At 66.7% G+C, this 57,671-nt stretch carries 50 protein-coding genes and 1 pseudogene (2 of these 51 running past the window's edge); 29 read left to right on the top strand and 22 right to left on the bottom strand.

The window, feature by feature from the left end; translation table 11 throughout:
• The 4 genes from C2U58_RS04040 to C2U58_RS04055 all read left to right on the top strand — a co-directional run.
• On the top strand, positions 1-700 hold the 3' portion of the coding sequence (locus C2U58_RS04040; RefSeq protein ID WP_102944646.1) for an amidohydrolase. 131 nt of this gene lie to the left of the window's left edge; the window shows 700 of its 831 coding nt (coding positions 132-831); its start codon lies off the left edge, out of view; its stop codon occupies positions 698-700.
• Between the two features lie 205 nt (positions 701-905).
• Entirely contained in the window at positions 906-2,384 is a 1,479-nt protein-coding gene (locus C2U58_RS04045) for a DUF1552 domain-containing protein (RefSeq protein WP_102944647.1), read from the top strand.
• 75 nt (positions 2,385-2,459) lie between these two features.
• A complete protein-coding gene (locus C2U58_RS04050; RefSeq protein ID WP_102944648.1) occupies positions 2,460-6,599 on the top strand; it encodes a DUF1592 domain-containing protein in 4,140 nt (1,379 codons plus the stop codon).
• Between the two features lie 42 nt (positions 6,600-6,641).
• Positions 6,642-7,076, top strand: a complete 435-nt coding sequence (locus C2U58_RS04055; RefSeq protein ID WP_102944649.1) for a hypothetical protein — start codon at positions 6,642-6,644, stop codon at positions 7,074-7,076.
• A 59-nt stretch (positions 7,077-7,135) separates the two neighbouring features.
• Here C2U58_RS04055 and C2U58_RS04060 read toward each other — a convergent pair whose 3' ends face one another.
• The 3 genes and pseudogenes from C2U58_RS04060 to C2U58_RS04070 all read right to left on the bottom strand — a co-directional run bounded on the left by C2U58_RS04060 (position 7,136) and on the right by C2U58_RS04070 (position 10,777).
• A complete protein-coding gene (locus C2U58_RS04060; RefSeq protein WP_102944650.1) occupies positions 7,136-8,872 on the bottom strand; it encodes a pseudouridine synthase in 1,737 nt (578 codons plus the stop codon).
• A pseudogene (gene scpB / locus C2U58_RS04065) lies at positions 8,865-9,856 on the bottom strand (SMC-Scp complex subunit ScpB). The gene C2U58_RS04060 and the pseudogene scpB overlap by 8 nt, the downstream one beginning before the upstream one ends.
• A 15-nt stretch (positions 9,857-9,871) precedes the next feature.
• Positions 9,872-10,777, bottom strand: coding sequence for a ScpA family protein (locus C2U58_RS04070; RefSeq protein ID WP_102944651.1), 906 nt, complete (start codon positions 10,775-10,777; stop codon positions 9,872-9,874).
• Positions 10,778-11,079: 302 nt separating this feature from the next.
• Here C2U58_RS04070 and C2U58_RS04075 point away from each other — a divergent pair, with 302 nt between their 5' ends.
• The 10 genes from C2U58_RS04075 (at position 11,080) to C2U58_RS04120 (ending at position 24,725) form a co-directional block, all read left to right on the top strand.
• Positions 11,080-11,379 (top strand): YciI family protein, encoded by a 300-nt coding sequence (locus tag C2U58_RS04075; protein WP_102944652.1) that lies wholly within the window; start codon positions 11,080-11,082, stop codon positions 11,377-11,379.
• On the top strand, positions 11,376-11,645 hold the full coding sequence (locus C2U58_RS04080; protein ID WP_102944653.1) for a BolA family protein: 270 nt from the start codon (positions 11,376-11,378) through the stop codon (positions 11,643-11,645). The genes C2U58_RS04075 and C2U58_RS04080 overlap by 4 nt, the downstream gene beginning before the upstream one ends.
• Before the next feature lie 148 nt (positions 11,646-11,793).
• Complete coding sequence (locus C2U58_RS04085) at positions 11,794-12,831, top strand: LacI family DNA-binding transcriptional regulator (protein WP_102944654.1); 1,038 nt, start codon at positions 11,794-11,796, stop codon at positions 12,829-12,831.
• 54 nt (positions 12,832-12,885) lie between these two features.
• Positions 12,886-15,945 (top strand): TonB-dependent receptor, encoded by a 3,060-nt coding sequence (locus C2U58_RS04090; RefSeq protein WP_102944655.1) that lies wholly within the window; start codon positions 12,886-12,888, stop codon positions 15,943-15,945.
• Positions 15,946-16,050: 105 nt separating this feature from the next.
• Complete coding sequence (locus tag C2U58_RS04095) at positions 16,051-17,679, top strand: glucoamylase family protein (protein WP_343125462.1); 1,629 nt, start codon at positions 16,051-16,053, stop codon at positions 17,677-17,679.
• Positions 17,680-17,721: 42 nt separating this feature from the next.
• Positions 17,722-18,993, top strand: coding sequence for a sugar ABC transporter substrate-binding protein (locus C2U58_RS04100; RefSeq protein ID WP_253256667.1), 1,272 nt, complete (start codon positions 17,722-17,724; stop codon positions 18,991-18,993).
• Complete coding sequence (locus C2U58_RS04105) at positions 18,990-19,871, top strand: sugar ABC transporter permease (protein WP_070209663.1); 882 nt, start codon at positions 18,990-18,992, stop codon at positions 19,869-19,871. The genes C2U58_RS04100 and C2U58_RS04105 overlap by 4 nt, the downstream gene beginning before the upstream one ends.
• Positions 19,868-20,704, top strand: coding sequence for a carbohydrate ABC transporter permease (locus C2U58_RS04110; RefSeq protein ID WP_070209662.1), 837 nt, complete (start codon positions 19,868-19,870; stop codon positions 20,702-20,704). Before C2U58_RS04105 ends, C2U58_RS04110 begins: the two co-directional genes overlap by 4 nt.
• Positions 20,701-23,886 (top strand): discoidin domain-containing protein, encoded by a 3,186-nt coding sequence (locus C2U58_RS04115; protein ID WP_102944657.1) that lies wholly within the window; start codon positions 20,701-20,703, stop codon positions 23,884-23,886. Before C2U58_RS04110 ends, C2U58_RS04115 begins: the two co-directional genes overlap by 4 nt.
• A 32-nt stretch (positions 23,887-23,918) precedes the next feature.
• A complete protein-coding gene (locus C2U58_RS04120; RefSeq protein WP_253256668.1) occupies positions 23,919-24,725 on the top strand; it encodes an endonuclease/exonuclease/phosphatase family protein in 807 nt (268 codons plus the stop codon).
• A 16-nt stretch (positions 24,726-24,741) separates the two neighbouring features.
• Here C2U58_RS04120 and C2U58_RS04125 read toward each other — a convergent pair whose 3' ends face one another.
• Together C2U58_RS04125 and C2U58_RS04130 are read right to left on the bottom strand one after the other, a co-directional pair.
• On the bottom strand, positions 24,742-26,118 hold the full coding sequence (locus C2U58_RS04125) for a ribonuclease domain-containing protein (protein WP_146033402.1): 1,377 nt from the start codon (positions 26,116-26,118) through the stop codon (positions 24,742-24,744).
• Between the two features lie 164 nt (positions 26,119-26,282).
• On the bottom strand, positions 26,283-29,654 hold the full coding sequence (locus C2U58_RS04130; protein WP_102944660.1) for an Rne/Rng family ribonuclease: 3,372 nt from the start codon (positions 29,652-29,654) through the stop codon (positions 26,283-26,285).
• A gap of 402 nt (positions 29,655-30,056) precedes the next feature.
• Between C2U58_RS04130 and C2U58_RS04135 the strand changes: the two genes are divergently transcribed.
• Positions 30,057-31,034 carry an RluA family pseudouridine synthase gene (locus tag C2U58_RS04135; RefSeq protein WP_102944661.1) on the top strand — a complete coding sequence of 326 codons (978 nt, stop codon included), beginning with the start codon at positions 30,057-30,059 and terminating at the stop codon, positions 31,032-31,034.
• A 516-nt stretch (positions 31,035-31,550) separates the two neighbouring features.
• Here the strand turns inward: C2U58_RS04135 and zupT are convergent.
• From zupT to C2U58_RS04150, 3 genes are read right to left on the bottom strand one after another with little or no spacing between them, the layout of a single operon-like run.
• Positions 31,551-32,360: a zinc transporter ZupT gene (gene zupT, locus C2U58_RS04140; protein WP_102944662.1), complete on the bottom strand. Its 810-nt coding sequence runs from the start codon at positions 32,358-32,360 to the stop codon at positions 31,551-31,553.
• 21 nt (positions 32,361-32,381) lie between these two features.
• On the bottom strand, positions 32,382-32,807 hold the full coding sequence (locus C2U58_RS04145; protein ID WP_102944663.1) for an energy transducer TonB: 426 nt from the start codon (positions 32,805-32,807) through the stop codon (positions 32,382-32,384).
• Between the two features lie 5 nt (positions 32,808-32,812).
• Entirely contained in the window at positions 32,813-33,154 is a 342-nt protein-coding gene (locus C2U58_RS04150; RefSeq protein WP_070209613.1) for a 4a-hydroxytetrahydrobiopterin dehydratase, read from the bottom strand.
• A gap of 91 nt (positions 33,155-33,245) precedes the next feature.
• Here C2U58_RS04150 and C2U58_RS04155 point away from each other — a divergent pair, with 91 nt between their 5' ends.
• Together C2U58_RS04155 and C2U58_RS04160 are read left to right on the top strand one after the other, a co-directional pair.
• Positions 33,246-33,845, top strand: a complete 600-nt coding sequence (locus tag C2U58_RS04155) for an NfuA family Fe-S biogenesis protein (RefSeq protein WP_070209612.1) — start codon at positions 33,246-33,248, stop codon at positions 33,843-33,845.
• 9 nt (positions 33,846-33,854) lie between these two features.
• The gene (locus C2U58_RS04160; RefSeq protein WP_102944664.1) at positions 33,855-35,654 is read left to right on the top strand and encodes a hypothetical protein; all 1,800 of its coding nucleotides are present in this window, start codon (positions 33,855-33,857) and stop codon (positions 35,652-35,654) included.
• Positions 35,655-35,744: 90 nt separating this feature from the next.
• On the opposite strand, the gene C2U58_RS04165 is transcribed toward C2U58_RS04160, so the two are convergent.
• Positions 35,745-36,161, bottom strand: a complete 417-nt coding sequence (locus tag C2U58_RS04165) for a barstar family protein (protein ID WP_102944665.1) — start codon at positions 36,159-36,161, stop codon at positions 35,745-35,747.
• The gene (locus tag C2U58_RS04170; protein WP_102944666.1) at positions 36,158-36,637 is read right to left on the bottom strand and encodes a ribonuclease domain-containing protein; all 480 of its coding nucleotides are present in this window, start codon (positions 36,635-36,637) and stop codon (positions 36,158-36,160) included. The genes C2U58_RS04165 and C2U58_RS04170 overlap by 4 nt, the downstream gene beginning before the upstream one ends.
• Positions 36,638-36,804: 167 nt before the next feature.
• Here C2U58_RS04170 and C2U58_RS04175 point away from each other — a divergent pair, with 167 nt between their 5' ends.
• Positions 36,805-37,416 (top strand): superoxide dismutase, encoded by a 612-nt coding sequence (locus C2U58_RS04175; RefSeq protein ID WP_070209615.1) that lies wholly within the window; start codon positions 36,805-36,807, stop codon positions 37,414-37,416.
• A 35-nt stretch (positions 37,417-37,451) separates the two neighbouring features.
• Here C2U58_RS04175 and C2U58_RS04180 read toward each other — a convergent pair whose 3' ends face one another.
• The gene (locus C2U58_RS04180; protein ID WP_102944667.1) at positions 37,452-38,240 is read right to left on the bottom strand and encodes an endonuclease/exonuclease/phosphatase family protein; all 789 of its coding nucleotides are present in this window, start codon (positions 38,238-38,240) and stop codon (positions 37,452-37,454) included.
• A gap of 188 nt (positions 38,241-38,428) precedes the next feature.
• Here C2U58_RS04180 and C2U58_RS04185 point away from each other — a divergent pair, with 188 nt between their 5' ends.
• Both C2U58_RS04185 and C2U58_RS04190 read left to right on the top strand, forming a co-directional pair.
• Entirely contained in the window at positions 38,429-39,991 is a 1,563-nt protein-coding gene (locus C2U58_RS04185; RefSeq protein ID WP_102944668.1) for an oligopeptide:H+ symporter, read from the top strand.
• Positions 39,992-39,999: 8 nt separating this feature from the next.
• Complete coding sequence (locus C2U58_RS04190; RefSeq protein WP_102944669.1) at positions 40,000-40,623, top strand: rhomboid family intramembrane serine protease; 624 nt, start codon at positions 40,000-40,002, stop codon at positions 40,621-40,623.
• A gap of 4 nt (positions 40,624-40,627) precedes the next feature.
• Here C2U58_RS04190 and C2U58_RS20020 read toward each other — a convergent pair whose 3' ends face one another.
• Complete coding sequence (locus C2U58_RS20020; protein ID WP_172448068.1) at positions 40,628-40,804, bottom strand: hypothetical protein; 177 nt, start codon at positions 40,802-40,804, stop codon at positions 40,628-40,630.
• A gap of 211 nt (positions 40,805-41,015) precedes the next feature.
• Between C2U58_RS20020 and C2U58_RS04195 the strand changes: the two genes are divergently transcribed.
• The 3 genes from C2U58_RS04195 to cfa all read left to right on the top strand — a co-directional run bounded on the left by C2U58_RS04195 (position 41,016) and on the right by cfa (position 43,373).
• A complete protein-coding gene (locus C2U58_RS04195) occupies positions 41,016-41,318 on the top strand; it encodes a GNAT family N-acetyltransferase (RefSeq protein WP_102944670.1) in 303 nt (100 codons plus the stop codon).
• Between the two features lie 62 nt (positions 41,319-41,380).
• Positions 41,381-42,241, top strand: a complete 861-nt coding sequence (locus C2U58_RS04200) for a DUF3298 and DUF4163 domain-containing protein (protein WP_102944671.1) — start codon at positions 41,381-41,383, stop codon at positions 42,239-42,241.
• A 13-nt stretch (positions 42,242-42,254) separates the two neighbouring features.
• On the top strand, positions 42,255-43,373 hold the full coding sequence (cfa, locus tag C2U58_RS04205; RefSeq protein ID WP_102944672.1) for a cyclopropane fatty acyl phospholipid synthase: 1,119 nt from the start codon (positions 42,255-42,257) through the stop codon (positions 43,371-43,373).
• Between the two features lie 57 nt (positions 43,374-43,430).
• Here the strand turns inward: cfa and C2U58_RS04210 are convergent, their stop codons facing one another.
• Complete coding sequence (locus tag C2U58_RS04210; protein WP_102944673.1) at positions 43,431-45,590, bottom strand: M3 family metallopeptidase; 2,160 nt, start codon at positions 45,588-45,590, stop codon at positions 43,431-43,433.
• A 128-nt stretch (positions 45,591-45,718) separates the two neighbouring features.
• On the opposite strand from C2U58_RS04210, the gene C2U58_RS04215 reads away from it, so the two are divergent.
• Positions 45,719-46,201: a glutathione peroxidase gene (locus tag C2U58_RS04215; RefSeq protein ID WP_102944674.1), complete on the top strand. Its 483-nt coding sequence runs from the start codon at positions 45,719-45,721 to the stop codon at positions 46,199-46,201.
• Positions 46,202-46,331: 130 nt separating this feature from the next.
• Here the strand turns inward: C2U58_RS04215 and C2U58_RS04220 are convergent, their stop codons facing one another.
• From C2U58_RS04220 to C2U58_RS04230, 3 genes are all read right to left on the bottom strand, one after another.
• Positions 46,332-47,111, bottom strand: coding sequence for a ferredoxin--NADP reductase (locus C2U58_RS04220; RefSeq protein WP_070208498.1), 780 nt, complete (start codon positions 47,109-47,111; stop codon positions 46,332-46,334).
• Positions 47,112-47,194: 83 nt separating this feature from the next.
• Positions 47,195-49,051: an ABC transporter ATP-binding protein gene (locus C2U58_RS04225; protein ID WP_253256639.1), complete on the bottom strand. Its 1,857-nt coding sequence runs from the start codon at positions 49,049-49,051 to the stop codon at positions 47,195-47,197.
• A 143-nt stretch (positions 49,052-49,194) separates the two neighbouring features.
• A complete protein-coding gene (locus C2U58_RS04230; RefSeq protein ID WP_102944676.1) occupies positions 49,195-49,638 on the bottom strand; it encodes a carboxymuconolactone decarboxylase family protein in 444 nt (147 codons plus the stop codon).
• Positions 49,639-49,816: 178 nt separating this feature from the next.
• Here C2U58_RS04230 and C2U58_RS04235 point away from each other — a divergent pair, with 178 nt between their 5' ends.
• A complete protein-coding gene (locus C2U58_RS04235; protein ID WP_102944677.1) occupies positions 49,817-51,334 on the top strand; it encodes a fumarate hydratase in 1,518 nt (505 codons plus the stop codon).
• A gap of 64 nt (positions 51,335-51,398) precedes the next feature.
• Complete coding sequence (locus tag C2U58_RS04240) at positions 51,399-52,034, top strand: glutathione S-transferase family protein (RefSeq protein WP_102944678.1); 636 nt, start codon at positions 51,399-51,401, stop codon at positions 52,032-52,034.
• Positions 52,035-52,159: 125 nt separating this feature from the next.
• Here C2U58_RS04240 and C2U58_RS04245 read toward each other — a convergent pair whose 3' ends face one another.
• Positions 52,160-53,317: a phospholipase A gene (locus tag C2U58_RS04245; RefSeq protein WP_102944679.1), complete on the bottom strand. Its 1,158-nt coding sequence runs from the start codon at positions 53,315-53,317 to the stop codon at positions 52,160-52,162.
• A 144-nt stretch (positions 53,318-53,461) separates the two neighbouring features.
• On the bottom strand, positions 53,462-53,947 hold the full coding sequence (locus C2U58_RS04250) for a DUF456 family protein (protein ID WP_102944680.1): 486 nt from the start codon (positions 53,945-53,947) through the stop codon (positions 53,462-53,464).
• 236 nt (positions 53,948-54,183) lie between these two features.
• On the opposite strand from C2U58_RS04250, the gene C2U58_RS04255 reads away from it, so the two are divergent.
• Positions 54,184-54,393: a cold-shock protein gene (locus C2U58_RS04255; RefSeq protein ID WP_070208491.1), complete on the top strand. Its 210-nt coding sequence runs from the start codon at positions 54,184-54,186 to the stop codon at positions 54,391-54,393.
• 87 nt (positions 54,394-54,480) lie between these two features.
• On the opposite strand, the gene C2U58_RS04260 is transcribed toward C2U58_RS04255, so the two are convergent.
• On the bottom strand, positions 54,481-54,975 hold the full coding sequence (locus C2U58_RS04260) for a glycine zipper 2TM domain-containing protein (protein WP_102944681.1): 495 nt from the start codon (positions 54,973-54,975) through the stop codon (positions 54,481-54,483).
• A gap of 95 nt (positions 54,976-55,070) precedes the next feature.
• The gene (locus tag C2U58_RS04265) at positions 55,071-55,502 is read right to left on the bottom strand and encodes a cytochrome c (protein ID WP_102944682.1); all 432 of its coding nucleotides are present in this window, start codon (positions 55,500-55,502) and stop codon (positions 55,071-55,073) included.
• A 92-nt stretch (positions 55,503-55,594) separates the two neighbouring features.
• Between C2U58_RS04265 and C2U58_RS04270 the strand changes: the two genes are divergently transcribed.
• The gene (locus C2U58_RS04270; RefSeq protein ID WP_102945011.1) at positions 55,595-56,395 is read left to right on the top strand and encodes a tRNA threonylcarbamoyladenosine dehydratase; all 801 of its coding nucleotides are present in this window, start codon (positions 55,595-55,597) and stop codon (positions 56,393-56,395) included.
• Between the two features lie 87 nt (positions 56,396-56,482).
• Here the strand turns inward: C2U58_RS04270 and C2U58_RS04275 are convergent, their stop codons facing one another.
• Both C2U58_RS04275 and C2U58_RS04280 read right to left on the bottom strand, forming a co-directional pair.
• Positions 56,483-57,265 (bottom strand): TatD family hydrolase, encoded by a 783-nt coding sequence (locus tag C2U58_RS04275; protein WP_102944683.1) that lies wholly within the window; start codon positions 57,263-57,265, stop codon positions 56,483-56,485.
• Complete coding sequence (locus tag C2U58_RS04280) at positions 57,262-57,483, bottom strand: DUF6116 family protein (RefSeq protein WP_102944684.1); 222 nt, start codon at positions 57,481-57,483, stop codon at positions 57,262-57,264. The genes C2U58_RS04275 and C2U58_RS04280 overlap by 4 nt, the downstream gene beginning before the upstream one ends.
• A 163-nt stretch (positions 57,484-57,646) precedes the next feature.
• Here C2U58_RS04280 and C2U58_RS04285 point away from each other — a divergent pair, with 163 nt between their 5' ends.
• Positions 57,647-57,671 carry the 5' end (the start) of a glycine zipper 2TM domain-containing protein gene (locus C2U58_RS04285; protein WP_102944685.1) on the top strand. The gene runs 800 nt beyond the window's last position, so the window shows 25 of its 825 coding nt (coding positions 1-25); the start codon lies at positions 57,647-57,649; its stop codon lies off the right edge, out of view.

The following is a 57,671-nucleotide window of genomic DNA, read 5'->3' on the forward strand; positions in this document are numbered from 1 at the left end:
GATCCTGCCGGAGACCTTCACCAGTGGGTTCTCCAACGACGCGATCTTCCGTGCCGAAGGCATGGACGGCCCGACCGTGGCCTGGATCCGCGAACAGGCCGCCAGGCTGGGTGCGGCAGTGACCGGCAGCGTGCAGCTGCGGGTAGGCGAGGGCGTGTACAACCGCCTGCTGTGGGCCACCCCGGACGGCGGACTGCAGTACTACGACAAGCGCCACCTGTTCCGTTACGGCGACGAGCACCTGCGCTATGCCGCGGGCAGCGAACGCCTTACCGTGGAATGGAAGGGCTGGCGGATCAATCCGCTGGTCTGCTACGACCTGCGTTTCCCGGTGTTCTGCCGCAACCGCTACAACGTCGAACGCGCCGATGACCTGGACTTCGACCTGCAGATCTTCGTGGCCAACTGGCCCTCGGCGCGTGCGTATCCGTGGCGCACGCTGCTGCGTGCGCGCGCGATTGAAAACCTGTGCTACGTGGCCGCGGTGAACCGCGTCGGCGTGGACGGCAACGAGCTGCAGTACGACGGCGACAGCGCGGTGATCGATTTCCTGGGCCAGCCACAACTGGAAGTTCGCAACAGCGAACAGGTGGTGACCACCACGGTATCGGCTGCGGCACTGGCCGCGCACCGCGCACGCTTCCCGGCGATGCTCGATGCCGATGCGTTCACCCTGGGTGGTCCCAACCTGCAGGGCTGACTTCACCCGGTCTTAATAGGACCGGGCGCAACCTGCGGCCAATTCCATTGCGCCGGTGCACGGCCAGTGGAATTTGAATTCAACGGGGGTCGAATTCACGTTGGGGACCTCCCATGAAGACCTGCGCAGCGGCCATTCCGTCGGCGTTTGAGAACCTGTACACCGCAGTGGTTATTTCCTGCAGGGTGGAGCAGGAGAACGCCCGATGAGCATCTCAATTTCCCGCCGTAGATTATTGCTGGGGCTTGCTGCCGCAGGCGGCCTGGGCGCCTTGGGCGCAGGCGCGTATTACCTCAATCGTGCATCGCTGGCGCGCTGGGCGGTCGACGGTCGTGAGTTGAAGGGTGCGCTGCAGGGCGGCAAGCCCAAGGTGGTGTTTGCGATCCTGGCCGATGGGCTGGGGACCATGCAGACGGATGGCACGGAGCCAGGTCACGAGCCGGCCGATCCGGCTGACCGCCAACTCTGGCACCCCTGGAATGGGGAAGAGGGTAAGGAAAGTTATCGTTTTCCCGGGCTCGATGTTGAGAATCCCTTGCTGGCTATGGTGAGCAGCGAGCTGGAGGCCTATCGATCACGCTCGTTGTACATCCGCGGTGCCGCGCTACGTGAGAACTTCATCGCACATAACGGGTGGACCAGCATTCTGCGCGATGGCGAAATGAAGCACGCCAGCATCGACCACATCATCGGGCAGGGCCTTCCGAACTATACGGCCACGCAGAAGGCGGTGTTCTGTGGACATATCACGCATAACCCCAATTTTCGGGTCTCCTACTCCGGTGGAGGCACGTCGATCAGGGACATGCAAAGCAATCCGCACCGACTGTTCGCGAGCCTGTTCCCGGACCAGGCCGGCCGCAGCCGCAGCGGTGGAAAGCATGTGTTCGACCCGGCTCTGGCAGATCTGCGCGAGCTGAGGGAAGGCATGTCCCCACGCGAGCGGCAGAAGCTGGAGTCGCACCTGGATGCCATTGAGCAGGTGCAGAACGATCTGGACAGCGGCCCGGTGGAGCCGGGTCCCGGCTGCGATCCCGCACTGCCCGAGTTCGATGAGGCGTGGCTCCCGGATTACAGCCGAAGGGCCGAGGTGCTGGCTGCCACGTCAAGCGTACTGGCGACGGCAATGGCCTGCGGTGCGACGCGGGTGGCGACCTTCCAGATCGGTGCCAGTTCGGAAAACCAGGCAATCTACTTCGACCCTTACGGCGACGGCACCGGACCGAAGTTCACCGACAACGCGCATGAGGCTGCGCATCTGAATCGCGGCAGCGGTCCGGTGGAAAAGCGCATCCTGTGGCAGCAGTCGCGGATCTGGTACGTGAACCGTCTGAAGGCACTGCTGGACGATCTGGCGCGCCACCAGGATCCGGACGTCCCCGAGGATTCGCTGCTGGACCACACCCTGGTGGTGGTCACCAGTGAGTTGGCCGACGGCCGGCCCGAGACCAGTCATGACCTGCCGATGGTGATGATCGGTGGCATCAAGTCGCATGGCTTGAACGTAGGCAACAGCAACACCGGTCGCTTCCTGCATGCCGGGGATCAGGGCGACAGAGAGGACTACATGGGCAAGAAGGTCAGTATCGAGCGGATATGGGCGACGGTGGCGCAGTCGATGGGCGTGCAGTGCGATTACGGGCTCAACACGCCGATAAGTGGGATTTTCAGAGGCATCGGCTAAGTGCCTTGACGGGTTACGGGTGCGGCGTGCGGTATGAATTCAACGGGGGTCGAATTCACACAGTGGGGACCTCCGATGAAAGCCGGGATCGCGGTGGTTGCGCTGATGATGGCGCTTGCGTTGGGTGGATGCCGCCGGGAGGAGGGCGGGTCCGGTTCGGTCAGGATGGCCTGCGATGACCCCCAGTGGGCACCGGACAGCGGTTACGTTGTCGGCGACACCGTGCAGAACCTGGGGCAGCGTTACCAGTGCACCATTGCTGCGGGCTGGTGTAACCAGGAGGCCTACGAGCCGGATGGCTCGAGTGACGGCCACTGGAAGGAGACCTGGACGCACCTGGGCGCCTGCATGGCTCCCGATCCGGATCCCGACCCACAGGGGAACCGGATAACCCTGGAACTGCCGGCCGGGATCGAATATGGCACCGGTGGGGCCACCGGCGAGATCACCGGCAAGCTTCAGTGCGGCGAGGACGTCCACCCGATCCAGGGCAGCTGGGGCCAGACCGTTGTCATCGACGACCTGAAGCAGTGCAACTATGTGCTGATCCTGGACAGCAACGGCGTCGGCGCACCGATGGATACCGGCCGCATCCTCCGGATCACCGAGCCGTCCGGCCAGAACGTCATCTTCAAACCGCGCTTTCGCCGGTTGCCGGACGTGGCGCGCCTGAAAGGCTTGCCGGGGATCAAGGTCGAACTGTTCGCCTCGGGCCTGGACCAACCGCGGCAGATGGCGCTCAACGACGCGGGCACCGTGCTGTACGTCGGCAGCAGTGCCATTCCGCACTGGGCGGACGTGCCGGTGGGCGAGGGCAGCACCGCCAATCGCCGTGCCCAGGTGCTGTACGCGCTGGAATTGAACGCGCAGAAGACCGGCACTGCGGCCACGTACGTGATCGGTACCGGACTGGAAGAGCCGCACGGCGTGGCGTACCGCAACGGCACTTTGTACTTCGCCACCAGCGGCAGCCTGCGGCGCATCGACGACATCGACAGCAAGTACCGCACCGGTGCGCTGATCGGCACCGAGGTCTGGAAATTCCCGGCCGACGACACTGCCTTCCCGATGCCGGACGTGCCGCCGTGGCGGTGGTACCACCAGAAGCACTCGCTGCACTTCAACACCTTCGATCCCACCGACGAATGGATCTACACGGACGTGGGCATTCCGTGCAACGTCTGCATCACCACCAAGGACACGCGCTACGGCACCATCCTGCGCGTCAACCCGGCCACCGGCGCGTCCGAAGTGCTGGCGCGCGGCATACGCAACGCGGTCGGCATGGACTGGCAGCCGGCCACCGGGACGGTCTGGTCGGGCGACAACAACCGCGACGGCTTCGACAATCCCGATGAATTGAACGTGTTCAACATGATGCGCGCGCCGCGCCACTACGGGGCACCGTACGTCTTCGGCCGCGACACCGTCGGCATCACCGACTCGGAGTGGGAGCGCCGCGAAGAGCTCGACGCGCTGCGGATTCCGCAGGGGGCGATCCTCAGCGACAAGGCACCTTCCGACATCAACACGCTGCACTTCTCGCCGCCCGCGTTCGACTTCGGCAGCAACTTCGCGCCGCTGGGCATCCGCTTCTGGAAGACCTACGCGCCGCAGCGCGGACGCCAGTACCTGCTGGCCGCTGTGCACAGCAAGGGCAGCGACGAACGCCCGGGCATGAACATCACGGTGTTCACGCTGGAGGGAGACACGGTGGAAGCGTCCATTCCGCTGGTGCAGGGCTGGCGCGGCACCGGCCCGACCACGCCCTCGGGCTGCATGCAGGAGAACGGCTGTATTGGCAGCCCCGTGGAGTTCCTGCCGATGCCGGACGGCTCGCTGCTGGTCAGCGACGACATCTCGGGCAACATCTATCGGCTCACGTATGTCACCGACGGACTGCCGGCCACCACGCTGACACTGAGGGCGCCGGCCGCGCCCTCTGCGGACGTTGCCGGCCAGCAGGTGGTCGGCTTCCTGACCGGCCCGGACGGGGATCGTCGCGATTTCGGCCTGGCCTGGGGCAAGAGGCTGGTGCTCAACGGCCTGCCACACGGCGACTACAAGGTGGAATGGAAGCCGTTCGACGAGTGGGTGCCCGAACAGCGTGAGATGCAGGCCACGCTCGGCGCAGGGGCGCCGGACGCCGAGGTCGCTGCCGCCTACATCGAACGGCCCGAGGTCAATGTCGAGCTCACCCTGCAGGCCCCGGCCAAGCCGGCCGGCGCCCTGGCCGAGACCTGGCAGGTGCAGCTGCGCAAGGGCAACCAGGGCTGGGTGCCGGTGGACGTGGCCTGGGGTGGCGAGGCCAAGGTGGCGCTGGAGTATGGGGACTACGTGGTGCATTACCCATACACCGAAACGGCCTACCCCGAGCCGATGCGCGAACGCATCCAGGTGGACTACGACACCGCGCCGATGACCCGCACCACCGCCTACACGGTGGTGGAGGACCTGGGCAAGCAGGTGCTGCTGGACGACCCCAACGGCTGCGTGGGCTGCCACTCCGCCACCAGCTGGAACGACCCGGTCAAGGCGATGCGCTGGGTGGAGAACGTCGATGCGCTGAAAGAGAAGATCATCGGCATGACCACCAACATGACCGCCAACGGCACCCACTGCGATGGCGTCTGCGCGTCTGAAATTTCGGATTACCTGGTGAACACGGTCTGGCGCGAATACAGCAACCCCGGTCCGCAGGCCGGTCCGCGCCAGCTGCGCATGCTGGCCCGCACCGAGTATGCGAACGCGGTGCACGACGTGCTGGGGGTGACGGTGGATCCGGAAGACCTGCCCGACAACAAGGCCGACGGCCCGGACTTCATCTACCCGGTCGAGGCCATTGCCAGCACCTTCACCGCCGAGGACGTGCGCAAGTACTACGACACCTCGTTGAAGGTGGGCGGCGCGATCGACGAGGCCGCGCTGGCCACGCGCTTTGGCAGCACGGCGGCCGATTTCGTGGCGAACCTCGGGCGCGAGCTGTTCCGGCGCCCGTTGTCCGCCACGGAGAAAACCCGCTACGAAACCGTGTACGGCGAGCCGGAGGGTGGCGCACGGGGCGTGGCGCTGGCGATGCTGGCCTCGCCGTATTTCCTGTACCGTTCGGAGATGGGCACCAAGGACGCGGACGATGCGCTGTTCACCCTGACCCCGTATGAGCGGGCCACGGCCTTGTCGTTCACGTTGCTGGGCACCACGCCGGATGCCGCGCTGCTGGACAAGGCGGGCAATGGCGAACTGGAGACGGAACCGCAGGTGCAGGCGGTGATCGACGGCATGCTTGCCGACCCGCGCGCGGCGCAGCAGCTGACCCGGTTCTTCTCGTTCTACGCGGGGCTGGCCCCGGGCATTCCGGTATCGCCGCGTCCCGGGCTGGACGCCTCGATGATTTCGGCGATGCGCGATGAGTTCAGGATGACCCTGGAGGACAACTTCCACGACGGCTCCGGTACCGTCCGCGAAGCGTTCAATCCGGGCTATACCTACCTCAACGAGGCGCTGGCCAGCCATTATGAAATCGGCGGGGTCACCGACAGCGCACTGAAGAAGATCACGCTTTCGGCCGAGCAGGCGCACTGGCGCGGTGGCGTGCTGAACGCCGGTCTGTTCCCGGTCAAGTATGCGAACAACCACTCGACCTCGCTGGTAATGCGCGGATTCGTGATCCGCAACAGCCTCTTCTGCCAGACATTCGCATCCAACGCGATCCGTCCCGACCCGGATCCGTATCCGGATCGGCCGATTGGCGAGCGCGAGAAATGGCATATCAACACCGGCCCGACCGCATCGGAAGGCACCTGCTGGACCTGCCACAAGTTCTTCAACGACACCGGCGCGTCGATGGAGCACTTCGACCAGCTCGCGAAACTGCGCGATACCGAGCTGGGCATCAACGAGGGCTACACCGACCAGGAGGTGCCCATCGATGCCTCCGGGCCGTTCATCGACACCTCCGGTGGCAACTGGGTGGACCACATTGACGATGTGCGCGGCATCGCCGAGCACGTAGCGGACAACCGTGAGGCGATGATGTGCCTGGCCAGCGGCTTCTATCGCTATGCGATGGGCGCGCGGCCGGACAAGTCCAGCCTGAAGACGGTGTCCAAGGCGCGCGACACGCTGCTGACGGATGGCGACGTGCGCAAGCTGGCGTCTACCTTGCTGACCGCTGAAACGATGAACCGCCGCCTGGACGAGGAGCCCGCCAAATGAGCTAGATTCGGCCTCATCATCCACCGGCATGGGGTCACCGCAATGAAGAAGCGTTTCCTGGTTCTGATCGGGCTGGCCAGCCTGGGCGCGGTTCCGGCCGCCCAGGCGGCCGGCAACATCGACTGCGAACTGCAGTACAACCTGGCTGGGTGGTCGGTGTTCTACAAGACCGCCTCCGGTACCGGCACCATCACCTGCGACAACGGCGCGCGTATTCCGGTCAAGATCACCGTCAAGGGCGGCGGCCTCACCGTGGGCAAGTCGAAGATCACCGACGGCAAGGGCAGATTCAGTGGTGCCTATTCGCTCAACGACCTGATCGGCTCGTACGCGTCGGTGGAGGCGCACGCCGGCGCCGACAAATCCAGCAGCGCGCAGGTGGTCACCAAGGGCGACGTCTCACTGGCCCTGGCCGGCACCGGCAAGGGGTGGGACCTGGGCGTGGCAGGCAGCCGATTCACCATCGAACGCCGCTGACCGAAACCGCAGGCTCCAAACGAAAAAACCCGGTCAATGACCGGGTTTTTTCACTTCACTCAGCCGCCACGCGGGCCGCCGCCACGGTGACCACCGCCGCCGGGGCCGCGGTTGCCGCCCGGACGGGCGCCGCCGGGACGACCGCCCGGACCACGCCCACCCGGACCACCGGGGCCGCGATTGCCGCCGGGGCCACCCGGGCCACGGTTGCCACCCGGGCCGCCCGGACCGCGGTTGCCCGCAGGACGGCCGCTCGGGCGCGCATTGCCGTACGGGCTGGCGCCCGGGTTGGCATGGTCGGACGGGAAGCTCGGGGCATTGCCCGGGTGACCGTAGGGATGGCGCTGTGCGCCCTGGCCACCGCGGTTGCCCGCGCCAGCACCGGCCGGACGACCCTGGCCGCCGAAGCCGCCACGACCTTCACCGCCACGGCCTTCGCCACCGAAACCGCCGCCGCTGCGCTCACCGTACGCACCACGGCCCTGGCCGCCTGCGCCGCCCGGACCCTTCGGCTTGCCGTACGGACGACCCTGGCCGCCGGCGCCGGCGCCGGCACCCGGACCGCGCGCGCCCGGGCCACGGGCAGCGCCCGGACCCGCATTGCGGTGGTTGCTCGGGCCGGTGCTCACGCCATCGGGCACGTACCAGCTGCGGAACGCGGCCGGGTTGCCTTCGGGAAGCGCACGGTTGCCCTTGTCGGGACGCTGCTTGAACGGGCGCTGCGACTGCTTGGCCGCCGCTTCGCCGGTGACCGTCAGGCCACCCTTGAAACCGCCGCCCTTGCCGCCGCGACCACGGCCGCGCTCTTCGCGCACGTTGTCGAAACGACGCAGCTCGCGGCCTTCATCGGCCTGGTTGTGGCCGTTGACGTAGGCATTGCCACGGCCACCTTCGCGCGAAACGCGCACGGTGGTCTTGGCGGCGCGGCGCTGGCCGATCACCGGCTGCAGGGTCAGCGCCGACGGCGCGCCTTCTTCCAGCTTGAGTTCGGCGCGCAGCTGCTCGACCTGCTTGGCGGTGAGTTCCTGCGACTGGCCACGCAGCAGTTCGCGCGGCAGGGTGATCTTGCCGTAGCGGGTACGCTTCAGGCGGCTGACCTGGCAGCCCTGCGATTCCCACAGGCGGCGCACTTCGCGGTTGCGGCCTTCCTTGACCACCACGCGGAACCAGTCGTGCGAATCGGTGCCGCCGATGCGTTCGATCTCGTCGAACTTGGCCGGACCGTCTTCCAGCGCCACGCCACGGGCGAGGCGGTCGACGATGTTGTCGGGCACCTTCTCTTCGCCTTCCGGGGCGCGCACGCGCACCACGTATTCGCGTTCGACCTCGTAGGAGGGGTGCATCATCGCGTTGGCCAGCTCACCGTCGGTGGTCGCCAGCAGCAGGCCGGTGGTGTTGATGTCCAGGCGGCCGATCGCGATCCAGCGTGCGCCCTTCAGGGCCGGCAGCGCTTCGAACACGGTCGGGCGACCTTCGGGATCTTCGCGCGTGGTCACTTCGCCTTCGGGCTTGTTGTAGGCCAGCACGCGCGAGGTCTCGGTCAGCGCGGTGGCAACGAAGCCACGGCCGTCCAGGTCGACCTTGTCGCCGCTCTTGATCGACTGGCCGGTCTTGGCCACTTCGCCATTGACCTTGACCAGGCCGTCGGCGATGCGCTGTTCCAGCGCGCGGCGCGAACCGAGGCCGGCCTGGGCCAGCACCTTGTGCAGGCGCTCTTCGAGCTTGGGCTGTTCGGTGGCGGTTTCGCGCTTGAGCGAAAGCTTGTTCAACGACAGCTTGCGGGGGGTGTCACTCATTTACTTGGCTCCGGCCGGCGACGTTTCGTCGGCCTCTGGTTCGGGATCGGCTTCGTCAACAGCCACGGTCGTCGTCGCGACGGCGTTGTCTTCGGTTTCTGGATGGTGCGCCGTGCGGTCTACCGGCACGGAATCGGGCTCGCCATCGCTGGCGGGTGAAGCATGGTCGGCGACTTCCGCAGGTGCGGGCGCGTCGCTATTGTCCTGCGTGTCGTCCTGTTCCGCCAGTCGGGCCGACATCAGCGCGGCACGGGCGGCGGCACGGGCCGCGTTGGGGTCCAGTGGCGGTTCCGGTTCGGAATCGGAATCGGCGTCGGAAGGTTGGTCGGCGTCCGGCAGCCGGGCAGAGCCCGGCTCTACGTCGGTGTCACCTTCGGCGTCTGGAGTCGCTGCACCTGCAGCGATCCGGCCGGCCGGCTGGCCGTCGGTGTCCAGCGGCAGCTGCGGTTCCAGTTCGCCCAGGTCGCGCAGTTCCGACAACGGCGGCAGTTCGTCCAGGCGCTTGAGCCCGAAGTAATCCAGGAAGCCCTTGGTGGTGCCGAACAGGGCCGGCTTGCCGGGCACGTCGCGGTGGCCGATCACGCGGATCCATTCGCGTTCTTCCAGCGCCTGGATGATGTTGCTGCTGACCGCCACGCCACGGACCTGTTCGATCTCGCCGCGGGTGATCGGCTGGCGGTAGGCGATCAGCGCCAGGGTTTCCAGGGTGGCGCGGGTGTAACGGGTCTTGCGCTCGGTCCACAGCCGGGTGATGAAGCCGTGGACCTCGTTGGTGACCTGGAAGCGGAAGCCGGAGGCGACCTCGACCAGCTCCACGCCACGGTCGGCGCAGCCTTCGCGCAGCAGTTCCAGTGCGCGTTCGATGCTGCCCGGCGGCGCCGGTTCCTCTTCCGGGAACAGGCCCTGCAGCTGGGCCAGGGTCAGCGGCTGGCTCGAGGCCAGCAGCGCCCCTTCGACAATACGGTTGATCAGCGGTTGATCCATGCGTGGGTCGGGTGCTCAGTCGGATTCGTTGGCGGCGTCGGCATCGTCGAATTCGCTGTTGAACTGCAGCGGTTCGTTGGTGTTGCCGGCGGCCAGGGATTTGACGTAGATCGGCGCCAGCGGCGCTTCCTGCACGATGTCCAGCAGCTGTTCCTTGGCCAGTTCGAGCAGGGCCAGGAAGGTGACCAGCACCCCCAGCTTGCCTTCTTCGGCGGTGAACAGCGTTTCAAAACGGTAGAACTTGCCGTCTTCCAGACGGCCCAGCACGTCGCCCATGCGCTGGCGCACGCTCAGGGCCTCGCGCTTGATCGCGTGGCCGGTGAACAGCTCGGCGCGCTTGAGCACGTCGTGCAGTGCCAGCAGCATTTCCTTCAGGTCCACCGGCGGCGGCAGCTTGATCGCCGCGCGGTCGGGCACGAAGGCATGCGCCAGGCTGGTGTCGCGGTCCTGCCGGGGCAGGGCGTCGATGTCTTCGGCAGCCTGCTTGAAACGTTCGTACTCCTGCAGCCGGCGCACCAGTTCCGCACGCGGGTCGCCTTCCTCGCCCTCGATGCTCGGCGGGCGCGGCAGCAGCATCCGCGACTTCACCTCGGCCAGGATCGCGGCCATCACCAGGTATTCGGCGGCCAGTTCGAAGCGCAGCTCCTGCATGACATTGATGTAGTCCACGTACTGCCGGGTGATTTCGGCAACGGGGATGTCCAGGATGTCCAGGTTCTGCCGGCGGATCAGGTACAGCAGCAGGTCCAGCGGACCTTCAAACGCGTCCAGGATGACTTCCAGCGCATCCGGCGGGATGTACAGGTCCTGCGGGATCTGCAGGACCGGTTGACCATGCACCACGGCCAGCGGCATTTCCTGCTGCTGCGGGGCGGTCGGCCGGGTTTGCGGGTTCGCGTCGAGCGCGAGTTCGGAAGTCATCAAGATTGACGTCGGTATTGCAACGGACCAGTTTGCTGCGCCGGACCCGGCCGCAAGCCATGACACGCCTGTGCCGGCGTGGTTCCACATTTCAAACAGCAGCAGGACGCGCTGCGAACGTGCAGCGGCAGAACTACAGGAGGTCGTCTACGTGTGCTGGTGTGGGGCAGGGGGCCCGGTACCGACCGGGTTGCTGCGTCCAGCCACGTGCAATGTGGACAAGAGTACGGCTTCACAACGGCAGTGTCCAGCGAGGCGGGCTAGAATCGCGGGGTTTGTTTAGCTGAACCCTGGAGTTGCCCGTGTGGTATGTGATTGAAGGCTATGACGGCACCGATGTGCTGCCCGCCCGGCTGGCGGCCCGCCCGGCCCACCTGGCCCGCCTGGAAGCCCTGCGCGACGAGGGCCGGCTGCTGCTGGCCGGCCCGTGCCCGGCCATCGACAGCGAAGACCCGGGTCCGGCCGGCTTCAGCGGCAGCGTGGTGATTGCCGCGTTCGATTCGCTGGAACAGGCACAGGCCTGGGGCGCCGAAGACCCCTACGTGGAGGCCGGCGTGTACACCCGGGTGCAGGTGCGCCCGTTCCGCAAGGTGCTGCCGTGAACCGGGTCGAGCGTATCCGCGCGGCCCTGCAGGCCGCGCTGGACCCGGTGCTGCTGGAGGTGGAAGACGACAGCCACCGCCATGCCGGCCATGAAGGCGCGCGCGACGGGCGCGGGCACTTCAACGTGCGCGTGGTCAGCGCCGCGTTCGAGGGCAAGCTGCCGCTTGCGCGCCACCGCATGGTCTATGCGGCCGTGGGCACGATGATGGAGACCGATATCCACGCGCTGTCCATCGACGCCCAGACCCCGCCAGAACAGGGCTGAAACCCTTGTCCTGCCTTGTCCCGGCAAGTCCCGGGGCGACCTCTCCAAGACATCTCGAGGTTACCGCCGTGAGACATTCGCCTAACGGACTGTTTACATCCGGGAATGAAAACGCTTACATTCCGCGCCAAGCCCAGATCTCTAAGCCGTGGAGGGCGGCGAAGTGAACAAGGCAGCCATCACCATCAAAGATGTAGCCCGCGAAGCCCGCGTCAGCGTGGCAACGGTCTCGCGTGCGCTCAACGGCCATGAAAACGTCGCCGAGCCCGTGCGCAAGCTGGTGCTCGAGGTGGCAGCGCGCCTGCGCTACACCCCGCACGCGGCCGCCCGCAGCCTGAGCAGCCGGCGCACCAACACCATCGGTGTGGTGCTGCCCGACCTGTATGGCGAATTCTTCTCCGAACTGATGCGCGGCATCGACGGGGTGGCACGCGCGCGCCGCCAGCACCTGCTGGTGTCCAGCTACCACGGCGACCAGGAGCAGCAGGGCGCGGCCCTGCGCGCCATGCGCGGCCGGGTCGACGGGCTGCTGGTGCTCTCGCCGTATGCGGAAAGCCCGGGTTTCCTGACCGACAACCTGCCGCAGTCCTTGCCCACGGTACTCATCAACACGTACCTGCCCGAGCAGGACCACCCGGTCCTGAGCATCGACGACCATGCCGGCGCCATGGCGATGACCCGCCACCTGCTCGATGCCGGGCATCGCCGCATTGCCTTCATCGCCGGCCCCGATCTGAACTTCGATGCGCGCGAACGCCTGCGCGGATTCCGCGACGCGCTGGCCGCGTTCGGTGGCGAAGCGCACGGTATCGAGCTGCCCGGCGACTTCGACGAAGCCTCCGGCCACCGTGCCGGGCAGGAGCTGCTGGCCGCCGGCGCATTGCCCGATGCGGTGTTCGCCGCCAACGACATGATGGCGCTCGGCTGCCTGTATGCATTCGCGCAGGCCGGCGTGCGCGTGCCCGCCGATGTGGCCCTGGCCGGCTTCGATGACATTCCGCTGGCGCGTTTCGTTCACCCCTCGTTGACGACGATGCAGGTGAGTATCGCCGAGTTGGGCGACAAGGCGGCGACGCGCCTGCTGCAGTTGATGGATGGCAACAACACGGAAACGGAAGGCGACAAGCAGACGCTTGTACCCACCCTGATCGTGCGTGATTCAAGCAAGAAAAGCGTAACGCCGTAACTTCAAAAAAAGACAGGCAGCCGCAATGACGGCTTCCACCACCCGGAGATTTACATGACGTATTTCAATAACCGCACCCGCATGCCGGCCCGCCGCCTGCTCAGCAGTGCCCTGGTCAGCTGCCTGTTGCTGGGTGCTGCGCCGGCCGTGATGGCCCAGTCCGCCACCTCGTCGCTGCGCGGCCAGGTCGCCCAGGCCGAAGCCGGTACCGAAGTCACCGCCACCAACGTGGCCAGCGGCAGCGTGCGCCGCGCCACCACCCGCGCCGACGGCAGCTACTCGCTGATGGGCCTGGACCCGGGCACCTATGACGTGGTCGCCAACGGCCAGACCCAGAAGGTCACCGTGACCGTGGCCTCGACCGCGACGCTGAACTTCAGCGGCGCTCCCGCCAACGGTTCCACCGCCAACGCCACCAACCTCGACACCGTCAACGTGGTTGCGCCGACCCTGCTGCAGGAAGTGCGTACCTCCGAAGTGGGCAAGACGGTCAGCCTGCAGCAGATCCAGACCACCCCGCAGGTCTCGCGCAACTTCCTGGAGTTCGCCGACGCGGTGCCGGGCATGATCTTCACCCGTGATGCGAAGGGCAACACCTCGCTGCGCGGCGGTGCCACCAATGCCGACGGCACCAACGTCTACATCGACGGCGTGGGCCAGAAGAGCTACGTCAAGGGCGGCGGCGTCGCCGGCCAGTCCGGCAGCGCCGGCAACCCGTTCCCGCAGCTGGCCATTGGCGAGTACAAGGTCATCAGCGGCAACTACAAGGCCGAGTACGGCCAGGTCTCCAGCGCGGCCGTGACCGCGGCGACCAAGTCCGGTACCAACGAATTCAAGGGTGAAGCGTTCTACCGCTACACCGACGAAGACATGCGCGCCAAGACCCCGGCCGAGCGCCAGGAAGGCAAGAGCAAGGAAGTCTCGGCCGAGAAGGAATACGGCTTCGCCCTGGGCGGCCCGATCGTGCAGGACAAGGCGCATTTCTTCGTGACCTATGAAGCCAAGCGCTTCGACCTGCCGGTGACCATCGCCCCGGAAGGTTCGGTGACCAACCGCGTCGGCCTGCTGCCGGCCGATGCCGCCGCCCAGCTCGGCCCGGCCAGCCAGCCGTTCGAGCAGGACCTGATCTTCGCCAAGATCGACGTCGAGCCGACCGACAACGACCGCATCGAGCTGACCTTCCAGGACCGCGACGAAACCCAGCAGCAGTTCAGCGGGCAGACCGCGCCGTCGCACGGCAAGGAAACCGAGAACACCGACCGTCGTTACGCGCTGCGCTGGAACCACAGCGGTGAGCGCTTCTACAACGAGCTGATGCTCACCCACGAAGATTCGTTCAACAACCCGGTGCCGCTGACCATCGGCAACGGCTATGTGTACACCGCCCCGGACGGCACCGACGACCGCACCCTGGTGCAGATCGGCGGCGCTTCGGCGCTGGATTCGCAGGTGAAGGGCCAGAAGGGCTGGTCGATCGAAGACAACCTGACCCTGGACGGCATCGAGTGGCAGGGCGACCACACCATCAAGATGGGCGCCAAGTACAAGGAAATCGACCTGTACGCGTCCGACGCGCAGGAGATCAACCCGCAGTTCACCTATACCCTGGGCGACCCGGACTTCCCGGATTCGATTCCGTACAAGGCGCAGTTCGTCAAGCCGGTGACCGGCGTGACCGGCGTGACCGGTGAAGTGCGTTCGAAGGTCAAGCAGATCGGCCTGTTCATCCAGGACGACTGGCAGGTCAACGACCACCTGCAGTTGAACCTGGGCCTGCGTTGGGACTACGAAAAGAACCCGAGCTACCTGGACTTCGTGACCCCGCCGGAAGTGGTGGCGGCGCTGTACAGCCAGGATCCGCGCGCGGCCGCTGGGCAGACCTATGCGCAGTCGCTGGCATTGAGCGGGTTGAACATCAACGACTACATCAGCACCGGCCACAACCGCAAGGCGTTCAAGAACGCCTGGCAGCCGCGCCTGGGCTTCTCGTATGACATCAACGCCGACGAGATGCACGTCGTGCACGGTGGCGCCGGCCGTTCCTACGACCGCGACCTGTTCGACTACCTGCAGCTGGAAACCACCAAGCTGGCCCTGCCGCAGCCGACGATCTACTTCCGCAACCCGGCCACCGGCGCCTGCCTCAATGGCCAGGCCGCGTGCTACGACTGGGATCCGAACCTGCTCAACGGCATCCAGAACCTGCAGGCCCTGGTCGGTTCGACCAGCAATGCCGGGCTGGAAGTGGACCTGCTCAACAACAACCTGAAGGCGCCGTACGCCGACCAGTTCAGCCTGGGCATGTCCAACCAGATCGGCGAGTGGCTGACCGACGCCACCGTGGCGCGTACGCTGACCTATGACGGCTTCGCGTTCACCCTGGGCAACCGTTACCCGACCGGCCAGTTCTTCGACGACCCGCGCCTGTGCGGTGGCACCTCGCCGGGCCTGAGCCAGGCCTGGAGCTGCAACATCCCGGGCTTCGGCAGCCTGATCATCGGGCAGCAGGGCATCAAGACCCGTGCCACGCAGGTGCTGCTGTCGGCGCAGAAGCCGTTCACCAAGGAAAGCGGCTGGGGCACCTCGATCGCCTACACCTGGACCACGGCCCGCCACAACCGCGACATCAATGAGCATTACGCGTTCGACCGCGGCCTGATCACCGACTACCCGACCATCCGTTCCAACGGCGCGCCGCGTCACCGCATCGTGCTGACCGGTTCGTATGCCGGCTTCTGGGACATCACCTTCGGCGGCAAGATCACCCTGGCCACGCCGACGGCGGTCAATGACTGGTACCCGGTCACCCAGGCCAGCGGTTTCGACCTGCCGACCCCGGGCGCCGCCGTGCCGGACGGCAACGGTCGCTTCCTGCTCGGTGGCAAGATCTGGGGCTACCGTTCGGTCGACCTGCAGGCAACGAAGACGTTCAAGATGCCGGGCGATACCGAGCTGTACGCGCGCATCGACATCATCAACGTGTTCAACTTCGACAACTTCTCCAATTACAACTACACCAAGTCCAACGGCAAGCTGCTGGCCAGCTACAACGAGACCGGCGATATCGTCGGTACGCCGCGCCAGGTGAAGGCAGAAGTCGGCTTCCGCTTCTGATCGCAACAGCCGGCGCCGCCTGAGGGTGGCGCCGGTTTTTTTCGCAGATGGTTTGTAAACGATTTCAGTTGCAGGGACGTTATCCTCCCTGAAACGCACACGTAAATGAGGTGGTGGTCGATGAAGGCACGTCGTGTTCTGGCTCTGGCCGTGTTGGCTGCAGCGATCGTGGGCTGCAAGCCGCAGGCCGAGCAACAGCCCGCCAAGCCAAAACCGCCGGTCATCCTGATCGAGGCCGACGCGCCGCCGCGCCCGATGAAACCCGAGCTGCCGCCGCTGTTCGACGATATCGAACGCCGCACCTTCCAGTTCTTCTGGGACACCACCAACGAGGTCAACGGGCTCAGCCCGGACCGCTATCCCTCGCGTCCGTTCGCCAGCATCGCCTCGGTGGGCTACGCGTTGACCGCATACCCGATCGGCGTGGAGAACGGCTGGGTCAGCCGCACCCAGGCGGTGGACCGCACCCTGACCACCCTGAAGTTCTTCCGCGACATGCCGATGGGCCCGCAGCGCACCGGCAAGGGTGGCTACAAGGGCTTCTACTACCACTTCCTGGACATGCAGCAGGGCCACCGCTATGACAGCTGGGTGGAACTGTCCAGCGTGGATACCGCGCTGCTGATGATGGGCGTGCTGTTCGCGCAGTCCTATTACACCGGCGACGACCCGCGCGAGAAAGAGATCCGCGCCATCGCCGATACGCTCTACAAGCGCGTCGACTGGCCGTGGCTGCAGCAGCGCGCCCCGCTGATCTCGATGGGCTGGTTCCCGGAAAGCGGCTTCATCGACCATGACTGGATGGGCTACAACGAGGCGATGATGGTCTACATCCTCGCGCTCGGCTCGCCGACCCATCCGGTCAGCCCGGACGCGTGGACCGTGTGGACGCGCACCTACGACAACGACTGGGGCGTGTTCCAGGGCCAGGAATACCTGTCCTTCGGCCCGCTGTTCGGCCACCAGTACAGCCACGTCTGGATCGACTTCCGCGACATCCAGGACGCGTACATGCGCGAGCGCGGCAGCACCTACTTCCTCAACAGCCGCTCGGCCGCGCTGGCCCAGCGCGAGTACGCCATCGCCAACCCGGCGCAGTGGAAGGACTACGGCGAGAACGTGTGGGGCCTGACCGCCAGCGACGGTCCGCAGAACACCACCCAGGAGTTCCGCGGCGAGCAGCGCCAGTTCCGCCATTACTCCTCGCGCGGCGCCGGCCTGCGCGAGAACTTCGACGACGGCACCATCGCGCCGACCGCCGCGATCGCCTCGGTGGTGTTCGCGCCGGAAGAAGTGATTCCGGCCACGCTGGAAATGCACAAGCGCTACGGCGATTACCTGTACTCCAGCTACGGCTTCCTGGATTCGTTCAACCCCAGCTTCAACTTCGACATTCCGCTCAAGACCGGGCGCATCGTGCCGGATCGCGGCTGGGTGGCCAGCGATTACATCGGCATCGACCAGGGCCCGATCCTGACCATGATCGCCAACTACCGCAACGATTTCGTGTGGGACACGATGAAGAACAACCCGCACATCCGTCGCGGCCTGGAGCGCGCCGGTTTCAGCGGCGGCTGGCTGACCCCGGAAGGCGAGGACCAGCCGATGGAACTGCAGAAGGATGAAAAGTCCGCTGCCGCGCGTTCCATGGGCATCGCCGAGTCCCGTGCGGCCGCCGCGCAGGAACAGAAGAACAACGCCAATTCGAACCGCAACCAGCCCCAGGGGAAGTAAGCAGTGTTTTTGTCGTCGCGCCCCAAGCTGTGGGTGAGTGTGGTGCTGCTGGTTGCCGGCAGCCTGTTGTTGAGTGCCTGCCGCAAGGAACCGGAAGGGGTGACCGTGCGCTTCTGGGCGATGGGCCGCGAAGCCGAGGTGGTGACCGAGCTGATCCGTGAGTTCGAAGCGGAGAATCCCGGCATCCACGTGGACGTGCAGAACATCCCCTGGACCGCAGCGCATGAGAAGCTGCTGACCGCGTTCGCCGCCGATGGCCTGCCGGACGTGTTCCAGCTCGGCAATACCTGGATCCCCGAGTTCGCCGAGCTCGACACGCTGACGCCGCTGGCGCCGTTCGTGGCGCAGTCGAAGGTGGTGGACCCGGCCGACTATTTCCAGGGCATCTGGGACACCAACGTCATCCACGACCAGCTGGTCGGCATTCCGTGGTACGTGGACACCCGCCTGCTGTACTACCGCAAGGACCTGCTGGCCAGGGCCGGCTTCGACCAGCCGCCCCGCACCTGGGACGAGTGGAACACCATGATGGCGGCGATCAAGACGATGCAGGGTCCGGACCGCTACGCGATCCTGATGCCGATCAACGAGTTCGAGCAGCAGCTGTCGTTCGCGCTGCAGCAGCCTGACCCGCTGCTGCGCGACCACGACACCCGCGGCAACTTCCGCAGCCCCGGCTTCCGCCGCACGCTGGCGTTCTACGAAAACATGTTCGCCCAGGGCTGGGCGCCGCGCATGTCCGAGACCCAGATCTCGAACGTGTGGGATGAGTTCTTCCGTGGCTTCAACGTGTTCTATCTCTCGGGCCCCTGGAACATCCGCGAGTTCAAGAAGCTGCAGCCGAAAGAACTGGAAGGGCAGTGGGGCACCGCTGCATTGCCGGGCCCGGAAGGCCTGGGCGCGGGCATCGCCGGCGGCACCAGCCTGGTGATCTCGCGCAGTTCGCAGCAGAAGGAAGCGTCGTGGAAGCTGATCGAGTTCCTGTCGCGCCCGGCGATCCAGGAACGCTTCCATTCCATCATCGGCGACCTGCCGCCCCGGCGCAGCACCTGGGAGTTCGCTTCGCTGGCGAATGACCCGCTGGCGCAGCCGTTCCGCGACCAGCTCGAGCGCGTGCGGCCGACCCCGAAGGTGCTGGAGTGGGAGCGGATCGTGCAGGAAATGCGCATCGTCACCGAACAGGTGGTGCGCGGTGGATTGGACCAGGATGTGGCAGTGAACCGATTGGACGAACGCGTGGACAAGGTACTGGCCAAGCGCCGCTGGATGCATGAGCAGCGGACCCAGGCAGAAGGCGCGGAGGTGACCCCGTGAAGCAGCGTTCGCTTGCCGGCTGGATCTTCGCCGGCCCTTCGCTGTTGGTGATTGGCGTGTTCTTCGGCCTGCCGGTGTTCTCGGCGCTGGCGCTGAGCATCACCGACTTCGACCTGTATGCGCTGGCCGATGGCGGCAACCTGCGCTTCGTCGGGCTGGGCAACTACATCGACCTGCTGCAGACTCCGATGTTCTGGAAGTCGCTGTGGAACACCACGTACTTCGTGATCGTCGGCGTGCCGATGTCGATTGGCGTGTCGCTGGGCGCGGCCATGCTGCTCAACGCGCCGGCCGCGCGCTTCAAGGCGCTGTTCCGCACCGCGCTGTTCGCCCCGGTGGTGACCACGCTGGTGGCGGTGGCGGTGATCTGGCGCTACCTGTTCCACACCAGCTACGGCCTGGTGAACTACGGGCTGGGCCACCTCGGCATCAGCCCGATCGACTGGCTGGGCGACCCGAACTGGGCCATGCCGACCATCATGCTGTTCGCGGTGTGGAAGAACTTCGGCTACAACATGGTGATCTTCCTGGCCGGCCTGCAGGCGATCCCGCATGACCTGTACGAGGCCGCGCGCATCGACGGCGCCTCGCGCTGGAAGCAGTTCCTGCACATCACCCTGCCGATGCTCGGCCCGGTGCTGCTGGTGGTCGGGGTAATCACCGTGTCCGGCTACTTCCAGCTGTTCGCCGAACCCTACGTGATGACCCGTGGCGACCCATTGCAGAGCACCGTGAGCGTCCTCTACTTCATGTTCGAGGAAGGCTTCAAGTGGTGGAACCTGGGCCGTGCGTCGGCGGTGGCGTTCCTGCTGTTCCTGATCATCCTGGCTGTCACCAGCCTGATGCTGCGTTTCGGCCGCAAGAGGCAGTTGGTATGAGTCGTGAGATCGGCCAGTCGCGCTGGCATGCGTGGTGGGTGAACGGTGGGTTGCTGGTGCTGGCTGCGGTCAGCCTGGCGCCGCTGCTGTGGATGCTGTCGGTGTCGTTCATGCCGACCGGCGAAGCGGCGCATTTCCCGCCACCGCTGCTGCCTTCGTCGGTCACCACCGCCAACTACCACGAGCTGTTCGCCCGCACCGGCATGGGCAACAACTTCGTCAACAGCCTGTTCGTCTCGCTGGCGATCACGCTGGGCTCGCTGCTGCTCAACACCATGGCCGGCTATGCGTTCGCCAAGCTGCGCTTCGTCGGCCGCGAGCGGATCTTCCAGGTGCTGCTGGCGGCGCTGGTGATCCCGGCCCAGGTGGCGATGCTGCCGCTGTTCCTGCTGATGAAGCAGCTGGGCCTGGTCAACAGCTTCGGCGGCGTGATCGTGCCGGCGCTGGCCAGCGTGTTCGGCATCTTCCTGGTGCGCCAGTACGCGCGCTCGATTCCCGACGAGCTGCTGGAAGCGGCGCGGATCGACGGGGCAGGGGAGCTGCGGATCTTCTTCCAGATCGTGCTGCCGATGCTCAAGCCGGTGCTGGTGACCCTGTCGATCTTTACCTTCATGGGCGCGTGGAACGATTTCATGTGGCCGTTGATCGTGCTGACCGACCAGGAGCACTACACTCTGCCGGTTGCCCTGGCCACGTTGTCGCGCGAACACATCATGGACGTTGAAATGATGATGGCCGGCGCGGTGGTCACGGTGGTTCCGGTGCTGGCACTGTTCCTGGTGCTGCAGCGCTACTACATCCAAGGTCTGTTGCTGGGGAGTGTGAAAGGGTGAAGCGTGCCGTCGTCGCGGGGGTTCTGGGGTTGGGTGTGGTGTGGTCGTTGGCGGCGCCTGCCGCGCCCCCGGCAGTGCCGGCGGCGCCCAAGGTCCTGGACAGCTTCGACGACATGGCGCCGTGGAAGCTGGTGGTGTCCGACCAGGTCAGCGGCTCGCTGCGCAGCGTGGCCGGCGCCAACGGCGGCCGTGCGCTGTGCGTGGACTACGACTTCCACGAGGTCTCCGGCTACGTGGCGATCCGCCGCGAGCTGCCGGTCACCTGGCCGGACAACTACCAGGTGGGCTTCCAGATCCGTGGCGATTCGCCCGGCAACGACCTGCAGTTCAAGCTGATCGACGCCAGCGGCGACAACGTGTGGTGGGTCAACCGGCCCGGCTACGCCTTCCCCAAGACCTGGACCCCGGTGCAGTACCGCCAGCGCCAGATCGACAAGGCCTGGGGCCCGGACCCGGACAAGACCCTGCGCAAGAGCGCTGCAGTGGAGTTCACCATTTACAGCAAGGTCGGCGGGCGCGGTACGGTCTGCTTCGACCGGCTCACCCTGCAGCCGCTGCCGCCGGCCGATACCTCGGCGCTGGCACCGTCGGTGATCGCCGACACCGCCACCGCGCTGCAGAGCCGCATCGCCGATGGCAAGCCGGACACGGTGTGGATCAGCGGCGGCGTGCCCGACCAGACCATCAGCCTGGACCTGCACAAGGTGCGCGAGTTCGGCGGCGCGGTGATCCAGTGGCTGCCGGGCCTGGAAGCCACCCGTTACGTGGTGCGTTCCTCGGTGGACGGCCGCGACTGGAAGACGCTGCGCGAAATCACCGCCGGGGGCGGTGGCGACCGCGACTGGCTGGCGCTGCCCGACACCGAAGCGCGCTACCTGCGCTTCGACCTGGAAAGCGGCCGCAGCTGGCGCTACGGCATCCGCGACATTTCGATCAAGCCGCTGGACTTTGCCGCGACCCCGAATGACTTCGTCGAATCGGTCGGCGCCGACCTGACCCGCGGCTTCGTGCCGCGCGGCTTCAGTGGTGAGCAGCCGTACTGGACCCTGCTGGGCCTGGACGGCGGCAAGGAGCAGGCGCTGATCGGCGAGGACGGCGCGCTGGAACCGGCCAAGGCCAGCTTCAGCGTTGAGCCGTTCGTGCTGGTCGACAAGAAGCTGCTGAGCTGGGCCGACGTGGACAGCAGGCAATCGCTGCAGGACGACTACCTGCCGATCGCCAGCGTCGACTGGAGCCACCCGCAGGCTGCGCTGAAGGTGACCGGCTTCGTGCAGGGCACCCCGGACAAGGCGCAGCTGGTCGGTCGTTACACGCTGCACAACCCGGACAAGGTCGCGCACGACTACACCCTGGCGCTGGCGGTGCGGCCGTGGCAGGTGAATCCGCCGCGTCAGTTCCTCAACACCGTGGGCGGGGTAAGCCGGATCGACCGGCTCGATATCGAACCGGGCCGGGTCGAGGTCAACGGCGCGCCGCGCGTGTTCCCGGTGCAGGCCCCGGATGCGGCCTTTGCCGGCCCGTTCGACGGCAAGCTGGAAGTGACCCACCTGGCCGCAGGCAACCTGCCGACCGCCACCGAAGTGAGAGATCCCACCGGGCTGGCCTCGGGCGCGCTGCTGTACAAGTGGCGGCTGGAACCGGGCCAGACGCGCGAAGTCGCCATCGTGTTGCCGCAGACCGGCAGCTGGACCACGCCCAAGGACTTCGACGCCAGCAAGGCGCAGCAGCAGGTCGCCTCGATGTGGCGCACCAAGCTGGACCAGGTCTCGCTGCAGGTACCGGCGGCGGGCAAGCCGCTGGCCGACACCCTGCGCACCGCGCTGGCGCACATGCTGATCTCGCGGATCGGGCCCAGCCTGCAGCCGGGCACGCGCTCGTACTCGCGCAGCTGGATCCGCGACGGCGCGATGATTTCCGAAGGCCTGCTGCGCATGGGCCGCAGCGACGCAGTGCGCGAGTACGTGAACTGGTACGCGCCGTACCAGTTCGACAACGGCAAGGTGCCGTGCTGCGTGGACCCGCGCGGCGCCGACCCGGTGCCGGAGAACGACAGCCACGGCGAGCTGATCTTCAACATCGCCGAGTATTGGCGCTACACCGGCGACAGCACCTTCCTGGAGCTGATGTGGCCGCATGTGCAGGGCGCATACCAGTACATGGAGCAGCTGCGCCTGAGCGAGCGCACCGAGGAGAACCGCGCGCGGAATGCGGCCTTCTACGGAATGATGCCGGTGTCGATCAGCCACGAAGGTTATTCGGCCAAGCCGATGCATTCGTACTGGGACAACTTCTGGGCGCTGCGCGGCTACAAGGACGCGGCGGTGATCGCCAGCACGCTGGGCAAGGTCGAGGCGATGCAGATCGCCGAGTCGCGCGACCAGTTCCGTGACGACCTGCAGGCTTCGCTGCTGGCGGCCACCGCGCTGCACAGGATCGATTTCCTCCCAGGTTCGGCCGAGCTCGGCGATTTCGATGCAACCTCGACCACCATCGCGCTGGCCCCGGCCGGCGAGCAGGGCAGGTTGCCGCAGCCGTATTTGAACAACACCTTCGAGCGGTACTGGAAGGAATTCGAAGCGCGCCGCGACGGCAAACGCGAATGGAAGGACTACACCCCGTACGAGTGGCGCAACGTGGCGGCGTTCGTGCGCCTGGGCTGGCGCGACCGCGCCTGGCAGGCGACCGAGTTCTTCTTCAAGGACCGCGCGCCGCAGGCATGGAACCAGTGGGCCGAGGTGGTCTCGCATACGCCGCGCAAGCCGTTCTTCGTCGGCGACCTGCCGCATGCATGGGTGGCCTCGGACTTCGTGCGCTCGGCGCTGGACATGTTCGCCTACACCCGCGACGTCGACGACAGCCTGGTGCTGGCCGCCGGCGTTCCAGTGCGATGGTTGGAAGGGCAGGGCGTGGCGATCAAGGGGCTGCGTACGCCGTACGGCCAGCTGGGCTACTCGCTCAGCCGCACCGACAAACTGCTGACCCTGCAGGTGCAGCCGGGCCTGGTGGTACCGCAGGGCGGTCTGGTGCTGCCGTGGCCGTACAGCGGCGAACCGGGCGAGGCCACCATCAACGGGGAGCCGGCGCAGTGGATCAACGGCGAGCTGCGCATCACCCAGGTGCCGGCCAATGTCGACGTGCAGATTCCCGCCTCGGTGCGTCGCGCCGAACGCAAGGCGCCATGAGCGCGCGGTGGGTAGCGGCCGGCATGCGGTGCATGCTGGCCGCGTGCGCGCTGGCGATCCTGCCGGCGCGCGCGGCCGAACCGCAGGCGCCGGGCATGAGCATGGTCACCTTCAACCTGCACCATGACCGCGAAGACTGGCCGCAGCGTCGCCAGGTGATCCTGCGCGAACTGGAGGCGCTGCAGCCCGACGCGATCGCGCTGCAGGAAGTGATCCAGAAGCCGTACGTGCGCAACCAGGCGGCATGGCTGGCAGGCAAGCTGGGCTACGACTACCAGTTCGTGTCGACCGATCCGCCGGGGCGCTTCAAGCGCTACGGCAATGCGCTGTTGACCCGACGCCCGGTGCTGGCACGCGGCGAGCACCTGCTGGCGCCGCGCACCGATTACCGCACCGTGGCGCACCTGCGCATCGATGTCGACGGCCAGCCGGTGAACGTGTACGCCACGCACCTCAACGAACGTTCCGACGCGAGCGGCGGCCGCATCCGCGGCGAGCAGGTGGCGGACTTGTTGAAGTTCATTGCTGCCACCTCCGGCGACGCGCCGGTGGTGATCGCCGGCGACTTCAACGCACTGGTGGATGCTGGCGACCTGAGCGCGTTGCGCCAGCGGTATGGCGACAGCTACGGCAGCGTGCACGTCAACAACGAAGTGGCGCAGGTGAGCACGCTCAACCGGCACTACTACCAAGCACCCTCGCGCATCGACCACATCTTCTTCCAGCAGGACCAGCTGGTCGCGCGCGAGGCGCGCCTGCTGTTCGACCAGCCATATGCGGAAGGCCGCTGGGCGTCGGACCACTACGGCGTGTGGGCAAGGTTGCAGTTCGCGCCGTAGGGGGCTTACCTCATCGTTACCGTCGCGGCCAGAATTTAGGCTTCCTGATTTCGATGAACGTTTCGTAGTGGTCGTCAGTTGCATACACCTGCTGGGGACCGTGCCTTTTCAGCCCCCCCAGAATGATTCGACGCGTTCCGCGGGTTTCGAACTTGTAGTCATCCACGGTGTACTCCCTATAGTGCTTCTCGCGCTTTATGGGGAGTTTTCCTTCTCCATTGTAGAAGGTGGAGCCGTCCTTTCGACCGTGTTTGAACTTGTTGGAATTGCGATGCACGGCATAGAGCAGCATCCGCCGCTCTTCGTTCTCCAGATCCTCGAACGCCATGCTGCGCATCGGCTTCGCGTCGGGCGGCGCGACCTGGGCGGCACGGACGGGCCGAGGAGCGGCCCGTGCGCGTGGGGCGGCCGGGGCTCGGGCTGGAGCTGCGTAGCGTCGCGGAGGGGCTTCAAGGGTGTTGGTGGCGATGTAGCTTCTCGTATACGTCACCTCCTGGGTCGACCGCGAGAACGGAACGAGTGGCATCGACTCAGCCGATCTGGACGCTGACCGTAATGACCGGCCCAGTCCCTTGAAGAGCTTCGTGCCTGCTTTCGCAATGGCCGGAGCGGCGGCGACCATGCCCACCGCGCTGATACCCAGGCCAACCCAGCCGAGGATGCGTCCCGCCTCTTCGTCTCCGGTAGCATCGGCGACAAGAGCGCCCACCTCGGCTACAGCGCCGAGCGCGCTCAACCCCAGACCTGCTACGGCAGATGCGGTCAGCGCCGCGCTGCCCGCGACCAAGGGCACCGCCAGCGCGCCCAGGCTTGCAACCGCAGCCACCACACTAAGCCCGGCCACGATCCACTTCCAGAAGTGGCCGGACGGATCCGTGCGGTTGATCGGGTCGCCGGCGCAGTAGGCATACGCGTTCAAGCCGCCCTCATCGAACGGACTGAACGGATCTGGCGCCAGGAAATATTGCAGCGTTGGGCTGTAAGGACGATGGTTGCCGGCACCGAGCAGATAGCAGCCGCTGGAATTGTCGAGCAGTTCACCGTTGTAGGCGGGCTGTAGCTCGGTCCTGTCCGACGCCAGGTAACCGTGGGGTGTGTAGCCTTGGCTGCGGACGCCGAAATCGGCTTCCATCAGCACCGAGCCGGCGGCGTCCGTGGCCAGGAGCGTTGCGATCGGGCCGCCGCCAATGCCACTGCGCTTGGTGGCAACGCGCTGGCCGCCGCAGTACGGCCAACTCAGTTCGTGGCCTTCCCCGGTGGCATTGACCACCACACCGCCCAGCCAGTACTGCCACACCGACGTGGCGGGCGTGCTGGTACAGACCAGAAGGTGTTCGGCGTCATAACGATAGTGGGTGGTGGGCGCGTTCGATGCGCCGGCCATAGATGCCATGGCAGTCCCCTCAGCGTGCGCCCCCGCGTGCACGACGATGCGCTTCGCGGCGTTAACGGCTCGTCGAATTTTTCGGTTCCGCAAATGCAGACAGCGGCCTTTCGACCGCTGTCTGGGTTCTGCGTAGGAGCCACGCAGGGCGTGGCTCTACCTCCGGGAAGGGGTCAGGGCTTGTCGGCCTTGTCCTGTTCTTCCTTGGCGGCGGCTTCGGCCGGGGCGAGTTCATCGGTGGGGATGTCTTCGCGGGCTTCGGCGTGCGCGGCCTGGGCAGCGGCGTCGGTCGGGGCGGCGTCGCCCTGGACGCTGCCGAACAGCTGGCCGGTCTGCGCCACCGGGGTGGGCTCCAGCATGCGGGTCTGGACCGGACGACCGACTTCGGTCGGACCCTTGCGCTCGGGCTGGGCGTCGATGGCGTCTGCGGCCTTCGGTGCTTCGGCCACAACCGGAGCTTCGGCAGCCTTCGGAGCCTCGGTCACGACCGGCGCTTCAACCGCCTTCGGTGCCTCGGTCACGACCGGAGCCTCGACTGCCTTCGGTGCTTCGGCAACGACTGGCGCTTCGACAGCCTTCGGCGCCTCGGTCACGACCGGGGCTTCAACGGCCTTCGGCGCTTCCGCAGTCACCGCCTTCTCCGCCTGCGGTGCAGCGTCCACCGGCGCAGCCACGGGGGCAGCCACCGGCATCGGCGACTCCACGAACGGCACGCGGTCGGTGTAGGACGGCGCACGTTCGGCCACCGGCTCGGCCTTCGGGGCCGGGGCCGGGGTCGGCTCGGCGTGACCGGCGGTCACCACCGGGCTGCTGACCACGGCCAGCGGTGCGGCGGCGGCCACGGCGGCGACCGGGGCCGGGCGCGGGGCCTGGACCGGTGCCGGCGCAGGTGCAGCCGGAGCAGCAGCAGGAGCGGAGGCTGCAGCGCCTTCATCGTCGAAGTCGAACTCCGGCTGCGGCTGGCCCTGGGTCGCGGCCGGACGTGCGGCCGGGGCGGCGGTGTCGCCGTCCTGGTCGTTGTCCTGCTCGTCGCTCTCGGCGTCGTCATCCAGACCGGCATCGTCGATCGAACCTTCGCTGCCGGCAGCCTGCTCGCCATTGCCACGACGGCGGCGACGGCCACCGCGACGGCCACGACGACGGCGCGAGGCGCCTTCGCCCGCGGCGTCATCGGCGTTGCCCGGCGCTTCACCGTGCTCGCCGGCGTCGCCTTCGACCACGGCGGCCTGGGTCTCGTCGGCAGCGACCGGCGTTGCCACCGGGGTGGCGGCGACCGGAGCGACCGGGGCCGGGGTGCCCACATCGGCCACGGTCACCGCAGCGGCGGCGACCAGTGCGGCATCGGCGACGGTGGCGTCGCTCTGCTGCGGCTTGGCGTTTTCGGCCTGCGGCTGACGCTGCGGCTTGTCGCCGTCGTTCTGCTGGCGCGGCTGCTTCTGCTTCTGGCCCTGGTTCTGGTTCAGCTTGGGCTGCTGTTCGTTGCGCGGGGCCTTGGGCTGCTGCTCATTGCGCTGCTTGCCCTGCTGCGGCTGGCCGGCGTTCGGGGCGGCCGCCTGGGCGGTCGCGTCCTGGCGGCGCTCGTCGCGGCGCTCGCCTTCACGGCGCTCGCCCTTGCCACCGCGCTCGCCACGGTCGTCGCGGCGGTCCTTGCCACGGCCCTGGTTCTGGCCCTGGCCGGCGGAACGCTCACCGCGCTCACCGCGCTCGCCACGCTCATCGCGACGGCCATTGCGGTCCTTGCCGTTGCGGTCCTTGTTGCGACCGTTGCGGTTGCCGTCCTGGGCCGGGCGTGCCGCCGGCGCCGGGGCGGCGGCCGGAGCCGGTTCGCCACCGAAGATGCGCTTGAGCCAGCCGACCACGCCGGTAGCGGCGGGTGCAGCGACCGGAGCGGGGGCGACCGGTGCCGGTGCAGCGACCGGTTCGGCCACTTCGCGCACCGGCGCCGGCGAGCTGTGCTTGACGTTGGTCACCGCCGGGGCGGCCGGAATGTTCAGCTGCGCCTTGGTCAGGGCGTGCACCGGCAGCTTGCGCGGGGTGCCGCGCTGGTAGCTCGGACGGCCGCTGTCTTCGCCCAGCTCGTTTTCACGCAGGCGGGTCACTTCGTAATGCGGGGTGTGCAGCTGCTCGTCGGCGACGATCACGATCGGCGCGTCGTGGCGCTGTTCGATCTCACGCAGCGCGTTGCGCTTTTCGTTGAGCAGGTAGTTGGCGATCTCGACCGGGGCCTGGACCAGCACCTGCCCGGTGTTTTCCTTCATCGCATGCTCTTCGGCGACGCGGATGATCGACAGCGACAGCGACTCCACGCTGCGCATGCGGCCATGGCCGTCGCAGCGCGGGCAGACGATCTGGCTGGACTCGCCCAGGCTCGGACGCAGGCGCTGGCGGCTCATTTCCATCAGGCCGAAGCGCGAGATGCGGCCCAGCTGGACGCGCGCGCGGTCGTACTTGAGCGCGTTCTGCAGGCGGTTTTCCACTTCGCGCTGGTGCTTGTTCGACGACATGTCGATGAAGTCGATCACCACCAGGCCGCCCAGGTCGCGCAGGCGCAGCTGGCGGGCCACTTCCTCGGCCGCTTCCAGGTTGGTCTGGAAGGCGGTGTCCTCGATGTCGCTGCCCTTGGTGGCGCGCGAGGAGTTCACGTCGATGGCGGTCAGCGCTTCGGTCTGGTCGACCACGATCGAGCCGCCGGACGGCAGGCGCACGTTGCGTTCATACGCGCCTTCGATCTGCGATTCGATCTGGAAGCGGTTGAACAGCGGGATGTCGTCCTTGTAATGCTTCAGCTTGCGCAGGGTCTGCGGCATCACCTGCTGCATGAACTCGCGGGCGGTCTCGTAGAGTTCCTCGGTGTCCACCAGGATCTCGCCGACATCGGCGCGCAGGTAGTCGCGCAGGGCTCGCACGATCAGGCGCGATTCCTGGTAGATCAGGAACGGGGCCGGCTTGGTCAGCGCCGCTTCGGCGATCGACTTCCAGACCTGCAGCAGGTAGTCCAGGTCCCACTGCAGCTCTTCGGCATCGCGGCCGACGCCGGCGGTGCGGATGATCACGCCCATGTCGTCGGGGATGTTCAGCTTGTCCAGCGCTTCCTTCAGCGCGGCGCGGTCTTCGCCCTCGATGCGACGCGAGACGCCACCGGCGGTGGGCGAGTTCGGCATCAGCACCATGTAGCGGCCGGCCAGCGAGATGAACGTGGTCAGGGCGGCGCCCTTGTTGCCACGCTCTTCCTTGTCGACCTGGACCACCACTTCCTGCCCTTCACGCAGCAGTTCGCGGATGGTCGCCTTGTTGTGGTCGACCCCGGCCTGGAAGTAATCGCGGGAGATTTCCTTCAGCGGCAGGAAGCCGTGGCGTTCGCCACCGTATTCGACGAAGGCCGCTTCCAGCGACGGTTCAAGGCGCGTGATGCGGCCCTTGTAGATGTTCGACTTCTTCTGTTCCTTGGACGGCTGTTCGATGTCGATGTCGTACAGCGTCTGGCCATCCACGATGGCAACCCGCAGCTCTTCAGCCTGCGTGGCGTTGATCAGCATTCGCTTCATAGTGCGTTCCTCGCGCGCTGCTACCGCGCGGAACGCCATGGGGTTTCGCTTCTGGTCACGCTTCGACGCCCATCGCGCATGCGCGGGGAGGGCGGCTTGGGCTTCCAGCGCTACGACACCACGGCAGGCCGCGGGAGCGCTACATTTTCTTGGTTTGGGTATTACGGGCCGGAGGCAGCTTTCAGCCAGGCTGGAGCGCCACAGGGACATTTTTTCAGCGCAGACGCGTGTCAGGCATCCGGCGATGGCCGGGACTGCCGGTGAGCCGCTAACATGGCCGCCCCGGGGGCGGTGGCTGCGCACTGTGCCGGAATCGAGGGAAGTCGGGCTTCTGGCCCAGAGCAACTTCCAACGAAATCAATCCCTTATCTCGCCCGCCGAGTGTAACAGAATAAAAGGCCAATGACCGACACCGCACCGCCCGCCAAACCCGCTGAAGGCAAGACCAGCGTCCGTCTCCTGACCGTGCCGGAGGACCGTGCCGGCCAGCGCTTGGACAACTTCCTGCTGGGGCAGCTCAAGGGCGCGCCGCGTAGCCTGGTCTACAAGCTCGTGCGCAGCGGCCAAGTCCGCGTCAACGGCGGCCGCGCCAAGGCCGAGCGCAAGCTCGAAGCCGGCGACGAAGTCCGCGTCCCGCCCGTCCGTCTCACGGAAGAGGGAGACAAGGCCGGTCCGCCTGCCGCGTTCATGAAGCGCCTGGAAGACGCCATCGTCTATGAAGACGAGCGCCTGCTCGCCCTGAACAAGCCCTCCGGCGTGGCCAGCCACGGCGGCAGCGGCATCAGTTTCGGCGCCATCGAGACCCTGCGCGCCCTGCGCCCGGGCAAGACCCTCGAGCTGGTGCACCGCCTGGACCGCGACACCTCCGGCCTGCTGATCGTGGCCAAGAAGCGCTCGGCCCTGAGCGAGCTGCAGGCCCTGCTGCGTGAAGACCACGGCGCCGGCATCCGCAAGCGTTACCTGACCCTGCTGGTCGGCCGCATGCCCGACGGCACCATGACCGTGGACGCCCCGCTGCACGTGGGTCTGCGCCAGGGCGGCGAGCGCCATGTGCAGGTCAACGCCATCGGCAAGGAATCGGTGAGCCACTTCAAGGTGCTGGAGCGCCGAGGCGGGCATTCGTATTGCGAAGTCCGCATCGAAACCGGCCGCACCCACCAGATCCGCGTACACGCCCAGCACCTCGGCCACCCGGTCGCCGGTGACGACAAATACGGCGATCCGGACGTCAACAAGCGCCTTCGTGAGCAGATCGGCCTGAAACGCCTGTTCCTGCACGCCGCCTCGCTGGAGTTCGCCCTGGACAACGGCAAGACCCCGTACACGCTCAATGCGCCGCTGGCGGATGAACTGGTGGACGTGTTGAACCGGTTGGGGTGAATCCGCTTCGATTCGCTTCCTCTCCGAAGGCAGCGCTTCTGTTGCTACGTGCTGGGGCGGCCGCCGGGCAGCCCCGCTCCGGGACACGCCGTGAACCCATCCATGGGGGCTGCTAGAAAACATCCATGTTTTCTAGCGTCCCTCCGGGGGCTACCCGGCGGCCGCCCCCATACATGGTTGTGTGCGGTTGGAAAGAGCCGACACGCGTGGCGTGTCACTACGCGGCGACCCACTCCGCGCAGCGGATACGCGTTTCCCGTGGCCACCGGCCCACTGTCAAAGGGTCGCCCGGGGTCGGTTTGCGGGGGACTCGGCGCCATGGATGGCGTCCGCGTAGCCCCCATGGATGGGTTTACGGCGACCCCGCAAACCGGCACCGGACGGCCCAAGCCAGGGGACCCGCGCACTCCACGGCTGTTCGCCTGAATCCAACAGCAGCCGGGCAGGGCCCGGCTCTACCGGCCTGACACCAACAGCAGCCGGGCAGGGCCCGGCTCTACCTGCCGACACTTCGCATCACCACTTGAACAACACCAGACTGATCGCCAGGCTCGCCATGCCCGCCACCAGGCCATACACGGTCTCGTGGCCCTTCGCGTACCGCTTGGCCGCCGGCAGCAGCTCGTCCAGTGCCAGGAACACCATCACCCCGGAAATCAGCCCGAATACCCAGCCGAAGGTGGCGTGATTCAAGACCCCTGACAGCAGCACGTACCCTATGGCCGCCCCGATAGGCTCCGCCAGCCCCGACAACAGGCTCGCCCCGAACGCATAGAACTTGTTCTGCGTAGCGAAATACACCGGCACCGCGATCGCGATGCCCTCCGGGATGTTGTGGATCGCAATCGCGAACGCCAGCGGCATCCCCACCGACGGACTTTCCAGCGTCGCAAAGAACGTCGCCAGCCCCTCCGGGAAGTTGTGCGCCGTGATCGCCACCGCCGTCAGCAGGCCCACCCGCTTGATGTACGCCTTGTTGTTCTCCCGGAACATCGGGTCCTGCTTGTCCAGGCTCTCGTGCGGGTTCGGGATCAGATGGTCGATCAGCACGATCAACACCACCCCGCACAGGAACGCACCGGTCGCATACGCGTACCCGATCCGCGCATCGTAGGCCAGCGTGAACGAATCGATCGCCTTGGTCAGGATCTCGGTCAGCGACACGAACACCATCGCACCGCCCGCAAACGCCAGCCCGAACGCCAGCAGGCGCGGGTTCGGGCGGCGCGAGAACAACACCATCAGACTGCCCAGGCCGGTCGCCAGCCCCGCAGCCAGGGTCACCAGCAGCGCGACCCATACGTTCTCAGAAGAAATATCCAGCATCCGTTCCGGGTCCGTCCCTGGTCAGCCGCCGCGACGCAGTCGTTCTTCCACCGCGAAGCACTCGTCGGGCTTCGGCTGCGGCGGATTGAAGCTCACCGGCACCTGGATCGTCGTCGGCACCGCCTGGCCCGCGCGCGTGGCCGCCTTGAACTGCCAGCTTTCCACGGCCTTCTGGGCCTGCTCGTCCAGCTGCGCGTTGCCGCTGCCCGACACCACCTGGATCTGCCCCGGCTTGCCGTCGGTGCCGACCACTACCTTGAGCGTCGTCGTACCCCCCACCGACTGGCAGGCCAGCTCGATCGGGTACACCGGCGGCGGCGTCTTCACCGCCGCCACCTCGGTCGGCGGCGCCACCGGCGTGGCCGGCGTCGACGGCCCGCCACAGGCAACCAGTCCCACCAACACCGCGCCCGCAAGTCCGGCGCGCATTCCGATACGCATCGTCATATCACTCACTCCGTCAGGCCCGAAGCCTTGGCTGCACAGATGAAGTCGTTCTCGCTCAGCCCACCCACGTCGTGGGTCGAAAAGCGCACCACCGCCCGGTCGTAATGCACCCCCAGGTCCGGGTGGTGGTCTTCCGCATGGGCGATGAAGGCCAGGGCGTTCACGAACGCCATGGTCCGGTAGTAGTCCTTGAAGCGGAACGTCCGGGTCAGCGCCTGGCCCTGTTCGGCCAGTTCCCAGCCCGGGATCTGCGGCAGCAGCTCCGCTACCCGGGCCTCGCCCAGCTTGTGGTCGCTGCCCTTGCGGGGCACGCAGTGCGCCTGGGCCAGCGGAATCAGGTCGGCCATGGAATCCTCCACCTCGTGTATGCCTGAACAATGCGCCGGACAGTGTATAAACCGAATGAGCGCATAACATGTAAGCCGCTAGAATAGCCGCATGATCCAGATCTCCGACACTGCCCAGACCTATTTCCGCAAGCTCATCGAGCGCGAAGCCGTGCCCGGCATGGGCGTGCGCCTCAGCGCCGTCGACGCCGGCACCCCGCGCGCCGACGCCCGGCTGGAGTTCGCAGAACCCTCCGACCTGCTCGGCGACGAGTGGGCCGTGGACTGCGACGGCTTCACCCTGTACGTCGCCGCCACCAGCGTCGCCTGGATGGACGGTGCCGACATCGACATCGTCACCAACGGCACCGGCGGCCAGCAGCTCACCATCAAGGCGCCCAAGATCAAGGGCGAAGTGCCGGCCGAGTCCGCCTCGCTGGTCGAGCGCGTGCGCTGGGTCGTGGAAAACGAAGTCAACCCGCAGCTGGCCTCGCACGGTGGCAAGGTCGCCGTGCAGGAAGTCTCCTCCGACGGCGTGGTACTGCTGCGTTTCGGCGGCGGCTGCCAGGGCTGCGGCATGGCCGACGTCACCCTCAAGCAGGGCATCGAAAAAACGCTCATGGGCCGCGTGCCCGGCATCACCGCCGTGCGTGACGCGACCGACCATGACAGCGGGCACGCGCCGTACATTCCCCGCGGCACGGCTGCCTGATCGTCCTGCGTGACACTGCGCCGGGCTGACGAGATCCTCCACGCGCTGCTGGCTCGCCAGCCGGAAAAACGCATCGTTGAAAAAACCACCGGCCTCCCTTACGGGTGGGGCCTGTGGCTGCGCTCGATGACGCCGCTGCCGCGCCCGTTCCGCTCCTCCGAAGTCATCGCCGAACTGATCCAGCGCCCGCTGCCCGGTTCGCCCGGCCGCCTGCCGGCGCTGGGCACCGTGCAGGCCATGCGCCGGCTGCTCTGGCAGACCTGGGACCCGGCCCCGCGCGACCAGCGCTGGATGCGCTGGACCTCCGGCGTGGTCAGCCTGCTGCTGCACCTGCTGTTTGCCGCACTGCTGCTGTGGGTCGCGCTGATCCGCCCGCCGGTAACGCCGGAGCAGGGCGGCGATGGCGGCCGCATCCAGGTCGAGTTCCTCGGCAGCGGCACCCCGCAGGACAGCGGCGGCGGCGATCCCGCCGAGGCCAGCAGTGCTGCAGCCGCCGCCGCCGCCGCCGCGGCGCAAGCCGCCGCCGCGCAGGCACGTTCGCGCGCGTCCGCCCGTACGCCAGCGGCCACCGCCCCGCAGCCGCCCACACCCCCGTCCACCAGCGACGCCGAACCCACGCCGCCGCCCCCGCAGCCCACCGCGACCGCAGAACCGGCCCCGCCGACCCCCGCGCCCACGCCGGTCGAACAACCGGTCCAGGCCACCGACGTGGCCGAGGCCACCACCGATTTCGTGGTGCCGCCGACCAGCGTGCCGCGTACCGAAGTCCGCGTGATTCCGCGCGAGGCCCCCGAGGTGCAGGTGCGCGAGCGCACTGTCGAAGTGGTGCAGGCGCCGACCCCGACCCCGGTCACCCCGACCCTGCGTCCGGTTGAGCCGCAGCTGCGCACCCCCGAGCTGGCCGTGCGCGAGCGCGAAGTCACCACCATCACCGCGCCCACCCCGCCGGTGCCCACCGCCGGGCCCCAGGTGGATATCCGGGTGCCGCAACGCGACCTGCAGGTGCGCGAGCGGGAAATTGCACCGGCGCCCTCCGTGTCGGTCACCGTAGCGCCAGTGCCGCAGCGTGAGATCACCGTGCCCGGGCGCAGCCCGGAGGTCAGCGTGCGCGAGCGTACCGTGCCCAACGCCGCGCCGCGTCCGGCGCCTGCCACGCCAAGCGCAACGGCGAGCACGCCCTCGGCCACGCCGAGCACCAGCCCGAACCCGGCCCGCCAGGCCGCGCCGAGTCGCAGCACGGCGTCCACGCCCTCGACCTCGCCGGCACCGGCCGCGCGCCCGGCGCCGAATCCCGGCGACTGGTCCACCCCGGCCAAGGGCGACGACTGGGGCGCGGCCAACCGCGACGGCGAGCGCAGCGGTGCCCACCAGGCGAACCAGGGCGCCGGCCGCACCGGCGATGGATTGTTCAATGCCGACGGCAGCGTGCGCGTGCCCGGCCAGGACGGCAGCGGCGACAGTGAGCGCGGCGCCCCCGGCGGCGAGAACGACGGCTGGAGCAAGGAGCGCATCGCGCAGTCCGGCACCTGGCTCAAGCGCCCGCCATACGACTACACGCCCACCTCGTTCGACAAATACTGGGCACCGAACGAATCGCTGCTGGCCGAATGGGTGCGCAAGGGCATCAAGGCCGTGGAGATTCCGATTCCCGGCACCAGCTCGAAGATCTCCTGCGTGATTTCGATCCTGCAGTTCGGCGGCGGCTGCGGCCTGACCGACCCGAACATGCAGGACCAGCCGGCGGTGGCGCGGCCGCCACCGGACGTCCCGTTCAAGAAAGAACTACAGGAAGACAACGGCTCCCGGTAATGGCGACCCGCGTAGCGACACGCCATGCGTGTCCCACGGGTTGCGTCATCGCGCGCGGTCCGGCACCGCGAGGACACGCATGGCGTGTCTCTACGCCTCGGTCACCGCCAGGAACGCCCAGAACGGCACGTTCTGTTCGGCCCACGCCTGGCAGGCTTCATCCAGCACGTCCAGCAACGTATCGAAATCCTTCTCCGCATCGTTGCGCAGGCCATCGGCATCGCTGAAGAACAGCGCATAGCCGTTCGCCTTGATCCACGACAGGTCGCGCAGGCAATCCACCAGCGCATCCCAATTTCCGCCAAACGTCCTCGGAAAATCCAGCTGCGTCGCCATGCGCGTCAGCAGCGTGCGCTTGTCGTGGCAGCCGGCCAGGTCGATGGTGGCCACGCGCAGCCCCGCATCGCGCATGGCCGCGGACAACGGCCCGATGTCATCGTTGCCGATCGCGTACACGCCGGCATTGTTGATGTCGTCCAGGCCCAGTTCGAATGCATCGTGATTCATTGCCAGCTCCCGGCAGGTGGGACCTCAAAACTGCGGAAGGTCTCGTAATGGTCGTCGGTGTAGAACCAACCGGTCGGCGGGGTGCCGCCGGTCACGATACGGCGTGCGCCACGGTTGCCGGCGCCCGGCGTGTCCACGGTGTACTCGCGGTAGTAACCGCGCGGCCGGTCGGGCAGGCGCTGTTCGCGGTTGCTGAAAACACTGCCGTCCTGGCGGTGCGGATACGGCCCGCCGCGCTGGATGAGCACGATGGTCTGGCGCGCCTCCGGTGGCAGGAAGGCGGGCAGGGCATCAGCGGAACGTTGCGCCGTGGCACCGGGGTTGGCCGGGGCGCTGGCGGCGGGTGCCGTGCCGGTGTCGGGTTGGGTGAGCGAAGGGGCGAACTGCGGCGCAGGCGCGTGCTGCAGCTGCTTGATGCCGACCAGGCCGCCGACCAGCAGGAGGATGGCGAGCAGGAGGAGTAGGGGTTTGCGCATGGGGGTACTCTACTGCCAGGCAGGGCCTGGCACTACCGCGGGCCGGTGATTTCCTGGTGCGATGCACATTCCCTTACATGGGGGGTTGGTAACCTTCACATCCATCCCCATCATCGACTTCGCAACGCCCGGTCTTCGCCGGGCGAGTGAGCTACCAGGAGAACCACATGGCCTACACCCTCCCCAAGCTGTCCTACGCCTACGACGCGCTTGAGCCGCATATCGATGCGGCCACGATGGAAATCCATCACACCAAGCATCACCAGACCTACATCAACAACGTCAATGCGGCACTGGAAGGCACCGAATACGCCGACCTGCCGGTGGAAGAGCTGGTCAAGAAGCTGAAGTCGCTGCCGGAAAACCTGCAGGGCCCGGTGCGCAACAACGGTGGCGGCCACGCCAACCACAGCCTGTTCTGGACCGTGATGGCGCCCAACGCCGGTGGCAACCCGAAGGGCGACGTCGCCAAGGCGATCGACGCGGACCTGGGCGGTTTCGAGAAGTTCAAGGAAGCCTTCACCAAGGCTGCGCTGACCCGTTTCGGCAGCGGCTGGGCCTGGCTGAGCGTCACCCCGGACAAGAAGGTCGTGGTTGAGAGCACCGGCAACCAGGACAGCCCGCTGATGGAAGGCAACACCCCCATCCTGGGCCTGGACGTGTGGGAACACGCGTACTACCTGAAGTACCAGAACCGTCGCCCGGAATACATCGGCGCGTTCTTCAACGTCATCGACTGGAACGAAGTCGAGCGTCGTTACCAGGAAGCGATCGCCTGATCAAAGAACGCCGGGCCCTACGCCCGGCGTTTTCGTTACCGTGTTGCGGCTTCGTCCTGCAATCGAAGGGTCGCGATGATCCCCAGCCGCACGCCGCCGCCTTCGGACCCCTCCGGCGCGGGCAGCTTCACCGGCTGCAGGCCCTGGCTGGCGAAGTGGGACACCTGGAACAACACATCCAGGCCATGCCCGCCGGCCACCCCGACCAGCGAGGGTGGGTCGACCCGCTCCCCGGGATTCTTGCGCGCTGGCTGGAAGCCCGGCGAACTGCTGACCAGCTCTTCGGTGTCGGCGGAGAAGTCGCCTGCGATCAGCGACGGCAACCCATCGGACGTGGCCCCGATCCAGGTCATCAGGTCGCTGGTCTGGTGCTGGCGCACCGTCGGCTCGTCCGGGTCCGGACGCAGCCGCGCCACATAGATGTTGACCAGCGCTTCCTGCAGCTTCACCCGCAGCATGCCGGCGGCGCTGAACTGGCCCGGCGGATGCAGCAGGGTGACGCCATCCTCGGACACCGGCAGCCGGCTGAGCAGGGCACTGCCATGGCGCAGGCGCTGGCTGGGCGGGTCGGCGGTGACGAAGTCGCAGCTGTAGCGCAGGCGGGTCGCCAGCCAGCAGGCCGGGTTGCGGCCCTGCGACTGCTGCACCCGCTGCACCGCGATCACGTCCGGCTGCAGCCCCTCCAGCACCTGCAGCAGCTGGTCGCGGCGCTGTTCCCACTCGCTGTCGTCGCCCACCGGCAGCTCCAGCGTGGCGATCTTCAGCAGGCGCGGCGCAGGCTCGCCCTGGCGGGCATCGGCCGACAGGACGGGGGTGGTCAACATCAGGAGCAGGAGCCAGCCGTGCCAGTGTCCTGCGACAACCGTGGGGAGGAGGCGCATAACGATAAGTTTACGCTTGAGCCGTGGACGTGCCGTGACTTCCGTCAAATGTCACGTTCGGCCGCAGCGTGCGCGGCCGGGGACCTTCCGGTAACCTTGCGCCCTTTGAAGCCGCAGGACAGCCCGATAGCATGAGCACGACCGCAGCCGCCAGCGTTGGCACGGGCAGGATGCCGCGCCAGATTCCGTACATCATCGGCAACGAGGCCTGCGAACGGTTCAGTTTCTACGGGATGCGCAACATCCTGGTGCAGTTCCTGATCACCTCGCTGCTGCTGCAGGAGATCACGGCCGATGGCCGGGCCGGCGAGGCCAAGGACATCATGCACAGCTTCATGATCGGCGTGTACTTCTTCCCGCTGCTCGGCGGCTGGCTGGCCGACAAGTTCTTCGGCAAGTACCACACCATCCTCTGGTTCAGCCTGATCTACTGCGCCGGCCACGCCTGCCTGGCGCTTTTCGAGAACAGTCGCGAAGGCTTCTTCTTCGGCCTGGGCCTGATCGCGCTGGGCGCCGGCGGCATCAAGCCGCTGGTGGCCTCGTTCATGGGCGACCAGTTCGATCAGAGCAACAAGCACCTGGCCAAGATCGTGTTCGACGCCTTCTACTGGATCATCAACTTCGGCTCGCTGTTCGCCTCGCTGCTGATCCCGCTGGCGCTGAAGAACCTCGGCCCGCAGTGGGCGTTCGGCATCCCGGGCATCCTGATGTTCGTGGCCACCTTCGTGTTCTGGCTGGGCCGCAAGCGCTACGTGCTGGTGCCGCTGCCGCCGAAGGACCCGCATTCGTTCGGCAACGTGGTGCGCACCGCGCTGTCGGCGCAGGTGCCGGGCAAGGGCCGTCCGGGCCGCACCCTGGCCATTCTCGGCGCGGTGCTGGCGGTGGCCTCGATGGGCCTGGTCGGCAGCCTCGGCATCGTGATCTGCCTGTGCATCGCGCTGGTGCTGGTGCTGGCCGGCGTGGGCGGCGGCACCTGGATCCAGCTCGACCGCGCCCGTGCCGTGCACCCGGCCGAAGCCGTGGAAGGCGTGCGTTCGGTGCTGCGCGTGCTGGTGATCTTCGCGCTGACCACCCCGTTCTTCTCGCTGTTCGACCAGAAGGCGTCCACCTGGGTGCTGCAGGGCCAGCAGATGGCCATGCCGTCCTGGTTCACCGCCTCGCAGATGCAGGCGCTGAACCCGCTGCTGGTGATGATCCTGATCCCGTTCAACAACCTGGTCCTGTATCCGGCACTGCGCCGCTTCGGCTTCGAGCCGACCGCGCTGCGCCGCATGACCGCCGGCATCGCCTTCAGCGGCCTGGCCTGGATCGTGGTCGGCGGCATCCAGGTGATGATGGACGGCGGCAACGTCATGTCGATCTTCTGGCAGATGCTGCCGTACGCGCTGCTGACCTTCGGTGAGGTGCTGGTTTCGGCTACCGGCCTGGAGTTCGCCTACAGCCAGGCGCCGCAGGCGATGAAGGGCGTGGTGATGAGCTTCTGGAACCTGACCACCACCATCGGCAACTTGTGGGTGCTGCTGTCCAATGCCGCCGTGCGCAATGAAACGGTGACCCACCAGATCGCCAGTACCGGGCTCAGCGAGGCCGCGTTCCTGATGTTCTTCTTCGCCGGCTTCGCGTTCGTCGCGGCGTTGGCCTTCGGTTGGTATGCCAAGCGCTATCGTATGGTCGACAACTACCGCGCTGCCTGAGTACCGCCATGACCCCCGTAAACCTGCTGCTGATCGCCATCACCGCCCTTGTTTCGTGGATGGCGTTCAACAACCGCGCGCTGGCCGACCGCCTGATCCTGTGGCCGCCGGCGGTGGACCGCAAGCGCCAGTACGACCGCCTGGTGACCTATGGGTTCATCCACGCGGACTGGTCGCACCTGATCTTCAACATGATCACGCTGTTCTTCTTCGGCGGGCAGATCGAACGGGTGATGGCCAGCCTGACCGGCAGCTACCTGACCTACCCGGCGTTCTACCTGGGGGCGCTGGTGGTGTCGATCCTGCCCAGCTACCTGAAAAACCAGAAGAACCCCAACTACATGAGCCTGGGCGCCTCGGGCGCGGTGTCGGCGGTGCTGTTCGCCTTCATCCTGCTCAGCCCGTGGACGATCATCTTCGTGTTCTTCATTCCGGCCCCGGCGATCATCTATGCCGCGTTCTACGTCGGCTACAGCATCTGGATGGACCGCCGGGGCGGGGACCGCATCAACCACAGCGCGCACCTGGCCGGTGCCGCGTTCGGCGTGATCTTCATGCTTGCCATGCGCCCGGAGATCTTCGGGCACTTCCTGGCCGAGTTGAGCAACCCGCGCTTCAGCCTGGGCGGCTGATGGATTACGCGGCGAAGCGCTGGTCGACGCCGTAGGCGCTGAGCAGGCGGGTGTAGACCTCGTGGTCGATAAGGTCGAAGTCCGACCCGTTGGTCTGGCCGTTCAGGGCCAGCTGGAACAGGCCTTCGAGCAGCGAGCTGTCGGCATCGCCGGGCAGGGCAACTTCGGGTGCATTGTCCATGTAACGCTCCTTGGGACACGGATGGGGCAGGCAGGAGTCGCAAAAGCCGTGCCAGCTTTTACGCCCTGTCCGATCCCTATATCGGCTTGAGCCGGCGGAGCTTTAGGGCCAGATGTGACCCGTTACGTCGCCTGTTGCCCCTGTTCAGGCTTCACGCGATCATGGCGCCACGCTGCGCACTATCGCGACAGTCGCCGCAGGAGACACCGCCATGGCTTCGGTTACCCCGCCCGGATTGGCGTACGAGGTGGAGCACCTCCCGGATCAGCACCGTTTCCAGGCCCGCGTTCGCGGGGAGCTCGCCGTGCTGGACTACACCCTCAAGGACGGGCAGATGGTCATTACCCATACCGGCGTGCCCGAGGCCATCGCCGGCCGCGGCATCGCGGGGGAGCTGACCAAAGTGGCGCTTCGCCATGCCCGCGACAATCACTACACGGTTGTGCCGGACTGCGAGTACGCCCAACACTTCTTCGAGAACCACACCGAGTACGACGATCTGCTCGCGCCCTGAAAAAAACAGGTGCCTTTCACGGAAGAAGGAACATCATGACGGGATTCAACAAGGGGATTGCAATGAACATCGCAGGAAACCGCCGCGCGCTGCGTACCGGTGCGCTGGCGTTGGCCGTGGGGCTGGTGCTGCTGGCCGGCTGCAGGCGCGAGCCGGACACTACCGCCGCGCCCACCGAAGGCCCGGCCACCACGCAGCCGGACACCACCGCTCCGCAGGCGACCGTCGACGCACCGCTGGAACTGCGCGATGTCATCGAAAATACCCCGCAGGCCGTGGTCGGCATCAGCTACCCGCCGGACGTGAACCGCTATCCGGGCCTGGCCAAGGCGCTGTCGGACTACGCCACCGCTGCGCGCGGCGAGCTGCAGCAGGCGGTGGACGGACTGGGCAACGACAAGCCGACCATGCCGTACGAGCTGTCGCTGAGTTTCGAGAAATTGCTGGAAACGCCGCAGATGGTGGTGATCAGTGCCGACGGCAGCCGCTACACCGGCGGTGCCCACGGCGAGCCGCTGGTGGCCCGCTTCGTGTGGCTGCCCGAACAGCAGCAGATGCTGACCGCCGAGACGCTGATTCCGGATACCAAAGGCTGGGGCGCGGTCAGCGATTACGTAGCCGACCAGCTGCGCGAGCGCGTGGCGACCCGGCTGAGCAGCGACGACATGGAGCCCGGCCAGCAGCAGGAAGCGCTGCGCAGCGCCAGCCGGATGATTGCCGACGGCACCGGCGCCAGCGCCGACAACTTCAGCCAGTTCCAGCCGATCACCGACCCCAACGGCCTGATCACTGCGGTGCGTTTCGTGTTCCCGCCGTACCAGGTCGGGCCGTACTCGGACGGCACCCAGACCGTGGACGTGCCGGCCGCCGTGCTGGTGCCGCACGTGGCGCCGGCCTACGCCGGCCTGTTCGCCAAGGGCTGACGGGGGCGGCGACATGGACGGGGGGCTGCAACGGCGGGTCATCGAGTTGCTGCACGAGGCGGACGTCACCGTTGAAGGGGGGCGTCCGCACGACATCCAGGTCCACGACCCACACTTCTACACCCGCGTCATTGCCCAGGGCTCGCTGGGCCTGGGCGAAAGCTACATGGACGGGCAGTGGGATTCCGCCTCGCTGGACGGGTTCCTGCTGCACCTGATGCAGGCGCACGTGGACGAACGCGTGCATGGCTGGCGCGAACTGGCCGATGGCCTGAAGGCCCGCCTGTTCAACCTGCAGGCCGGCGGCGGCAGCCTGGAAGTGGGCCGTCGCCATTACGACCTGGGCAACGACCTGTACCACGCCATGCTTGGCAGGCGCCTGGTCTACAGCTGCGGGTACTGGGCCCAGGCACGCGACCTCGATGCGGCGCAGGAAGCCAAGCTTGACCTGATCTGTCGCAAGCTTGGACTGCGCCCCGGCCAGCGCGTGCTCGACATCGGCTGCGGATGGGGCGAAGCGCTGAAATTCGCAGCCGAGCGCTACGGGGTGTCCGGCGTGGGCATCACGATTTCGCAGGAACAGGCCGCGTTCGCGCGCGAGCTGTGCGCCGGGCTGCCGATCGAGATCCGCCTGCAGGATTACCACGACGTGGAGGAGCCGTTCGATGCGATCCTGTCGGTGGGCATGTTCGAACACGTAGGCGACAAGAACTACCGCGGTTATTTCGAGATGGCGCGGCGCTGCCTGAAGCCGGACGGGTTGTTCCTGCTGCACAGCATCGGCAGCAACATTTCGCGGCACCGTACCGACCCGTGGATCGCACGCTACATCTTCCCGAATTCGATGCTGCCGTCGGCCGCGCAGATCACCGCCGCGTTCGAGGGGCTGTTCGTCCTGGAGGACTGGCACAGCTTCGGGCCGGATTACGACCGCACGCTGCAGGCGTGGCGGGCGAACGTGGAGGCGGCGTGGGGGCAGTTGGATCCGGCGCGGTATGACGAACGGTTCAAGCGGATGTGGCGGTTTTATCTGGCCGGGTCGATGGCGAGTTTCCGCTGCCGGCATGCGCAGCTGTGGCAGCTGGTGTTGTCGCCGAACGGGGTTCCGGGCGGGTATCTGGCACCGCGATGACCAAAAAAAACCGCCCGGCAGCGCCGGGCGGTTTCGGTATCGCGCCTGCTCAGCCGATTACGGCTGGGTCAAACCACGCTTTTCCAGCAGCGGACCGATCTCCGGCGCATGACCGGCGAAGTCCTGGAACAGCTGCATGGCATCCACGCTGCCGCCCCTGGACAGCAGGGTCTGGCGGAAATGGTCGCCGTTCTTGCGGCTCAGGCCACCGTTTTCACGGAACCACTTCTGGGTGTTGGCATCCAGCACTTCCGACCAGATGTAGGCGTAGTACCCGGCCGAGTAGCCGCCCATGATGTGGCTGAAGTACGGGGTCTTGTAGCGCGGCGGAACCGGCGCGTAGTAGATCCCGTCCTTCTTCAGCGCGGCGCGCTCGAAGGCCATCACGTCCTTGGCCGCCGGCACCTGGTCCGGACCGATCTGGTGCCAGCGCTGGTCGAGCATGGCCGCGCCCAGGTATTCGGTGGTGGCAAAGCCCTGGTTGAACTTCGACGCGGCCAGCACCTTGTCCAGCAGCGCCTGCGGCATCGCGGTGCCGTTGCGGTGGTCCTTGGCGTAGTTCTTCAGGATCAGCGGGTTGTCGGCCCACATCTCGTTGACCTGCGAGGGGAACTCGACGAAGTCGCGCGGCACCGAGGTGCCCGAGAAGTACGGGTACTTCACGTTCGAGAACATGCCGTGCAGGGCGTGGCCGAATTCGTGGAAGGTGGTGGTCACTTCATCCCAGGTCAGCAGGGTCGGCTGGCCGGCCGGCGGCTTGGGAATGTTGAGGTGGTTGGCCACCACCGGCTTGAAGCCGGTCAGCGCGGACTGCGAAACGTAGGAGTTCATCCACGCACCGCCACGCTTGGACGCACGCGCGTAAGGGTCGAAGATGAAGATCGCCAGCTGGCTGCCGTCGGCGTCGAACACGTCGTACACGGTCACGTCGTCGTGGTAGACCGGCAGGTCGGTGCGCTGCTTGAAGCTCAGGCCGTATTCCTGGTTGGCGGCGAAGAACACGCCGTTTTCCAGCACGTTCTTCAGCTCGAAGTACGGCTTGAGCTGGGACTCGTCGAAGTTGTACTTGGCCTGGCGCACCTTCTCGCTGTAGTAGGCCCAGTCCCACGCCTCGAGCTGGAAGGTCGGCTTGCCGGCGGCCTTCTGTTCCTTGTCGATCATCGCCTGCAGGTCGGCGGCTTCGCGCTTGGCGTTGGCCACCGCGGCCGGGGCCAGCTGGCCCAGCATCGCGTTGACCGCTTCGGGCGTCTTGGCAGTCTGGTTGGTCAGGTTGTAAGCGGCGAAGTTCTCGAAGCCCATCAGCTTGGCCTTGTCGGCGCGCAGCTGCATGATGCGCGCGACCAGCGCGGTGTTGTCGAACTCGCCACCGCGGCTGCCGCGGGTGACCGACGCGTCGTAGATCTTCTTGCGCAGGTCGCGGTTGGTCAGGTTGGTCAGCGGCGGCTGGCCGGTGGTGTTGAGCAGGGCGATGACGTACTTGCCGTCGAGCTTGCGCGCCTTGGCGGCTTCCGACGCGGCGGCGATCTGCTCGTCCGACAGGCCGTCCAGCAGCTTGACGTCGTCCACGGTCACGGCCGAGGCATTCACTTCGTTCTGCACGTTCTGGCTGAACTTCGTGCCCAGGCTGGCCAGCTCGGCGTTCATCGCCTTGAGCTTGGTCTTGTCGGCTTCATTGAGCTTGGCACCGGCGCGCACGTAGCTTTCGTAGTACTTCTCGACCAGGCGCACGCCTTCGGCGTCCAGGCCGAGCTGGGTGCGGGTGTCATACAGGGCCTGGATGCGGTCGAACAGCTTGCCGTTCAGCGCGATCGCATCGCTGTGCGCGGCGAACTTCGCCGAGTAGTCGGCCTGCAGCTTCTTGCGGGTGTCGTTGGTGTCGGCGCCGACCAGGCTGAAGAACACGGTCGTGGCGCGGTCCAGGGTGTCACCGCTCTTTTCCAGGGCGATGAGGGTGTTTTCGAAGGTCGGCTTGGCCTTGTTGTTGGCGATGGCCTCCACTTCCTTCAGCTGCTGGGCCATGCCGGCGTCGAAGGCGGGAGCGAAGTCGCTGTCCTTGATCTTGTCGAACTGCGGGTAGTGCAGCGGCAGCGGGCTGTCGGCGAAGAACGGGTTGGCCTGCTGGGCGGCGTTGGCGGCCGGGGTGGCGGCAACGGCGGAATAGGCGGGCAGGGCAAGGCCGAGGGTCACGGCGACAGCGAGGGCAAGACGGGTGGTCAAGGGGAAATCTCCGGTCAGACAAGTGCCCGAGGTTAACCCGGGGTGATGGCCCCGGGCTTGTGTCGAAAGGCATGTGTGGGCGGGGGTTTCGAACCTACAATCACCCCATCCCCCTTGGAAGCACGACCATGACCACCGCATTCGATTTCTCGTTCGTGGACCTGGACGGCCAGCCGCAACCGCTGGAGCAGTACCGGGGCAAGGCCCTGCTGTTGGTGAACGTGGCCAGCAAGTGCGGCTTCACGCCACAGTACGAAGGCCTGGAGACCCTGTGGAAGGAGTACCGCGAGCGCGGCCTGGTGGTGATCGGCTTCCCGTGCGACCAGTTCGGCCACCAGGAACCGGGCAATGCCGAGGAGATTCGGAACTTCTGCTCGCTGACCTATGAAGTGGACTTCCCGTTGTCGGAGAAGATCGAGGTGAACGGCGACGGCGCACACCCGCTGTGGGCGTGGCTCAAGAAGGAAAAAACCGGCCTGCTTGGCCTGAGCGCGATCAAATGGAACTTCAGCAAGTTCCTGATCGGCCGCGACGGGCGCGTGCTGGAACGCTACGCGCCTACAGACAAACCTGAGAACCTGCGCGGGGATGTTGAGGCGGCGTTGGGGTGAGCGGGCGGAGCCGGCACCGCGTGGGACACGCACGGCGTGTCGCTACGCTGGGGTGGCGGGATCCGCTCGGGGTGACGGTATCCGCGTAGCGACACGCCATGCGTGTCCCACGCGGACCATCCGGCGCCGGTTATTTCTCGACGAACGCGCGCTCGAACACGTAATGCCCCGGCGTGCCGATGCGCGGCGAGGTCTGGAAACCCCGCGCGTCCAACACGTGGCGCAGGTCGGCCAGCATCTGCGGACTGCCGCAGATCATCGCGCGGTCGTTTTCCGGGTTCAGCTCCGGCAGGCCCAGCGTGCGCTGCATCTCGCCGCTTTCCATCAGCGAAGTCAGGCGGCCCTGGTTCGGGAACGGCTCACGGGTGACGGCAGGGTAGTACAGCAGCTTGTCGCCGATCATCTCGCCCAGGAACTCGTGCTCGCGCAGTTCCTTCTCGAACAGCTCGCGATAGGCCAGGTCCTTCTCGAAGCGCACGCCGTGGGTGAGGATCACCTTGTCGAAGCGCTCGTAGGTTTCCGGGTCCTTGATCACCGACAACCACGGCGCCAGGCCGGTACCGGTACCCAGCAGGTACAGGTGCTTGCCCGGATGCAGGTCGCTGATCAGCAGCGTGCCGGTGGGCTTCTTGCCGACCAGTACCTTGTCGCCCGGCTTGATGTGCTGCAGGCGCGAGGTCAGCGGACCGTCCTGCACCTTGATGCTGAAGAACTCCAGGTTCTCTTCCCAGTTGGCGCTGGCGATGGAATACGCACGCAGCAGCGGCCGCGCCTCGGTTTCCAGCCCGATCATGACGAACTGGCCATTCTCGAAGCGGAAACCGCTGTCGCGGGTGGTGGTGAAGCTGAAGTAGGCGTCCGTCCAGTGACGGACTTCAAGCACCGTTTCGGCACCAAAAGCGGAAGACATGGGGGTGGGGTCTGATCTGTGTTGTCGAGGGTATTCTAGCTCAAATGAGATAAATTCTCATTGACTGGCCCGAAACCCCATTTTTACCGGTATCCGGCAGCCTGTAGTTCAAACAGCTCCGCATACCGTCCACCCTGCGCCATCAGCTCGGTATGGGTCCCGCTGGCCTCCAGCCGGCCCTCGGCCAGCACCAGGATCCGGTCGGCCATCCTCACCGACGAGAACCGGTGCGAGATCAGTACCGCCGTACGGTTGTCGGACAGCTCCTTGAAGCGCTGGAACACCTCGAACTCGGCGCGCGCATCCAGCGCGGCGGTCGGTTCGTCCAGGATCATCACCTGCGCGTCGCGCATGTAGGCGCGGGCGATGGCGATCTTCTGCCACTGCCCGCCGGACAGGTCCACGCCCTGCTTGAACCGGCGCCCGATCAGCTGCTCGTAGCCCTGTGGCAGTCCTTCGATCACCTCATCGGCCATGCCGCGCCGGGCCGCGTCACGGATGCGCGCATCGTCGGTCATCGCCTCGACCAGGCCCACCCCGATGTTCTCGCCGGCGGTCAGGTTGTAGCGCACGAAGTCCTGGAAGATCACCCCCATGTTGGCGCGCAGGTCGTCCAGGTCGTACTCGCGCAGGTCGCGCCCATCGAGCAGGATGCGGCCCTCGTCGGGGTCGTACAGGCGCGCCAGCAGCTTCACCAGGGTGGTCTTGCCGGCACCGTTCTCGCCGACCAGGGCCAGTACTTCGCCAGCGCGCAGCTCGAAATCCAGGTGGCGAACCGCCCACGCGTCGGCGTCCGGGTAGCGGAATCCCACGTCCTCGAATACGAAGCCGCGGGTGATCGGTTGCGGCACCGGCACCGCATCTGCGCGCGAATGGATCTCCGGTTCGATCTCGAAGAACGAGTACAGGTCGTCCAGGTACAGCGCCTGGCTGGCCACCTGCGAGAACCCGATCAGCAGGCCTTCCAGCAGCTGGCGCAGGCGCAGGAAGCTGCCGGCCAGGAAGGTCAGGTCGCCGATCGAAAAGTCGCCGCGGACGGTGCGCCACGCGATGTAGGCATAGGCGGTGTAGTAGCCCAGCGTGCCCAGTGCAGCCAGCAACGTACCCCAGAACGCGCGGCGGCGGGCGAGGGCGCGATTGGCGCGGAAGAACTTCTCGGCCAGGAACCGGTAGCGGTCGATCAGGAACCGGTGCAGGTTGAAGATCTTCACTTCCTTGGCCGTTTCCACGCTGGCGCCGATCTGGCGCAGGTAGTCGAGCTGGCGGCGCTCGGGGGTCCACTGGAAGTTCAGGCTGTAACCGGCCGCGTTGAAGTGGGACTCGCCGATGAACGCCGGCACCAGCGCCATCGCCAGCAGCAGGATCAGCCAGGGCGCATACACCAGCAGGCCGACCGCCAGGCTGGCCACGGTGATCGCGTCCTGCACCTGGCCGAACAGCTGGCTCATCAGGCTCATCCGGCCCATGGTCTGGCGCCGGGCGCGGTCCAGCTTGTCCTGCAGGTCCGGGTCCTCGAAGTCCTCCAGGTCCAGCTCGGCAGCGTGCTCCATCAGGCGCACGCTGGTGACGTTGGTGAACAGCTCCGAAAGCAGGCTGTCGGCGTAATTGACGATCCGCCCGAGCAGGTCCGAAGCGATTGCCAGGCCGAATTCAAGCGCCAGCAGGCCCAGCAGCGGATTGAGCAGCCCGCTGGACAGCGCCTCCCCGAACGGCGGGAAGCCTGCTTCGTGCCGGCTCAGCAGCAGTGCGGCATCGATGATCAGCTTGCCGACGTACAGCATCGCCACCGGCAGCAGCGCGCGGATCACACGCAGGCCGAGGCTGGCCATGGTCAGCGCCGGGCTGGTCTGCCAGACCTGGCGCAGGAACGGTGGCAGGTTGCGCATCGCCTTGAAGCGCTCGCGCAGGCTGGGGTTTTTCTGGGGAGGCGCAGGAGGCATGCGGGCCATTGTGCACTGGCCCCCGTCGACGCGTAGTGCCGGCCGCCGGCCGGCTCCCCATGCTGCCGGCCATCGCCTGGAGCCGGCCGGCGGCCGGCACTACGACGCGTCGATTGGTTCAAGAGGGTTTTGGTCACCCCGCTTTACGGCAGCGGCGGCAACAACCCCGCGCCGAGCCGGTTCCAGGCATTGATCACTGCGATGCCCATGCTCAGGTCGCTGATGCCCTTTTCATCGAAATGCGGTGCCAGTGCGTCGAACGCCGCGTCCGACGGCGCCGCCGTGCTCAGCCGGGTCAGGGCCTCGGCCCAGCCCAGGGCGGCCTTCTCGCGCGCGTCGAAGAACCGGCTCTCATGCCAGGCCGGCAGGGTGTCCAGCTTGCGCGGCTCGACGCCGCCCTTGCGCAGCGCGGTGCCATGCATGTCCATGCAGTAGCCGCAGCCATTGATCTGCGACACGCGCAGGAACACCAGCTCCATCAGGGTGGGGTCGATCGAGCTGTCATGCACGGCCTTGCTGGTGGCCAGCAGGCCCTTGAAGGCGTCGGCGGCCAGGCGGGCATAGGGGACGCGGGGGGAAGCGGACATGGGTTTCTCCAAAGGGGAATGGGGGATCTTCACCTACTCAGACGGGGCAGGGTAGACGCCTGTGACAGGTCGTGCCGGCCAGCGGCCGGCACGACCGTGATCGATTCTCATCACGGTTTCCCATGAGGGGTAAAATGGCCGGCTTACCCCCCGCCAGCCCCGAGCAAGCGAGCATTACGTGACATCGATCAAGCAGGAAGACCTCATCCAGTCCATCGCCGACGCGCTGCAGTACATCTCGTACTACCACCCGGTCGACTACATCAAGAGCCTCACCGCCGCCTACGAGCGCGAAGAGTCGCCGGCCGCGAAGGAAGCGATGGCCCAGATCCTGATCAATTCGCGGATGTGCGCCGAGGGCCACCGTCCGATCTGCCAGGACACCGGCATCGTCACCGTGTTCCTGGAAATCGGCATGAACGTCCGCTGGGACGACGCCACCATGGGCGTGGAAGACATGGCCAATGAAGGCGTGCGCCGCGCCTACAACCACCCGGACAACAAGCTGCGCGCCTCGGTGCTGGCCGACCCGGCCGGCAAGCGCGTCAACACCAAGGACAACACCCCGGGCGTGGTCAACGTCAAGGTGGTGCCCGGCAACCACGTCGAGGTGGTCGTCGCCGCCAAGGGTGGCGGTTCCGAAGCCAAGAGCAAATTCGCCATGCTCAACCCGTCCGACTCCATCGTCGACTGGGTGCTAAAGACCGTGCCGACCATGGGCGCCGGCTGGTGCCCGCCGGGCATGCTTGGCATCGGCATCGGCGGCACCGCCGAAAAGGCGATGCTGCTGGCCAAGGAATCGCTGATGGAGCCGATCGACATCAACGAACTCAAGGCGCGCGGCGCCTCCAACCGCGCCGAGGAACTGCGCCTGGAGCTGTACGACAAGGTCAACGCGCTGGGCATCGGTGCGCAGGGCCTGGGCGGCCTGACCACGGTGCTGGACATCAAGGTCAAGGACTTCCCGACCCACGCCGCCAACCTGCCGGTGGCGATGATCCCCAACTGCGCGGCCACCCGCCACGCCCACTTCACCCTGGACGGCAGCGGCCCGGTGATGCTGGACCCGCCGTCGCTGGAAGACTGGCCGCAGATCACCTACGACGCCTCCAAGGGCACCCGGGTCGACCTGGACACCATCACCCCGGAAGACGTGGCCAGCTGGAAGCCGGGCCAGACCCTGCTGCTCAACGGCAAGCTGCTCACCGGCCGCGATGCCGCGCACAAGCGCATGGTCGACATGCTCAACAAGGGCGAGCCGCTGCCGGTCGACCTGAAGGGGCGCTTCATCTATTACGTGGGCCCGGTCGATCCGGTGCGCGACGAAGTGGTGGGCCCGGCCGGTCCGACCACCGCCACCCGCATGGACAAGTTCACCCGCCAGGTGCTGGAACAGACCGGCCTGCTCGGCATGGTCGGCAAAGCCGAACGCGGCCCGGCCGCGATCGAGGCGATCCGCGACAACAAGTCGGCCTACCTGATGGCGGTCGGCGGTTCGGCTTATCTGGTCTCCAAGGCGATCAAGGCGGCCAAGGTGGTGGGTTTCGCCGACCTCGGCATGGAAGCGATCTACGAATTCACCGTGCAGGACATGCCGGTGACCGTGGCGGTCGATTCCACCGGCGAATCGGTGCACATCACCGGCCCGCGCGAGTGGCAGGCCCGTATCGGCGCCATTCCGGTGGTCGTGGCCTGAGGTCCGCCCTGCGGAGCGTTGCGGCGCAGGCATAATCGGGGTTTCCCGACTGCAGGCGCCGCACATGGCCACCACGCTGTATGGATCGTCCAGCACCGCCTCGCTGGTGGTGCATTGGCTGTTGATCGAGCTGGGCATCGAGCACGTACTGGTGCTGCTGGATTTCGATACGCGCGAGCAGAAGGGCGCCGATTACCTGGCGCTCAATCCGGCCGGGCGGGTGCCGACCCTGGTCATCGATGGGCAGGTATTCACCGAAGCGGCGGCAATCGCCCTGCACCTGGCCGACCTGCACCCGCAGGCCGGGCTGCTGCCGGCACCGGGGACGCCGGAACGCGGCCAGGCCTATCGCTGGATGTTCTGGTGCGCCAATACGCTGCAGCCGGCATACCGGGCGTGGTTCTACGCCAGTGAGCCGGCCGGCGAGGCCAATACCGAGGCCACCCGTGCCATGGCCCGACAACAGCTCGAGGCGGCCTGGCAGCAGATGGCCGAGCACCTTGAGAACAACGGCCCGTACGTGCTGGGCGAGCGCCTGAGCGTGGTCGATTTCATGTTGGTGATGCTGATGCGCTGGTCGCGCAACATGCCGCGACCGAGCGATTCGTGGCCGGTGTTGAAGGCATTTGCGGACCACATGAAGGCGCGGTCGGCCTTCGCCGAGGTGTATCGGCGCGAGGGGATCAGCGACTGGACATAATCACCCGGTAGAGCCACGCCGCGCCGTCTGACCACCGTGCGCCATTTCGATGAACGCGTCGCCACGCGCCCGGGTTGTGCCGCATCGACACGGGATGCGGATTGTTGCGTGGCTGCACCGTAACCTCAATACCACTCCAGCAACGACACACCCACGCCCACGTACGTGGCCTTGTGGTTGTAATCGATCATGCTCTCGCCATACCCGTCGAAGACCTGCACGTGCCCACGCAGCAGGTTGCTGATCGGGAACCCGTAATCCAGCTGCAGCGCGCCATGCGAGCGGTCGCCGCCGCGCAGCGAATGCCGCGCCATCAGCGAGACTTCGTGGCCGTTGCGGTTCCAGGTCAGGGTCGCGTCGCCGCGGCCCATGTAATCCTCGATATCCGGGTTGTTGTCGTCTTCGCGGTCTTCCGGCAGGCGGTACCACGGGCGCAGCACCAGCGCCCAGTTCTCGCGGTCCAGGCCGATGGTGGCGATCACCCGGTTCCAGCTGCGCGACAACGGATCGGCGCGGCCGTTGGACATGTGGGTCAGGCTGAGCCCGCTCATGCGCCCGCGCCAGCCACCGATGGAGTAGCCGTTGCGGAACATCATCATGATTTCCGGCTCGTAGTTGGTTTCGCGGAACGGGCGCGAGTTGTCGGCGTTGTAGGCCTGCCAGCGCGAACTCTGGGTATACCCGGCCCAGATGTCCCCGTTGTCCCCGAACACGTTCTCCCACACCTTGGTCTTGAAGCTCAGCTGGAACTTCAGCTCGTTGCTGTCCAGCTGCTGCGGCGTGGTCACCGTGTTGTCCGGATTCGGCGACTGCGGCATCTGGTTCTTGTCGCTGGTCCAGAACGCCGGCAGCAGGTACACCGGCTTGTAGGCCCGCAGCTGGAAGGCGCCCAGCTTGGAGTCCTGCGCCAGCTCCCAGCGGCTGTCCAGCAGCGAGCCCTTGCCGGCGTTGGCCAGCGCAGCGTTATGGCCGTCGTTCTTGAAGACTTCGCCCACCCGCTGCTTGACCCGCTCGGTGGCCGGAGCGTCGGGCGTGCGCGCCGCCGCGCGTTCCTCGCGCCGTTCCTGCTTGGCTGCGATCGCGGCTGCGTCGGCGGCCTGGGTGGTTTCCGCGGTCGGCCGGAACAGTTTGTCGTAGCAGGCCAGGCGCGCCGCGTCGGTGCTCACCTGCGAACAGGCCTCGGGCGAGGCCGGAGTCGGCGAGGCCTCCTGTGCGGCCACGGGCAGGCTCGCGGTTGCCAGGGCCAGGGCGGAGAACAGGGCCGAACGGGGGCGGTGGGTCATGGGGACTGGCCGATGAATGAGGGGAGAGCCGGAACAGTGTGGCGGCTGCCCCGGATTCCCGCCAGCGCACGAAACGACGCGCGTGACGGTTTCAGCGCGTTTATGCCGGTGCCCCCCGTGCGCGCGGCGTGAAGTCGCCGCACATCAGAACCACCAGGCAAACGCGAAGATGCCCAGCATCGTGATCACCAGCGCCAGCTTCAGCGCAAGCCCGAGCAGGATTCCCAGCCAGGTGGCCAGCCCGACCCTGGTCGAGCGGCCGAGTTCGCGGGTATGCCAGTACTCGCCGAGCAGGGCGCCGGCCAGCGGGCCGACGAACAGCCCGATCGGCATGAAGAACAGTCCGACGATGCTGCCGATGAAGGTCCCCCATAGCGCCTTGCTGCTGGCGCCGACCCGCTTGGCGCCCACCATGGTGGCGATCACGTCCACCGCGAACGAGGCCAGGGTCAGCAGGCCCAGCACCGTCAGCGGCACCCAGCCCACATGCACGAAGCCGTCGCCCCAGGCCGCGACCAGCAGCCCGGTGAACACCAGCGGGATGCCGGGCAGGGCAGGCAGCACGATGCCGGCGATGCCCACCAGGACCAGCAGCACCGCGATCAGGTAAAAGATGAATGAAGGGTCCATGCTGTGCCGTATGTTTGCCGAATTTGGGTTGACATTTGTGGAATATGCCAGTTGCTTTTTGATTTTGCCCGGGTTAAGTTGCAGGCGCTGAGCTTGGCAAGGTCACCGTGGATCGTGGCCTGATGATGGTAGGTCTTCCAGATCCGCTCCATCGATGCACCTCGCTTCCCCCTTGCTGTCAGCCGCCCGCAAAGGCGTATCCAACGACAAAGCAGAGATACCAGGGAGTAAGTGAGATGGCTGATCGTGAGCAGGGTACTGTGAAGTGGTTCAATGACGCCAAGGGCTTTGGCTTCATCAGCCGCCAGAACGGTGAAGATGTATTCGTGCACTTCCGCGCGATTGAAACCCAGGGTTTCAAGAGCCTCAAGGAAGGCCAGTCGGTGAGCTTCGAAGTCGTGCAGGGCCAGAAGGGCCTGCAGGCCGACAAGGTCCAGCCGGTCTGATCCGGCCGGCCACCGCGCACGCGTGGTAACGAAGAAGGCCCGCGCAAGCGGGCCTTCTTCTTTCCAGCAGGGGCCGGACGCCAGGCCTCAGCGGATGACCACCCGGCCGTTGACCACGCGCACGTAGGTGTTCTCGCGGATCCCGCCCAGGTCGCGCTGGTTGACCACCACGGTGCGGCCGTCGTCCATGCGCACGGTGATGTCGAAGGTGTCGCTGGTGACGTTCTTCTGGATCTGGTTGCCGGCCAACGCGCCACCCACGGCGCCTGCAGCGGCGGCGACGTTCTGGTTGCCCTTGCTGCCGCCGGTGTGGTCGGAGATCTCATGGCCGGCCACCGCGCCCACGATGCCGCCCAGGATCGCACCGGTCGCGCTCGGCGCGCTGCGGCCCGAGGCTACCTGGTTGATCCGGGTCACGATGCCGCAGTCGGCGCAGCGGTTGGTGTTGTAGTTGCCACCGTTGTTGTAGCCGCTGTTGTTGTAACCGCTGTTGTAGCCGCCCCCGCCATAGCCGGGCGAGGTGGCGCAGCCGGCCAGGCCGAGGGTCGCGATGGCAGCTGCAGCAATGAGTTGGATCTTCATGGTGGTACTCCGTGTGGGTCGCATGGCGCCGATCCTGTCGGGTCCTGCGTGAACAGGGCGCCAATCCGACCCTCACATCGTGGCTGGCAGATGAATCAGCGGAAATCCTGGTGGCAGGCCTGGCAGTTGGTCTTGATCTTCTCCACCAGCGTGCCCATCGCCGCGCAGTCGGTGGGCGGGCTCGCCAAGGCAGTGTTGAGGGTCGCGCGCAGGCCACTGGCGTGCTGCTGGAACTGCGCGTTGTCGCGCATGTCCGGGAAGGCGATGTCCATGTCGTTGGAGAGCGAACGCAGCGTCTGCAGGCGCGGCACGCTGTCGGCCAGGCTGCAGCGGTTCTGCGCCTGCGCGTCGCCGAGCAGGTCGACCTGGCGCTGCATCACGTGCATCAGGCTGTCCGGGAACGGGTCCTGCCGCGCCTGGATCGCACGCGAGACCATCACCGTGGCGACGATGCCCACGATCAGGCCCAGCCCGGCGACGAACAGGTAGCGGTAGGCGGCAGACGGGCGGCGGGTGGGGGTGTTCATGGCGTGGCGTCCTTGTGGGTGGCTCGCTGCATCCTACCCGCCGCGCAGGGCGGCCGTACATCGCCGACCCCGGGCCGTCTAAAATGGACGCCATGAACGACGTATTGCGCGAACGCTTTGCCGGAATCGACCGGTTGTATGGGGCAGGCACCGTGGACCAGCTGTCGCGCCGCCGGGTGGCGGTGGTCGGCATGGGCGGGGTCGGCTCGTGGGTGGTGGAAGCGCTGGCGCGCACGGCGGTGGGCCACCTGACCCTGATCGATGCCGACGACATCTGCGTCTCCAACACCAACCGCCAGCTGCCGGCACTGGCCGGGCAGTACGGCCGCAACAAGGCCGAGGCGATGGCCGAGCGCTGCCGCGCGATCAACCCGGATATCGAGGTCGATGCGATTGCCGCGTTCCTGACCGTGTCCAACATGGTCGAACTGCTCGACCGCGACTTCGACCTGGTGATCGATGCCTGCGACAGCTTCCGGGTCAAGGTGGAAACCATCGCCTGGTGCCGCCGCCGCAAGCTGCCGATCCTGACCGTGGGCGCTGCCGGTGGGCGCACCGACCCGACCCTGGTGCGCATTCGTGACGTCTCGCGCACCGAGCACGACGCCATGCTGGCGCTGATCCGCAAGAAGCTGCGCAGCGACTTCAACTTTCCGAAGAACGCCTCGCGCTACTTCGGCGTGCCGGCGGTGTACTCGCTGGAGAACGTGAAGTACCCGCAGGCCGATGGGACTGTGTGTGGGGTGCGTCCGCAGTTGGGGGCGGACGCGGCGTTGAAGCTGGATTGTGGGGCGGGCTTGGGGGCGGCGACGCACATCACCGGCGCGTTCGCGTTCGCGGCGGTGGGGAAGGCGCTGGAGATGTTGCTGAAGAAAAAAACGGTTACGGCGTAACCGCGCGCTACGTCGTACCCGCGTAGCGACACGCCGCGCGTGTCCCGCGGGATGCCCGGCACGACGTGGGACACGCATGGCGTGTCGCTACGCGAGACCGAACAACCGCCTTGCATTCTCGGTCGTCTGTTCCGCGATCGCCTCCACCGCCTCACCGCGCAACCCTGCCACTGTCTCAGCAATCACCGTCAACCGCGCCGGCTCATTGCGCTGCCCACGGATGCCCGCATCCGGCTGGTCCGGCGCGTCCGTTTCCAGTAGCAGCTGCTCCAGCGGCAGCTGCGCCACCACACGATGCAGCTTCTGGGCGCGGTCGTAGGTCAACGGGCCGCCCAGGCCGACCAGGAAGCCCAGCTTGTGCAGCTGCGCAGCCTGCTCCGGGCTGCCCGGGAAGCTGTGGATCACCCCGCGCAACCCGCCTACCTGTTTGATTGCGGCAATTACCGCATCCACGGCGCGGCGCGCATGCACGATCACCGGCAGGTCGAACTCGCGCGCGATGCGCAGCTGCCCGTCGAAGTAGAACTGCTGCTGCTCGGCATCCAGGCCGTCCACGTAGAAGTCCAGCCCGCACTCACCCACCGCACAGGGTTTCTCGCGGACGATCCACTCGCGCAGCTGGTCCAGGTGCTCTGGCCGGTGCTGGTCCAGGAACATCGGGTGCAGGCCATAGGCCGGGTGCAGGCCATAGGCCGGGTACAGGCCCTCGGCCATCCGGGCGGTTTCGCGCAGCTTGGGCCAGCTGGCGGCGGTCACCGCCGGCAGTACCTGCGCGTGGACGCCCGCGGCCTGCGCGCGCGAAATGACCTGCGCGCGGTCCGCGTCGAATTCGTCGGCGTCCAGATGGCAGTGGCTGTCAAACAGGTTCACGCGTCGTGGCGGTCCAGGCGCGGGGGCAGGGTATCGCTGCGGCGCTTCCAGTTGGCCAGCAGCAACGTGCCCAGGCCGAACAGGATCTCGTCCACGAACGGCACCGGGTCGGGAATGAACAACGTAATCGCAAACAACGCGGCCGTGACCTTGAACAGCGTGGGATAACGCAGCTTCTGCGCCCACGACATCACCGGCAGCAGCAGGGGACCCGGCATTGTGTGACCTCCTCGACAGATGCTGTAAACGCTATCACGAGCCTCTCTCGCACAGAACCTGAATGGGTTACAGCGGTGTATGCGTCATGTGGAGATACCGTTCAGCAATGGCATGCTGGAATCCGCATCAAGAACGTTGCGGATCGTCCGCAGGGAGACGGAAATGAAGAGCACAACTACTACTGCCC

The sequence above is a fragment of the Stenotrophomonas sp. VV52 genome (assembly GCF_002893095.1).
GTDB lineage: Bacteria > Pseudomonadota > Gammaproteobacteria > Xanthomonadales > Xanthomonadaceae > Stenotrophomonas > Stenotrophomonas aracearum.

Coding starts and splice junctions, on each gene's coding strand:
- C2U58_RS20020 (WP_172448068.1), bottom strand. CDS start 40,804: ATGGACAATGCACCCGAAGTTGCCCTGCCCGGCGATGCCGACAGCTCG.
- C2U58_RS04270 (WP_102945011.1), top strand. CDS start 55,595: ATGAACGACGTATTGCGCGAACGCTTTGCCGGAATCGACCGGTTGTAT.
- C2U58_RS04190 (WP_102944669.1), top strand. CDS start 40,000: ATGACCCCCGTAAACCTGCTGCTGATCGCCATCACCGCCCTTGTTTCG.
- cfa (WP_102944672.1), top strand. CDS start 42,255: ATGGACGGGGGGCTGCAACGGCGGGTCATCGAGTTGCTGCACGAGGCG.
- C2U58_RS04165 (WP_102944665.1), bottom strand. CDS start 36,161: ATGAATCACGATGCATTCGAACTGGGCCTGGACGACATCAACAATGCC.
- C2U58_RS04055 (WP_102944649.1), top strand. CDS start 6,642: ATGAAGAAGCGTTTCCTGGTTCTGATCGGGCTGGCCAGCCTGGGCGCG.
- C2U58_RS04195 (WP_102944670.1), top strand. CDS start 41,016: ATGGCTTCGGTTACCCCGCCCGGATTGGCGTACGAGGTGGAGCACCTC.
- C2U58_RS04220 (WP_070208498.1), bottom strand. CDS start 47,111: ATGTCTTCCGCTTTTGGTGCCGAAACGGTGCTTGAAGTCCGTCACTGG.
- C2U58_RS04255 (WP_070208491.1), top strand. CDS start 54,184: ATGGCTGATCGTGAGCAGGGTACTGTGAAGTGGTTCAATGACGCCAAG.
- C2U58_RS04180 (WP_102944667.1), bottom strand. CDS start 38,240: ATGTTGACCACCCCCGTCCTGTCGGCCGATGCCCGCCAGGGCGAGCCT.
- C2U58_RS04185 (WP_102944668.1), top strand. CDS start 38,429: ATGAGCACGACCGCAGCCGCCAGCGTTGGCACGGGCAGGATGCCGCGC.
- C2U58_RS04215 (WP_102944674.1), top strand. CDS start 45,719: ATGACCACCGCATTCGATTTCTCGTTCGTGGACCTGGACGGCCAGCCG.
- C2U58_RS04240 (WP_102944678.1), top strand. CDS start 51,399: ATGGCCACCACGCTGTATGGATCGTCCAGCACCGCCTCGCTGGTGGTG.
- zupT (WP_102944662.1), bottom strand. CDS start 32,360: ATGCTGGATATTTCTTCTGAGAACGTATGGGTCGCGCTGCTGGTGACC.
- C2U58_RS04060 (WP_102944650.1), bottom strand. CDS start 8,872: ATGAGTGACACCCCCCGCAAGCTGTCGTTGAACAAGCTTTCGCTCAAG.
- C2U58_RS04120 (WP_253256668.1), top strand. CDS start 23,919: ATGCTGGCCGCGTGCGCGCTGGCGATCCTGCCGGCGCGCGCGGCCGAA.
- C2U58_RS04135 (WP_102944661.1), top strand. CDS start 30,057: ATGACCGACACCGCACCGCCCGCCAAACCCGCTGAAGGCAAGACCAGC.
- C2U58_RS04175 (WP_070209615.1), top strand. CDS start 36,805: ATGGCCTACACCCTCCCCAAGCTGTCCTACGCCTACGACGCGCTTGAG.
- C2U58_RS04260 (WP_102944681.1), bottom strand. CDS start 54,975: ATGAAGATCCAACTCATTGCTGCAGCTGCCATCGCGACCCTCGGCCTG.
- C2U58_RS04265 (WP_102944682.1), bottom strand. CDS start 55,502: ATGAACACCCCCACCCGCCGCCCGTCTGCCGCCTACCGCTACCTGTTC.
- C2U58_RS04155 (WP_070209612.1), top strand. CDS start 33,246: ATGATCCAGATCTCCGACACTGCCCAGACCTATTTCCGCAAGCTCATC.
- C2U58_RS04050 (WP_102944648.1), top strand. CDS start 2,460: ATGAAAGCCGGGATCGCGGTGGTTGCGCTGATGATGGCGCTTGCGTTG.
- C2U58_RS04245 (WP_102944679.1), bottom strand. CDS start 53,317: ATGACCCACCGCCCCCGTTCGGCCCTGTTCTCCGCCCTGGCCCTGGCA.
- C2U58_RS04045 (WP_102944647.1), top strand. CDS start 906: ATGAGCATCTCAATTTCCCGCCGTAGATTATTGCTGGGGCTTGCTGCC.
- C2U58_RS04130 (WP_102944660.1), bottom strand. CDS start 29,654: ATGAAGCGAATGCTGATCAACGCCACGCAGGCTGAAGAGCTGCGGGTT.
- C2U58_RS04150 (WP_070209613.1), bottom strand. CDS start 33,154: ATGGCCGACCTGATTCCGCTGGCCCAGGCGCACTGCGTGCCCCGCAAG.
- C2U58_RS04225 (WP_253256639.1), bottom strand. CDS start 49,051: ATGCCTCCTGCGCCTCCCCAGAAAAACCCCAGCCTGCGCGAGCGCTTC.
- C2U58_RS04110 (WP_070209662.1), top strand. CDS start 19,868: ATGAGTCGTGAGATCGGCCAGTCGCGCTGGCATGCGTGGTGGGTGAAC.
- C2U58_RS04170 (WP_102944666.1), bottom strand. CDS start 36,637: ATGCGCAAACCCCTACTCCTCCTGCTCGCCATCCTCCTGCTGGTCGGC.
- C2U58_RS04200 (WP_102944671.1), top strand. CDS start 41,381: ATGAACATCGCAGGAAACCGCCGCGCGCTGCGTACCGGTGCGCTGGCG.
- C2U58_RS04280 (WP_102944684.1), bottom strand. CDS start 57,483: ATGCCGGGTCCCCTGCTGCTGCCGGTGATGTCGTGGGCGCAGAAGCTG.
- C2U58_RS04070 (WP_102944651.1), bottom strand. CDS start 10,777: ATGACTTCCGAACTCGCGCTCGACGCGAACCCGCAAACCCGGCCGACC.
- C2U58_RS04095 (WP_343125462.1), top strand. CDS start 16,051: ATGAGGTGGTGGTCGATGAAGGCACGTCGTGTTCTGGCTCTGGCCGTG.
- C2U58_RS04145 (WP_102944663.1), bottom strand. CDS start 32,807: ATGACGATGCGTATCGGAATGCGCGCCGGACTTGCGGGCGCGGTGTTG.
- C2U58_RS04125 (WP_146033402.1), bottom strand. CDS start 26,118: ATGGCATCTATGGCCGGCGCATCGAACGCGCCCACCACCCACTATCGT.
- C2U58_RS04090 (WP_102944655.1), top strand. CDS start 12,886: ATGACGTATTTCAATAACCGCACCCGCATGCCGGCCCGCCGCCTGCTC.
- C2U58_RS04230 (WP_102944676.1), bottom strand. CDS start 49,638: ATGTCCGCTTCCCCCCGCGTCCCCTATGCCCGCCTGGCCGCCGACGCC.
- C2U58_RS04250 (WP_102944680.1), bottom strand. CDS start 53,947: ATGGACCCTTCATTCATCTTTTACCTGATCGCGGTGCTGCTGGTCCTG.